General features: G+C 42.3%; 50 protein-coding genes (2 of these 50 cut by a window edge). 14 read left to right on the forward strand and 36 right to left on the reverse strand.

What is annotated here, in order from left to right; genetic code table 11:
• From hisS to trmJ, 17 genes are all read right to left on the reverse strand, one after another.
• Positions 1-630, reverse strand: partial view of a histidine--tRNA ligase gene (gene hisS / locus C9J48_RS04575; RefSeq protein ID WP_006230817.1) — the 5' end (the start) only. The gene continues 639 nt to the left of window position 1, outside the view; 630 of the gene's 1,269 nt are visible here — the first part of the coding sequence; it begins with the start codon at positions 628-630; its stop codon lies beyond the left edge, outside the window.
• 95 nt (positions 631-725) lie between these two features.
• A complete protein-coding gene (gene ispG / locus C9J48_RS04580) occupies positions 726-1,847 on the reverse strand; it encodes a flavodoxin-dependent (E)-4-hydroxy-3-methylbut-2-enyl-diphosphate synthase (protein WP_006230816.1) in 1,122 nt (373 codons plus the stop codon).
• Positions 1,848-1,859: 12 nt separating this feature from the next.
• Positions 1,860-2,852, reverse strand: coding sequence for a cytoskeleton protein RodZ (gene rodZ, locus C9J48_RS04585; protein ID WP_006230815.1), 993 nt, complete (start codon positions 2,850-2,852; stop codon positions 1,860-1,862).
• Positions 2,842-3,597 carry a type IV pilus biogenesis/stability protein PilW gene (gene pilW / locus C9J48_RS04590; protein ID WP_006230814.1) on the reverse strand — a complete coding sequence of 252 codons (756 nt, stop codon included), beginning with the start codon at positions 3,595-3,597 and terminating at the stop codon, positions 2,842-2,844. The genes rodZ and pilW overlap by 11 nt, the downstream gene beginning before the upstream one ends.
• Positions 3,598-3,637: 40 nt before the next feature.
• A complete protein-coding gene (gene rlmN / locus C9J48_RS04595; RefSeq protein WP_006230813.1) occupies positions 3,638-4,759 on the reverse strand; it encodes a dual-specificity RNA methyltransferase RlmN in 1,122 nt (373 codons plus the stop codon).
• Positions 4,760-5,011: 252 nt separating this feature from the next.
• Positions 5,012-5,440, reverse strand: coding sequence for a nucleoside-diphosphate kinase (ndk, locus tag C9J48_RS04600; RefSeq protein ID WP_006230812.1), 429 nt, complete (start codon positions 5,438-5,440; stop codon positions 5,012-5,014).
• A 142-nt stretch (positions 5,441-5,582) separates the two neighbouring features.
• Positions 5,583-6,860, reverse strand: coding sequence for an aminopeptidase PepB (gene pepB / locus C9J48_RS04605; protein WP_006230811.1), 1,278 nt, complete (start codon positions 6,858-6,860; stop codon positions 5,583-5,585).
• A gap of 103 nt (positions 6,861-6,963) precedes the next feature.
• On the reverse strand, positions 6,964-8,250 hold the full coding sequence (gene pepB, locus C9J48_RS04610; RefSeq protein ID WP_006230810.1) for an aminopeptidase PepB: 1,287 nt from the start codon (positions 8,248-8,250) through the stop codon (positions 6,964-6,966).
• 374 nt (positions 8,251-8,624) lie between these two features.
• Positions 8,625-8,825, reverse strand: coding sequence for a Fe-S cluster assembly protein IscX (gene iscX / locus C9J48_RS04615; protein ID WP_006230809.1), 201 nt, complete (start codon positions 8,823-8,825; stop codon positions 8,625-8,627).
• Positions 8,826-8,921: 96 nt separating this feature from the next.
• Positions 8,922-9,260, reverse strand: coding sequence for an ISC system 2Fe-2S type ferredoxin (gene fdx / locus C9J48_RS04620; RefSeq protein ID WP_006230808.1), 339 nt, complete (start codon positions 9,258-9,260; stop codon positions 8,922-8,924).
• A gap of 2 nt (positions 9,261-9,262) precedes the next feature.
• Positions 9,263-11,116: a Fe-S protein assembly chaperone HscA gene (gene hscA / locus C9J48_RS04625; protein WP_006230807.1), complete on the reverse strand. Its 1,854-nt coding sequence runs from the start codon at positions 11,114-11,116 to the stop codon at positions 9,263-9,265.
• A gap of 38 nt (positions 11,117-11,154) precedes the next feature.
• Complete coding sequence (hscB, locus tag C9J48_RS04630) at positions 11,155-11,670, reverse strand: co-chaperone HscB (protein ID WP_006230806.1); 516 nt, start codon at positions 11,668-11,670, stop codon at positions 11,155-11,157.
• A gap of 87 nt (positions 11,671-11,757) precedes the next feature.
• Positions 11,758-12,081, reverse strand: a complete 324-nt coding sequence (iscA, locus tag C9J48_RS04635; protein WP_006230805.1) for an iron-sulfur cluster assembly protein IscA — start codon at positions 12,079-12,081, stop codon at positions 11,758-11,760.
• A gap of 18 nt (positions 12,082-12,099) precedes the next feature.
• On the reverse strand, positions 12,100-12,486 hold the full coding sequence (iscU, locus tag C9J48_RS04640; protein ID WP_006230804.1) for a Fe-S cluster assembly scaffold IscU: 387 nt from the start codon (positions 12,484-12,486) through the stop codon (positions 12,100-12,102).
• Positions 12,487-12,532: 46 nt separating this feature from the next.
• Positions 12,533-13,747 (reverse strand): IscS subfamily cysteine desulfurase, encoded by a 1,215-nt coding sequence (locus C9J48_RS04645; protein WP_006230802.1) that lies wholly within the window; start codon positions 13,745-13,747, stop codon positions 12,533-12,535.
• Between the two features lie 31 nt (positions 13,748-13,778).
• Complete coding sequence (gene iscR, locus C9J48_RS04650; protein ID WP_006230801.1) at positions 13,779-14,297, reverse strand: Fe-S cluster assembly transcriptional regulator IscR; 519 nt, start codon at positions 14,295-14,297, stop codon at positions 13,779-13,781.
• 112 nt (positions 14,298-14,409) lie between these two features.
• The gene (gene trmJ / locus C9J48_RS04655) at positions 14,410-15,141 is read right to left on the reverse strand and encodes a tRNA (cytosine(32)/uridine(32)-2'-O)-methyltransferase TrmJ (protein WP_107281041.1); all 732 of its coding nucleotides are present in this window, start codon (positions 15,139-15,141) and stop codon (positions 14,410-14,412) included.
• 209 nt (positions 15,142-15,350) lie between these two features.
• Here trmJ and suhB point away from each other — a divergent pair, with 209 nt between their 5' ends.
• Positions 15,351-16,151 (forward strand): inositol-1-monophosphatase, encoded by an 801-nt coding sequence (gene suhB / locus C9J48_RS04660; RefSeq protein ID WP_006230799.1) that lies wholly within the window; start codon positions 15,351-15,353, stop codon positions 16,149-16,151.
• A 213-nt stretch (positions 16,152-16,364) separates the two neighbouring features.
• Here the strand turns inward: suhB and secF are convergent, their stop codons facing one another.
• From secF to C9J48_RS04690, 6 genes are all read right to left on the reverse strand, one after another.
• Positions 16,365-17,312 (reverse strand): protein translocase subunit SecF, encoded by a 948-nt coding sequence (gene secF / locus C9J48_RS04665; protein WP_006230798.1) that lies wholly within the window; start codon positions 17,310-17,312, stop codon positions 16,365-16,367.
• A gap of 13 nt (positions 17,313-17,325) precedes the next feature.
• The gene (gene secD / locus C9J48_RS04670; RefSeq protein WP_081450101.1) at positions 17,326-19,179 is read right to left on the reverse strand and encodes a protein translocase subunit SecD; all 1,854 of its coding nucleotides are present in this window, start codon (positions 19,177-19,179) and stop codon (positions 17,326-17,328) included.
• Between the two features lie 25 nt (positions 19,180-19,204).
• Positions 19,205-19,540 carry a preprotein translocase subunit YajC gene (gene yajC / locus C9J48_RS04675; protein ID WP_006230796.1) on the reverse strand — a complete coding sequence of 112 codons (336 nt, stop codon included), beginning with the start codon at positions 19,538-19,540 and terminating at the stop codon, positions 19,205-19,207.
• 24 nt (positions 19,541-19,564) lie between these two features.
• Positions 19,565-20,692 (reverse strand): tRNA guanosine(34) transglycosylase Tgt, encoded by a 1,128-nt coding sequence (gene tgt / locus C9J48_RS04680; RefSeq protein WP_006230795.1) that lies wholly within the window; start codon positions 20,690-20,692, stop codon positions 19,565-19,567.
• Between the two features lie 293 nt (positions 20,693-20,985).
• Complete coding sequence (queA, locus tag C9J48_RS04685) at positions 20,986-22,041, reverse strand: tRNA preQ1(34) S-adenosylmethionine ribosyltransferase-isomerase QueA (RefSeq protein ID WP_006230794.1); 1,056 nt, start codon at positions 22,039-22,041, stop codon at positions 20,986-20,988.
• Between the two features lie 141 nt (positions 22,042-22,182).
• Positions 22,183-23,271, reverse strand: a complete 1,089-nt coding sequence (locus tag C9J48_RS04690) for a S1 family serine peptidase (RefSeq protein WP_006230793.1) — start codon at positions 23,269-23,271, stop codon at positions 22,183-22,185.
• A gap of 361 nt (positions 23,272-23,632) precedes the next feature.
• On the opposite strand from C9J48_RS04690, the gene C9J48_RS04695 reads away from it, so the two are divergent.
• The gene (locus tag C9J48_RS04695) at positions 23,633-24,088 is read left to right on the forward strand and encodes a CBS domain-containing protein (RefSeq protein ID WP_006230792.1); all 456 of its coding nucleotides are present in this window, start codon (positions 23,633-23,635) and stop codon (positions 24,086-24,088) included.
• Between the two features lie 15 nt (positions 24,089-24,103).
• Positions 24,104-24,691, forward strand: coding sequence for an acyl carrier protein phosphodiesterase (locus C9J48_RS04700; RefSeq protein ID WP_006230791.1), 588 nt, complete (start codon positions 24,104-24,106; stop codon positions 24,689-24,691).
• Between the two features lie 79 nt (positions 24,692-24,770).
• Here the strand turns inward: C9J48_RS04700 and aceA are convergent, their stop codons facing one another.
• The 3 genes from aceA to C9J48_RS04715 all read right to left on the reverse strand — a co-directional run bounded on the left by aceA (position 24,771) and on the right by C9J48_RS04715 (position 29,286).
• Positions 24,771-26,075 (reverse strand): isocitrate lyase, encoded by a 1,305-nt coding sequence (gene aceA, locus C9J48_RS04705; protein ID WP_006230790.1) that lies wholly within the window; start codon positions 26,073-26,075, stop codon positions 24,771-24,773.
• Between the two features lie 99 nt (positions 26,076-26,174).
• Positions 26,175-27,788 carry a malate synthase A gene (gene aceB, locus C9J48_RS04710; protein ID WP_036803449.1) on the reverse strand — a complete coding sequence of 538 codons (1,614 nt, stop codon included), beginning with the start codon at positions 27,786-27,788 and terminating at the stop codon, positions 26,175-26,177.
• A 601-nt stretch (positions 27,789-28,389) separates the two neighbouring features.
• The gene (locus C9J48_RS04715; protein WP_006230788.1) at positions 28,390-29,286 is read right to left on the reverse strand and encodes a hydrogen peroxide-inducible genes activator; all 897 of its coding nucleotides are present in this window, start codon (positions 29,284-29,286) and stop codon (positions 28,390-28,392) included.
• A 132-nt stretch (positions 29,287-29,418) separates the two neighbouring features.
• On the opposite strand from C9J48_RS04715, the gene C9J48_RS04720 reads away from it, so the two are divergent.
• Together C9J48_RS04720 and C9J48_RS04725 are read left to right on the forward strand one after the other, a co-directional pair.
• The gene (locus C9J48_RS04720; RefSeq protein WP_006230787.1) at positions 29,419-30,021 is read left to right on the forward strand and encodes a peroxiredoxin C; all 603 of its coding nucleotides are present in this window, start codon (positions 29,419-29,421) and stop codon (positions 30,019-30,021) included.
• 249 nt (positions 30,022-30,270) lie between these two features.
• Positions 30,271-31,008 carry a copper homeostasis protein CutC gene (locus C9J48_RS04725; RefSeq protein ID WP_006230786.1) on the forward strand — a complete coding sequence of 246 codons (738 nt, stop codon included), beginning with the start codon at positions 30,271-30,273 and terminating at the stop codon, positions 31,006-31,008.
• A 64-nt stretch (positions 31,009-31,072) separates the two neighbouring features.
• Here C9J48_RS04725 and C9J48_RS04730 read toward each other — a convergent pair whose 3' ends face one another.
• Entirely contained in the window at positions 31,073-32,554 is a 1,482-nt protein-coding gene (locus tag C9J48_RS04730; RefSeq protein ID WP_006230785.1) for an alpha/beta hydrolase, read from the reverse strand.
• A 237-nt stretch (positions 32,555-32,791) separates the two neighbouring features.
• Between C9J48_RS04730 and ppk2 the strand changes: the two genes are divergently transcribed.
• The 4 genes from ppk2 (at position 32,792) to C9J48_RS04750 (ending at position 36,550) form a co-directional block, all read left to right on the forward strand.
• The gene (gene ppk2 / locus C9J48_RS04735) at positions 32,792-33,592 is read left to right on the forward strand and encodes a polyphosphate kinase 2 (protein ID WP_006230784.1); all 801 of its coding nucleotides are present in this window, start codon (positions 32,792-32,794) and stop codon (positions 33,590-33,592) included.
• Between the two features lie 103 nt (positions 33,593-33,695).
• Positions 33,696-34,625, forward strand: a complete 930-nt coding sequence (locus C9J48_RS04740; RefSeq protein ID WP_006230783.1) for a LysR family transcriptional regulator — start codon at positions 33,696-33,698, stop codon at positions 34,623-34,625.
• A 287-nt stretch (positions 34,626-34,912) separates the two neighbouring features.
• Positions 34,913-35,605 (forward strand): outer membrane beta-barrel protein, encoded by a 693-nt coding sequence (locus tag C9J48_RS04745; RefSeq protein ID WP_006230782.1) that lies wholly within the window; start codon positions 34,913-34,915, stop codon positions 35,603-35,605.
• 396 nt (positions 35,606-36,001) lie between these two features.
• Entirely contained in the window at positions 36,002-36,550 is a 549-nt protein-coding gene (locus C9J48_RS04750; protein ID WP_006230781.1) for a porin family protein, read from the forward strand.
• Between the two features lie 91 nt (positions 36,551-36,641).
• Here the strand turns inward: C9J48_RS04750 and phoU are convergent, their stop codons facing one another.
• The 4 genes from phoU to C9J48_RS04770 all read right to left on the reverse strand — a co-directional run bounded on the left by phoU (position 36,642) and on the right by C9J48_RS04770 (position 42,213).
• Positions 36,642-37,352 carry a phosphate signaling complex protein PhoU gene (gene phoU / locus C9J48_RS04755; protein ID WP_006230780.1) on the reverse strand — a complete coding sequence of 237 codons (711 nt, stop codon included), beginning with the start codon at positions 37,350-37,352 and terminating at the stop codon, positions 36,642-36,644.
• Between the two features lie 11 nt (positions 37,353-37,363).
• Positions 37,364-38,182, reverse strand: a complete 819-nt coding sequence (gene pstB, locus C9J48_RS04760; protein ID WP_006230779.1) for a phosphate ABC transporter ATP-binding protein PstB — start codon at positions 38,180-38,182, stop codon at positions 37,364-37,366.
• Between the two features lie 26 nt (positions 38,183-38,208).
• Entirely contained in the window at positions 38,209-39,870 is a 1,662-nt protein-coding gene (gene pstA / locus C9J48_RS04765; RefSeq protein WP_006230778.1) for a phosphate ABC transporter permease PstA, read from the reverse strand.
• A 99-nt stretch (positions 39,871-39,969) separates the two neighbouring features.
• The gene (locus tag C9J48_RS04770) at positions 39,970-42,213 is read right to left on the reverse strand and encodes an ABC transporter permease subunit (RefSeq protein WP_006230777.1); all 2,244 of its coding nucleotides are present in this window, start codon (positions 42,211-42,213) and stop codon (positions 39,970-39,972) included.
• 371 nt (positions 42,214-42,584) lie between these two features.
• Here C9J48_RS04770 and C9J48_RS04775 point away from each other — a divergent pair, with 371 nt between their 5' ends.
• From C9J48_RS04775 to ppx, 3 genes are all read left to right on the forward strand, one after another.
• Positions 42,585-43,097 (forward strand): glycine cleavage system transcriptional repressor, encoded by a 513-nt coding sequence (locus C9J48_RS04775; RefSeq protein WP_006230775.1) that lies wholly within the window; start codon positions 42,585-42,587, stop codon positions 43,095-43,097.
• A gap of 129 nt (positions 43,098-43,226) precedes the next feature.
• On the forward strand, positions 43,227-45,329 hold the full coding sequence (gene ppk1 / locus C9J48_RS04780) for a polyphosphate kinase 1 (RefSeq protein WP_006230774.1): 2,103 nt from the start codon (positions 43,227-43,229) through the stop codon (positions 45,327-45,329).
• Positions 45,316-46,827: an exopolyphosphatase gene (gene ppx / locus C9J48_RS04785; protein WP_006230773.1), complete on the forward strand. Its 1,512-nt coding sequence runs from the start codon at positions 45,316-45,318 to the stop codon at positions 46,825-46,827. Before ppk1 ends, ppx begins: the two co-directional genes overlap by 14 nt.
• An 84-nt stretch (positions 46,828-46,911) precedes the next feature.
• On the opposite strand, the gene C9J48_RS04790 is transcribed toward ppx, so the two are convergent.
• The 5 genes from C9J48_RS04790 to C9J48_RS04810 all read right to left on the reverse strand — a co-directional run bounded on the left by C9J48_RS04790 (position 46,912) and on the right by C9J48_RS04810 (position 55,319).
• Positions 46,912-47,874, reverse strand: a complete 963-nt coding sequence (locus C9J48_RS04790) for a PstS family phosphate ABC transporter substrate-binding protein (protein WP_006230772.1) — start codon at positions 47,872-47,874, stop codon at positions 46,912-46,914.
• A gap of 93 nt (positions 47,875-47,967) precedes the next feature.
• Positions 47,968-49,272 carry a phosphate regulon sensor histidine kinase PhoR gene (gene phoR / locus C9J48_RS04795; protein ID WP_006230771.1) on the reverse strand — a complete coding sequence of 435 codons (1,305 nt, stop codon included), beginning with the start codon at positions 49,270-49,272 and terminating at the stop codon, positions 47,968-47,970.
• 154 nt (positions 49,273-49,426) lie between these two features.
• Positions 49,427-50,116 carry a phosphate regulon transcriptional regulator PhoB gene (gene phoB / locus C9J48_RS04800; protein WP_006230770.1) on the reverse strand — a complete coding sequence of 230 codons (690 nt, stop codon included), beginning with the start codon at positions 50,114-50,116 and terminating at the stop codon, positions 49,427-49,429.
• A gap of 167 nt (positions 50,117-50,283) precedes the next feature.
• Positions 50,284-54,054, reverse strand: coding sequence for an AAA family ATPase (locus C9J48_RS04805; protein ID WP_006230769.1), 3,771 nt, complete (start codon positions 54,052-54,054; stop codon positions 50,284-50,286).
• A complete protein-coding gene (locus C9J48_RS04810) occupies positions 54,054-55,319 on the reverse strand; it encodes an exonuclease SbcCD subunit D C-terminal domain-containing protein (protein WP_006230768.1) in 1,266 nt (421 codons plus the stop codon). Before C9J48_RS04810 ends, C9J48_RS04805 begins: the two co-directional genes overlap by 1 nt.
• Positions 55,320-55,476: 157 nt before the next feature.
• Between C9J48_RS04810 and rdgC the strand changes: the two genes are divergently transcribed.
• Together rdgC and trhP are read left to right on the forward strand one after the other, a co-directional pair.
• On the forward strand, positions 55,477-56,388 hold the full coding sequence (gene rdgC / locus C9J48_RS04815) for a recombination-associated protein RdgC (RefSeq protein WP_181320798.1): 912 nt from the start codon (positions 55,477-55,479) through the stop codon (positions 56,386-56,388).
• Between the two features lie 222 nt (positions 56,389-56,610).
• Positions 56,611-57,671 carry the 5' portion of a prephenate-dependent tRNA uridine(34) hydroxylase TrhP gene (gene trhP, locus C9J48_RS04820; RefSeq protein WP_006230766.1) on the forward strand. The gene runs 346 nt beyond the window's last position, so the window shows 1,061 of its 1,407 coding nt (coding positions 1-1,061); its start codon is at positions 56,611-56,613; the stop codon falls past the right edge of the window.

The following is a 57,671-nucleotide window of genomic DNA, read 5'->3' on the forward strand; positions in this document are numbered from 1 at the left end:
AGTATCAAGCACGCGTAACGGATTCGTGTGCATACGACGCTTACAATCTTCGTCAAGCACATCTAAATGCTGTTCTAAGAATGCAATCAATGCTTCACGGTAGGTCGCACGAGCTTCTAAAGAACCTATTGAGTTTAGCTCAAGACGAACGTGTTGATTGATGCCTAACTCACGCCATAGGCGCGCTGTCATCATGATTAATTCAGCATCAACATCAGGGCCATTCAGGCCAAAGACTTCAACACCAACCTGATGAAATTGACGGTAACGACCTTTCTGAGGACGTTCATAGCGGAACATCGGACCGATGTACCATAAACGTTGCTCTTGGTTATACAGCAAACCGTTTTGAATACCCGCACGTACACAACCAGCAGTACCTTCTGGGCGAAGGGTTAAGCTGTCACAGTTACGGTCTTCAAAAGTATACATTTCTTTTTCAACAACATCGGTGACTTCACCAATAGCACGCTTAAACAAATGCGTTGATTCAACGATAGGCATACGAATTTCGTTATAGCCATATGCGCTTACTACTTGCTTAATTGTACCTTCCACTTTTTGCCAAAGAGGAGATTGTGTAGGTAGGCAGTCGTTCATGCCTCGAATTGCTTGAATTTGTTTCGCCACGTTTTTTCTCGTTTACCGACGGGGAATTGAGTCGAATATAAAGGTTATAAAGGAAATAGTGAACCGCTCCCTGTCAATCAGAGGGCGGTTTCGGTTTATTTCTCTACTTCTTGTACATTAATGCGGTTATTAACGTCCAACATCGCTGCTTTTGCGCGGATTTTTGTTTCTAGCTGATCAATGACATTATCATTATCAAATCGTTCTTTTTGACGAATGCCATCTTCATAAAATGCGCTTTTACGGCTACTGCCTGCAACACCCAAATGAGAAACTTCCGCTTCACCAGGGCCATTGACAACACAACCGATAATGGAGACATCCATTGGAGTCGTAATGTCTTCTAAGCGTTGTTCTAACTCGTTAACTGTACCAATAACATCAAACTCTTGACGAGAACATGTTGGGCAAGCAATAAAGTTAATACCACGAGAACGAATACGCAATGATTTAAGAATATCAAAACCAACTTTGATTTCTTCAACCGGATCGGCAGCTAATGAAATACGTAACGTATCACCAATACCTTCAGCTAAAAGCATGCCTAAACCAACGGCTGATTTAACGGATCCTGCACGCGCACCACCGGCTTCGGTAATGCCTAAGTGCAAGGGTTGTTTAATCTGCTTCGCTAATCGACGGTATGATTCAACGGCTAAGAAAACATCAGACGCTTTCACGCTCACTTTGAATTGGTCAAAGTTCAAGCGATCTAGAATGTCGACATGACGCATTGCTGATTCAACAAGTGCATCAGGCGTAGGTTCACCGTATTTCAGTTGGATTTCTTTTTCTAACGAACCACCATTAATGCCGATTCGAATAGGAATATCATAATCGCGGGCACATTCAACAACAGAACGTATACGCTCTTCATTACCAATATTACCTGGGTTAATACGTAAACAATCAACACCGTATTCAGCCACTTTTAGTGCAATACGGTAATCAAAATGAATATCAGCAACCAGCGGTATATTGACCTGCTGCTTAATAAGCTTAAACGCTTCTGCTGCATCCATTGTGGGAACAGACACACGCACAATATCTGCACCGACTTTTTCTAATGCTCTTATCTGCGCAACAGTTGCTGCAACATCTGTGGTGAGCGTATTTGTCATCGATTGAACGGCAATCGGTGCACCATCACCAATCGGCACATCGCCGACATAAATGCGAGTGGATTGTCGACGTATAATTGGAGATTCACTATGCATTACATATTCTCTTTACAGCGGAAGCTTAAATCTTGCGACTTTACCAGCAGGATACACGCTAAGATCAACAGGTTCGCCTTTGTAAGTCATTTCGACAACACCCGGCGCACCAAGTACAACTTTAAACGGTGCTGCGCCATTTAAGTTCAGCACATCACCCGTTTTTTTAATACCAGTATCAAGACGCTTACCATTCGCGTCACGAACATCAATCCAGCAGTCTCCGGCAAAGCTCAGTTTTAAATCTGAAACAATGGCACCGTCATCTGTGCTCTCCGCACTTTCAGATATAACATCCGACGCTTGCTCTGCGACAAAACTGTCGTTATCGCTCCCCGCATTAATGACTGTGGATGGGTTTGAAATTGAAACTTCATCATCAACAGCAGAAATCAAATCACTATCATTAGTGGCAGATAACACCGTTTCAGGTTCGCTTGCGGTAACAACGGTACCTTCAGCTGCCGCATTAATATCAGAAGCTGATACACCCGTTATCGTCGGATCAGATAAGTCAGAATTGGCTATGGATTCATCTAACGGTTGAGACAACTCACTAAAAACCGTTGATAAGTCAGTACCCGACTCTAGTTGCTCACTTTGCCACCACCATGCAGCGGTTAGGCCGATGATGATCGCCGCGACCCCCCAAGTAATACCCATAATTCGACTATCATGTGCTTCACGCTTCGTTCGACGAGAGAAGCTTTGCATTTCTTGTTCTTTAGGCTGTGCATGGCCAAGTAGATCCAGCTTTGCCAGTATTTCTTTTTCATTTAAGCCAACATATTTAGCATATGAACTCACATAACCACGCGTAAACGTGGCGACTTGAGATTCTTCAAAAATGTTGTCTTCAATATTATTGATAACAGAAAGTTTAAGGCGTAAACGGCTGGCAATATCTTTTTGAGAGTAGCCTAGCTTTTCACGCGCTTGTCGCAGCATATCCCCTGGACGAATCACTTCTTCTGTTGAATTATCTTCGTTCTCTTTAATATTCATTGGCTAGATATTTCTGATATTGCTGAGAATCTGGGAACTGCTCTTTAAGCAAAACGGCATACTTATCCACTTCTGTTAATCGTCCAGCCTGATTTTCTAACTGAATGAGTAGCCACAAGCTATCCGCTTTATACCCATATCTCTTGTTAAATTTAAAAAGCATGACGCGTGCATCTTTAAAATTATCAGATTCAATTTCAAGTTGCGCCAGCTGCAAAATAGATTTTGGTCTGTACGGGTCATGAGAGAGCGATTTTTTAAAATAAAATTGTGCTTGTGAATTATCACCTTTTTTAAGGCTACACAAACCTGCATTCTCATAACTGGCAGATATCAAATAATAATACGGTTGTTTAATTGCCTTTTCAAAGGCTTTGATGGCATCGTCGTAACGTTGCTCACTACACAAGAATACACCATAGTTATTTAAAACATCGCCATTTTTTGGTGAATCTCGTAATGCTTTTCTATACATACTTTCAGCAGCGTCATTCTCATCCACAGTCTGAAAGTAATATGCCATTGCGTTTTGAGCACGATAATACCTAGGAGCATACTTTAATGCTGTTTCAAGGTTTTCTCTTGCTCGTTGCCATTGACCATCATTTAAATAGCTAAGTCCAAGAGCGATCCTGGCCTCAGATGCATCGATACGATTAAATTCTTTCTTATTGCCTATTTCTTGGACTGTTATACAGCCTACCAACAAGCTACACAATAATGGGTACAACGTCCATTTAACCATGTTTTATCTCACATCGACATCCTTGTCTATACGTCTGTTTTTAGACCGTTTTGACAGGGATTTGTTCACCGTCTTGCTGCTTAACTTGTGTGCGTTTCGTGCGGTCAATCACATCACCGACTAATTGCCCACAAGCTGCATCAATATCATCACCGCGAGTTTTACGTACTGTGACTGTAAAGTCATATTCCATAAGCGTTTTCATGAAACGATCAATACGTGAATTACTCGGTTTACGGTATGGTGACCCAGGATACGGGTTGAATGGAATAAGATTAATCTTTGCAGGCGTATCTTTTAGCAATACTGCTAACTGACGCGCATGTTCCATGTCATCATTAACATGATCTAACAAAACATATTCAACAGTTACACGACCGCGGTTCGCATTTGATTGCTCAACGTACCGACGAACCGACTCTAGGAAGGTCGCGATATTGAAGCGATCATTAATTGGCATGATTTGAGAACGCAGCTCATCTGTTGGTGCGTGCAAAGAAATAGCCAAAGCAACATCAATATTACCCGTCATCTGATCAAGACCAGAAACAACTCCTGATGTAGAAACAGTTACACGACGTTTAGACAAACCAAAGCCGATATCATCCAGCATAATTTCTAATGCTGGGATCAGGTTTTTCATATTAAGAAGTGGCTCACCCATTCCCATCATTACAACATTGGTGATAGGACGACGACCCGTTTCTTTTTCAATACCAATTTCTTTTGCTGCACGCCATACCTGACCAATAATTTCAGATACACGTAAATTACGGTTGAAACCCTGTTGAGCTGTTGAGCAGAAAGTACATGCAAGAGCACAACCCACCTGTGAAGAAACACACAAGGTTGCACGATCACCGTCAGGAATATAGACAGTTTCAACATCTTGATCGCCAACACGCATGGCCCACTTAATGGTGCCATCAACTGAGTGTTGTGCTTCCGAAACATAAGGTGCACGGATTTCAGCAACACGCTTAAGTTTTTCACGAAGCTTCTTATTGATATTCGTCATTTGATCGAAATCATCACAACCGAATTGGTAGATCCACTTCATGATTTGATCAGCACGGAAGGCTTTTTCATTCAGCTCTTCTGCAAAGTATGTACGCAACCCTTTGCGATCTAAATCCAGTAGATTAGTTTTGACTGTTGTCATCGGTTGTTGCCTCATTAAAAAATGACGGATTCTATGCCTTGGCAATCTTAAAAGTATGATTGCGTGTAATAGGACAATTCAAGGCGCGAAATTGTACAGCCTTTGCCTGCCTGTTTCCACTTGTAAGCACTAAGGTTATTTTAGCAATGGCACGTAACTTCAGCGAAAAAACACCTTATGCAAAGCAAAAATGACAACGGGAAGCCGAAGCTTCCCGTTAATAATCTGTTTTGTATGAAATTTAATCAATAATTAGTCACGTGGACAAATTTCATCTTCTGTAAAGAAATAGGCAATTTCACGTGCCGCTGATTCAGGGCTATCAGAACCATGTACTGAGTTATAACGCATACTTAATGCAAAATCTGAACGAATCGTGCCACATGCAGCATTTTCTGGGTTAGTTGTACCCATTAATTCACGGTAACGATGAATCGCATCTTCACCTTCGAGTACCTGCACCATCACAGGGCCCGATGTCATGAATTCCACTAGCTCATTAAAAAATGGCTTACCTTCATGCTCAGCGTAAAACCCCTGAGCTTTAGTTGCATCAAGATGAACCATTTTTGATGCCACAATTTTTAAGCCAGCATTTTCAAAACGCTGGTAAATAGCACCAATCAAATTACGCTTAACAGCATCGGGCTTTACAATTGAAAACGTTTTTTCAATAGTCATTATAATTCTTCCTTTTGAGTCAATTCGTTCTTGGCTAAGCTATATACCAAGTAATACGCAGCTTTGAGTTATAACAAATTCTACTATGCTGCTTTCTGGTTTAGGCAAGTTATAACGTTGATAACTTGCCTTTTTCTAACGATTACAGCAATAACGCTGCAATATTGGCAACCCCTAATCCCGTTGCGCCAGCAGCCCAACGACCATCAGCATTGTCGCGGAAGCAAGCCGCTAAATCAAAGTGAATCCAGCTGCTTGTTTCACTATCAACAAAACGTGATAAGAAAGCAGCAGCATTAGATGCACCGCCCATCCCCCCCCCTTTTTGCGTTCGGCTATTCGCTGTATCCGCATAGTGAGAAGGGCAATTGCCTTGATGCCATTTTTCTAGCGGTAACGGCCATGCTGGCTCATTCACCAACTCTGACAACTCTTGTGCCTTCATCAGTAGCGTTTTATCTAAACCAAATATGGCATTGTAATCGGTTCCTAATGCCATCAAAGCAGCACCAGTTAAGGTTGCAGCATCAATAATCAATGGTGTTTTTGTTTCGCTAGCAGCAATTAAGCCATCAGCAAGCACCAAGCGCCCTTCAGCATCGGTATTAACCACTTCTACGGTTAATCCGTTTTTATACGTTAACACATCACCCAGCTTATAGGCGTTACCAGCAACCATGTTTTCTGCGCAACATAAGATCAGCTTCACACGTTGATTCAAACCTTGCTCAATGGCATAGCCTAATGCGGCTGTTACTGTCGCTGCGCCGCCCATGTCACATTTCATTGTTACCATGCCAGCACTTGACTTCAAGCTGTAGCCACCGGAATCAAAGGTAATCCCTTTGCCGACTAAACATGCAGACACAGGAGCATTGTCATCACCCGTAGGGTTGTAATCGAGGGTTAGCATTACTGGTGGTCGACTACTCGCACGGCCAACACTATGCGTGCCTATCCAGCCGTTTTCTAGAAGTTGATCACCCACTAACATTTCATAACGTATTTTATCGCCCGCAACGGATGATAAAAACGCTATCGCATCATTTGCTAGCTTTTCAGGGTACATATCTTCAGGTGTCGCATTGACGACTTGGCGTACCCAATCAGCACTTCGACGACGCGCATTAAGCAGTTCTAGTTCATCTTCATCAATAGATGCCCACTTAATTGCAACAGGAGTCATGGTTGCAGCAAAACCACAATAGAATGCCCACTGACGCTCGTAGCTCCAGCCTTCGCCATCAAGGCTGACGCTTGCTGCACCTTGCGATTGCAGCTGACGCGCAGCCTGCTGAATACGACGTAATGGGAAATCACCACTAAAGTGAATATCTGCGCCGTCTTCTTTATAACTGAGTAATGCCTTTTCTCCCCAAGCCCCTGAACTGGCTTGCGCTGATAATGTAATCCTTAACATGAAAAGCCTTTAAATTTTAATTATTCGTTTTCGATAATATGAGTGTTTTAATACTCAGCATTGCTGACCACCATGGAGCATCATGATGGTCGGCTGCTTATATTTAGCTAGCTGAATTTAAGATGTTGGCCAATGTACGCACCCCCATACCAGTTGCGCCAGCACACCACTTGTCGTTGCCACTCTTACGATAAGTGCCACTTGCATCAATGTGCATCCAGCCTTTCTTATAGTCTGTTACAAAGTACGATAAGAACGCAGCAGCGGTACTTGCACCTGGTAAGAAATCACCACTTGAAATGTTCGATAAGTCGGCAAAGTTTGATGACAGCATACCACGGTGGTTATCCGCTAATGGTAACGGCCATAAACCTTCATGCTCTTCAGCCGCTGACGCTAAGGCTTTTTGAGAGAGTGTCTGATCGAAACTTAGCAATGCGTGGTAATCATTACCTAGTGCATTCTTCGCCGCACCCGTTAATGTTGCACAATCAATGATGACTTCAGGATTTTGGCTACTCGCGTAGATAAGACCATCAGCAAGTACTAAACGACCTTCTGCGTCAGTGTTTAGCACCTCAACAGTTTTACCATTTTTATAAGTAATGATGTCGCCGAGCTTAACCGCGCGACCTGATACCATGTTCTCAGCACAACATAGGATCAATTTAATACGCTTGTTATTACCACGAGCAATCGCAAGTGCTAAACCGCCCGTCGCCATTGCTGCGCCACCCATATCGGCTTTCATTGCCGTCATGCCGGCTGAAGGCTTCATGCTGTAGCCGCCCGAATCGAAAGTAATACCTTTACCCACGATGCAGGTGTGCACAGGCGCATCAGCATCGCCTGTTGGGTTGTAATCTAGACGTAGCATTGCAGCTGAACGTTCTGAACCGCGACCAACAGTGTGCGTGCCCATCCAGCCTTCATCAATCAAGTCATTGCCTTTAATGATTTTGTACGTTACGTGCTCTGGTGCAAGTGACTTAACAAATTCACCCGCACGTGCCGCAAGCTGTGAAGGGCGTACAACGTCTGCCGATTGGTTAATAACTTCACGTACCCAGTTTGTGGTTTTAATGCGCGCCTGCAGTTCAGTTTCATCTTCAGCATTTAAGCCATCCCAAGTAACCTGGTTACCTGGCTTTGAATTACGGTGTCCTTGAATGAAAGACCAAATTGCTTCTAAGTTCCACTCACTACCCACAAGTGAAACTTGCTTTATTCCTTGTGTATCCAACTTACGACCAGCACGCTGTAAGGCACTTTCTTGATCGCCACTTAGGTGAACCGTTGTGCCATCAGCAGAAAAAGAAAGTAGCGCGTTTGTTCCCCATTGCTCTGCAGCAGCGTCATGGGATAAGAAAACAGACATAATAGAAGACATTAGAAATTCCTTGGATTCTTGATGAGGATATCAGCGCAATATAGACAAGATTAAAAAGACATTATCCTTGTCTCTTATCATCCCCACGCGATAAACAATATGCTTTTTGATAACAAGGATATGACATTTGCCAAATCACTTTAAGCAGGCTTACAGCAAGTTATGGGGGTAATAGTGCGGTTTTACAAGATATTTACAGGTTTAAATACAACAAAGCGGACCATATGGTCCGCTTTTATATTTCTTTCACTAACTCTGCTCTGTTATCCGCGCATAAACAAGTTGTTTACATCAGGATGTAGAGCGAGATCATATTGTTTTTATTGTTCAATCAAAGGTAGGGCAATTGTTCAATAATCACAATAAGTAAACGATTAATCTTCTTCTTCCATCCAACACATTTGCACAGCTTCTAACACTCTTTCACTGCAGTGGTTGGGATCATCATCAAACTCTTCTAAGTCTAGAATCCATTGGCGAAGATCGGTAAAAAGAATCAGCTTAGGATCCGTTTCTGGATACAGCTCAGATAGTTCAATCGCTATTTCTCTAGAATCCGTCCATTTTAAGCTCATGATGCTACCTCTTAATCGTTATAACGTGATTGTCACTAATATCGTTGCTTTTACTTACCTTAATACTCAATATTTTGATAAATAAAAGAACAAAACTTAGTGCTGCTCAGAAGCTAGATTGATCGTATATTTAGGGATCTCTACAACAAGATCACTATCCGAAACCGTTGCCTGACAACCTAAACGGGATTCAGGTTCAAGACCCCATGCTTTATCAAGCATGTCATCTTCTAGCTCATCACTTTCATCCAGTGAATCAAAACCTTCACGAATAACAATATGACAAGTCGTACATGCACATGACTTTTCACAAGCATGTTCAATACCAATACCATTACGCAGTGCTACATCAAGTACAGTTTCACCCGTTTTAGCTTCTAAAATTGCGCCTTCAGGGCAAAGTTCTTCATGTGGTAATACAACGATTTTAGGCATGCCTAAACCTCATCTATCGATTGACCAGCCAATGCCTGTCGAATAGATTGATCCATTCGACGTGAAGCAAATTCTTGGCTCGCTTTATCTGTTTTCTTAATACCCTGTTCAATTGCTCGGTAATCATTACCTTGACGCAGCTGAACAAGTTCCATCATTACGCCTTCCAGCGTTTCACGCTCTTCTTTTGACAGTAATGTATCACCATCGATTGCGAGAGCTGTAATTAGGCCTTCCAATACACGATCAGCTTCAACTTGTTGCTCGGCTAATGTACGTGCATCTTTATCATCTTGCGCGTGCGTCATTGACTCACGAATCATGGTTGCGACTTCATCATCACTTAAACCATAAGAAGGTTTAACTTGGATAGATGATTGAACGTTACTGCTCTTTTCCATTGCAGTAACAGACAATAGACCATCGGCATCAACTTGATACGTAACACGAATATGTGCAGCACCGGCCGCCATAGCTGGGATTCCACGTAGTGTAAATCGCGCTAAAGAACGACAATCGCTTACCATTTCACGCTCACCTTGCACCACATGTACCGACATGGCTGTTTGGCCATCTTTAAACGTGGTGAATTCTTGCGCACGAGCGACAGGAATTGTCGTGTTACGAGGAATGATTTTTTCAATCATGCCCCCCATTGTCTCTATACCTAAAGACAATGGAATAACATCAAGTAATAGCATATCTGAATCAGGCTTATTACCGACTAGGATATCAGCTTGAATTGATGCACCAATCGCAACAACTTTATCTGGGTCAATCGATGTTAGTGGCTCTTTACCGAAGTAATTACCCACCATTTCACGTACCAATGGCACACGTGTTGAACCACCAACCATCACAGTTTCGATAACATCTGTAATTTCAATGCCAGAATCTTTGATCGCTCGGCGACAAGACATCAGTGTTTTCTTTACTAAAGGCTGAATCAACGCATTAAACTGTTCACGAGTAACAGAACCTTGCCAATTCAACACATCAATCTGGGCTGTATCTGCATCTGTTAACGCAATTTTAGCGTCAGTGGCAGCATCTTGTACCATACGCATTTGTTGCGCAGTTAAATCACCAGTATAGCCCGCTTGCTCTTTAATCCAATCTGCAAGTAAGTGATCAAAATCATCACCACCCAATGCTGAATCACCGCCAGTTGCTAATACTTCAAATACACCTTTCGATAAACGTAAAACAGAAATATCAAATGTACCGCCACCTAAGTCATAAACAGCAATAACGCCCTCTTGACCTGAATCTAAACCATAAGCAATCGCAGCGGCTGTTGGCTCATTAAGTAAACGTAATACATTTAGGTTTGCTAGCTTTGCCGCATCTTTAGTGCCAGCTCGTTGCGCATCATCAAAATATGCCGGAACCGTTATAACGACACCCTCAAGATCACCACCTAATGTCGCCACAGCGCGTGCATTAAGGGCTTTAAGGATCTCGGCAGAGACTTGTACCGGATTAACTTTCCCCATACGTGTCATTAATTGGGGTAAGCCGTTATCTGACGCTTCAAATTGATATGGTAAATGCGGGTAACGTTGTTGGATATCCGCTAAAGAGCGCCCCATCAAACGTTTTACTGAAAAGATAGTATTACTAGGATCTTGCTGAGCAAGCTCTCTGGCTTCATGGCCAACAAGCAGGGATTCCTCACCATAATGAACAATTGAAGGCAAAATAGAACGCCCTTTATCATCCTTTAAGGTTTCTGGTACACCACTGCGCACAGCAGCAACGAGAGAATTTGTGGTACCCAAATCAATGCCCACCGCTAAACGATGTTGATGCGGTGCCGCACTCTGACCTGGTTCAGCAATCTGTAACAGTGCCATTATCTTTCCTGTGGAGTTAGTGCTCGGGTGAGAAGCAATTAGTCAAAGAAAGTCTCTTCAAGACGTTCAATTTCATAGCGCAGCTTATCAATAAATTTTAGCTTACGCACGGCATCTGCCGCTTCTTCCCAATCTTCCTGATTTAATAGTTGCTCAAGAGTGCTCAATTGCGATTTATATAACACTGTTATTTGCTGTTCAAAATCAAATAGCGCACTTTCAGGGTCACTTGCATCTGAGATATCTTCAAGTTCTTCACGCAACTCCATTTGCTGCATTAAGAACTCAGGATCTTGTAGCGTTTTTTGTTCGCCACGAATATCCATATCTTGCTCAGAAAGCATATATTCAGCTCGTGAGATTGGATTTTTTAGCGTTTGGAATGCGTCGTTAATTTGCGCTGCTTTTTGGACAGACATTAAGCGATCACGTTCTGAAGCTGTAGCGAAGTTATCAGGATGGAAACGACGTTGTAGTTCCCGGAACTGAGTTGACAGAAGACCACCATCCAGTTCAAATTGGAAAGGAAGTCTAAATAATTCGAAATGATTCATATCGCGTCTGGTATCTCTAAATACTAAACCTAACTGGTATATATGAAGATATAACAGTTAGGCTCAGTGGAAACTGACTTATAGCGATTAAACGTTGAAGCTTTCACCACAACCACATTCGCTTGATACGTTCGGGTTGTTGAATTGGAAGCCTTCATTTAGCCCTTCTTTGGCAAAATCAAGCTCGGTACCGTCAAGATAAACTAGGCTTTTTGCATCAATTACGATTCTTACACCTTTCTCTTCGAATACCTCGTCCTCTTCATTGATATCATCAACAAATTCGAGAACGTAAGCCATTCCTGAACATCCCGAAGTACGGACACCTAGGCGAAGGCCAAAGCCCTTACCGCGATTCTCAAGGAAAGTAGCTACGCGACCTGCTGCCGCTTCAGTAATAGTAATGGCCATACAACAACCCTCAACGTCTTAGTTTGCTTCGTGTTTCTTCTTATAATCACTAACTGCGGCTTTAATTGCATCTTCTGCAAGAATAGAGCAGTGGATCTTCACTGGTGGTAGTTCAAGTTCTTCAGCAATTGCTGAGTTCTTGATAGCTGCCGCTTCATCTAAACTCTTACCTTTCACCCATTCAGTGATTAGCGAGCTTGAGGCAATTGCAGAACCACAACCGTACGTTTTAAACTTCGCATCTTCAATGATACCTTCATCACTTACTTTGATTTGAAGCTTCATTACGTCGCCACATGCTGGTGCACCCACCATGCCGCTACCAATGTTTTTATCATTTTTATCGAAAGAGCCCACGTTACGCGGATTCTCATAATGCTCGATGACTTTTTCACTATATGCCATGATGATTTCCTCGACATTTGATGATCACAAGTTTATGACCGCTAGCTTAGTGGTGTGCCCACTCAACAGAGTTAAGATCAATACCTTCTTTGTGCATATCCCAAAGCGGCGACATATCACGCAGTTTTTCTACTGCAGTACGAATCTGTGTAATTGCGTAATCAATTTCTTCTTCTGTCGTGAAACGACCAAAAGAGAAACGAATTGAGCTATGTGCTAATTCATCATCTAAACCAAGCGCTCGCAGTACGTATGAAGGCTCAAGGCTTGCTGAAGTACATGCTGAACCAGAAGAAACAGCGAGATCTTTCAGTGCCATTAATAAAGACTCACCTTCAACGAAAGCAAAGCTAATATTCAGGTTACTTGATACACGTTGCTCTAGGTCACCATTAATATGAACTGATTCCATATCTTTCAGGCCATCAAGAAGGCGAGTACGTAGTGCTAATGTATGCACACGATCTTGTTCCATCTCTTCTTTAGCAATGCGGAATGCTTCACCCATACCAACAATCTGGTGGGTAGCAAGAGTACCAGAACGCATACCACGCTCATGACCGCCGCCGTGCATTTGTGCTTCTAAACGAATACGAGGCTTACGACGAACGTAAAGCGCACCAATTCCTTTAGGACCGTAAATTTTATGTGATGTTACTGAAATAAGGTCAACTTTCATTGCCTGTACATCGATCGGTAGCTTACCGATAGACTGTGCAGCATCAACGTGGAAAACAATTTTGTTTTCACGGCAAAGTTCGCCAATAGCGGTAATATCTTGAATTACGCCAATTTCGTTATTTACGTGCATGATAGACATTAGAACGGTGTCTTCACGAATCGCATCACGCAATTTTGCCAAATCAATTAAGCCATTTGCTTCTGGCGCAAGATATGTCACTTCGAAGCCTTCACGCTCGAGCTGGCGACAAGGGTCTAATACCGCTTTGTGCTCAGTCTTACAGGTAATGATGTGCTTACCTTTTTTGCTATAAAAACGCGCAGCGCCTTTAATTGCAAGATTGTCAGATTCTGTTGCACCAGACGTAAACACAATTTCACGTGGGTCAGCATTCATTAGATCAGCAACTTGCTCACGCGCTGTATCAACAGCTTCTTCAGCCTGCCAGCCGAAACGGTGTGAACGAGAAGCAGGGTTACCGAAATTCCCGTCCATTGTCAGGCATTGCATCATTTTTTCAGCAACACGTGGATCTACTGGGCAAGTAGCGGAATAATCAAAATATATTGGCAATTTCATTTTCATCTCCGAAAACACGGATGTCTAGCTACTAAGAGCGGACATCGACACCTATAGTGGTGCTATCGTGTGTTTTTTTATGTCCAAAAGACGTTCTTAGCGAACTATTGCTTAAGACTTGATCTTGACGACCTGAAATCTCTTGAACGTTATTATCTTTCATCAACTCACCAAGAGTGATGTTATTCAAAAAGCCGCTGATACGGGAGCTTAAGTCATGCCATAAAGTATGTGTTAAGCAGCGTACACCACCTTGACAGTCAGCTTTACCATGACACTTTGTAGCATCAACCGATTCATCAACAGCTGCGATGACCATGCCTACCGCGATGTCATTCGCGTCTTCACCTAAGCGATAACCACCACCTGGTCCACGAACACTCGCCACAAGACCAGCTTTACGTAGGCGTGAGAAAAGTTGTTCTAAATAAGACAGTGAAATACCTTGTCGTTCGGAAATATCCGCTAAAGGTACAGGACCATCTTGAGAATGCAGAGCGACATCAAGCATCGCAGTTACCGCATATCTTCCTTTTGAAGTCAATCTCATAACACACCGCTATCCACTTATGTATATAGCACGAGTGTTACATACCCGACTAAAATGGTCAAGTATTTACCCGACTATTTCAGTCAAGCTTTAGACCTGACGCACAATAGGGTTATTTGTCGCGATGTTCTAATGATTTTTCAATAGAAGAAAGAATACCACGCAGAATATTAAGCTCCTGCTGCTCTGGACGAGCACGGGTAAACATGCGGCGAAGTTTTGTCATCACCATACCGGGATGCTTCTTATTAATGAACTGGGTCTGAGTTGTTACTTTTTCAAGGTGCTCGTAGAACAACTCTAATTCTTTAGCACGCGGGTATTCATCAACTTTCTTCTCACCCGTGTACTTTTGCGACTCTAAAAATGCCATACGCACTTCATAACTAACAGTTTGTACTGCCATTGCTAAATTTAATGAGCTGTATTCAGGGTTCGCCGGAATGTAAACGTGGCAATGACACTTTTGTAATTCTTCATTCGTTAAACCAGTACGCTCACGACCGAATAAAATAGCGACGGGATGCGCAGCTGCTTCTTCAATCGTTTTGATACCTGATTCACGCGGATCAAGTTGTGGCCATTCTAATGTACGAGAACGTGCACTTGAGCCAATCACTAAACCACAATCTGCAATTGCTTCATCTAATGTTTTGACGATTTTTGCATTGGTTACGACATCTGCCGCGCCAGCAGCTAAAGCAAGAGACTTAGCGTCTATCTCACAAGCTGGGTCAACAAGGACTAGATTCGTAAGCCCCATCACCTTCATGGCACGTGCTGCTGAACCAATATTTCCTGGGTGAGATGTACCAATTAAAACAACGCTTATTTTATCTAACATGGTTTAGCAATTTCCGACTATTTTTAAGAGCGGATGGATTTTAGCACAGCCTATAAAGAAGTGGGGAAAACATGTAAAACTAAAGCGTGTTTTTCTACTTTTTTTAGTTTTCGCTAATGATGTTTAAAAAATAACCACTTCCCTTTTGCCCTAGCTCTGTTATACTCGCCGCCGATTTTTAGTTCTTTAACATCCGTTGGGAAGATCCTATGCATCCGATGCTTAATATCGCCATTCGCGCTGCGCGAAAGGCTGGTGACCATGTCATTAAATCGTTAGAAAAACCTCAAGGCATTGAAGTTGCCAATAAAGGTAGTGACGTCGTTACTAATATTGATCATGAAGCTGAAGCTATCATCATCAATTCTATTCTTAAGTCTTACCCTGATCACTGCATTCTTGCAGCAGAGTCTGGTACTAAAGAAGGCCGTGACAAAGAGTGTCAGTGGATCATCGACCCAGTGGATGGCACCAAAAACTTCGTTCGTGGTTTGCCTCATTACGCTATTTCAATTGCACTACGCATGCGTGGTCGTACTGAAGTTTCTGTAGTATACGATCCATCTCGTAACGAACTCTTCACTGCAACACGTGGTTCTGGCGCACAGCTTAACAGCCAACGTCTACGTACATCACAGCCTCGTGACCTTAGCGGTACTATTATTGCTACTGGTTTACCATTCGCAGCTAAGCAACACGCAGAAGCGCTTAACAAAGTACAATCAGCAATTTTTGCTGAATGTGACGATATGCGTCAATCTGGTTGTACAGCACTAGACCTTTGTTACTTAGCAGCAGGTCGTGTTGATGGCGTAGTTAAACTAGGCCAAAAGCCTTGGGAACTAGCCGCTGGTGAACTAATTGCACGTGAAGCCGGTGCTATCTGTACTGACTTTACTGGTAACACTAACTACCTAGTATCTGGCAACATCGTTGCTGGTAACGCACGCGTAGTTAAGCCAATCATCGCTAAAATCCGTGAACACGGTGGCGAAGCATTAGCTAAGTAATCGTTTATAACGATTCAAAAATTCTGAAGCCTCGACTATGTCGGGGCTTTTTTTATGCTTAAAATACATATCTAGGCATAGGTATATATCCAGCATCTAACCCAACGATTATCGATATGGACCAGCAAACTAAATCAATCTGGATATAACATAGATACAAAAACGGAGCCTATTGGCTCCGTTTTTTATTCATGAAGTCGAGCACCTACCTATTTAAGGCATTGCGTCGAATTCTTCACCTTCTTTTTCTACCTGTGGCGGCATTAGGTGTTCACGAGTGATACCTAATTTCAATGCCAGCGCCGAAGCAACGTAGATTGATGAATAAGTACCCACCGTTATACCAATCAATAATGCCAAAGCAAAACCGTGGATCATTGTTCCGCCTTTCATAAAGAGGGCGATAACAACAAACAAGGTTGTACCCGATGTAATCAGGGTACGGCTTAGCGTTTGAGTGATCGAGTTGTTTATCACATCAGGCGCTTCACCCTTTCGCATCTTACGGAAGTTTTCACGAATACGGTCAAATACAACAATCGTATCGTTTAGTGAGTAACCAACAACGGTTAGCAAGGCTGCAACAATGGTTAGATCAACTTCCACTTGTAGAAGAGAAAATATACCAATCGTAATAATAACATCGTGCGCAAGTGCTAATACCGCACCAGCAGCTAAACGCCATTCGAAACGCATCGAAACATAAAGCAAAATACAAATTAGCGAGATAATAATCGCCAATCCACCAGCTTCAGCCAGTTCGTCACCCACATTAGGACCAACAAACTCGATACGACGCATTTCAACGCTCTGCCCTGTCCCCACTTTTAATGCATCGATGATCTGGTTACCCAGCACTTCACCTTTTGCATTTTCACGAGGTTGCAGACGTACAAGTACATCACGAGCAGTACCGAAGTTCTGTACGATAGCATCACCAAAACCCGCCGCTTCTAACGAATCACGAATTTTAAGCAAATCGGCAGGTTGTTCAAAACCCACTTCAATTAACGTACCGCCAGTAAAGTCGAGCCCCCAGTTAAGCTTCTTCGTTGCCACTGTGCCAATTGCTACTGCAATCATCATTAGTGAAAAAACAAAAGCAAACTTTGACCAGCGCATAAAGTCGATCGCATTATCCACTTTCAATAGTTGAAACATGTCTCTGCGCCTCCTATATCGACAGTTTATCTACGCGCTTACCGCCGTAGATAAAGTTAACAACCGCACGTGTACCTATAATCGCCGTGAACATTGAAGTCAGGATACCGATTGATAGTGTTACAGCGAAGCCTTTGATTGCACCAGTACCAACAGCAAACAAAATAATTGCTGTGATAAGTGTTGTAATGTTTGCATCGGCAATCGTACTGAATGCATTACCGTAACCTTGCTGAATTGCTTGCTGAGGACTTCGGCCTTCACGCAGTTCTTCACGGATACGTTCAAATATCAGTACGTTCGCATCGACAGCCATACCGACTGTTAATACGATACCGGCGATACCAGGTAAGGTCATCGTCGCACCTGGGATCATCGACATAACACCAATAATCAATACCAAGTTCATAACGAGTGCCAGATTGGCAATTAAACCAAAACCACGGTAATAAATTAAGGTAAATAGCATTACTGCCACCATGCCCCAAATCATCGCCTGAATACCCATATCGATATTCTGCTGACCCATTGATGGACCAATCGTACGTTCTTCAACAATAGAAATAGGTGCAATCAACGCACCAGCACGAAGTAGAAGCGCTAAGTTGTGCGCCTCTGCCTGCGAATCGATTCCAGTAATACGGAAATTACGACCTAACGCAGTTTGAATCGTTGCTTGGTTGATTACTTCTTCATGTTTTTGAAGAATCACTTTACCGTCTGCTTGACGTTTACCGCTATCTTTATACTCGGTAAACACCGTTGCCATCAGCTTACCCACATTATTACGTGAGAAAGCTGTCATCTTGCTACCACCTTCGCTGTCTAACGAGATGTTAACTTGAGGACGACCATATTCATCAGCACTTGAGCTCGCATCAGTGATATGAGACCCCGCAAGGATGATACGCTTCTTTAATACAGCCGGACGCTTATCACGGGTGTATTTCACTTCACTTCCTGCAGGTACTCGACCAGCGGCAGCCGCAGCAAGATCTGCCGTACTATCGACTTCACGGAATTCAAGTGTTGCCGTTGCGCCAAGAATTTCTTTTGCGCGAGCGGTATCTTGAACGCCTGGAAGTTCAACCACAATACGGTTAGCGCCTTGACGCTGTACTAGAGGTTCAGCAACACCCAGCTCATTCACACGATTTCGAAGAATCGTGATATTTTGGTCAACTGCGTAGTTACGAATTTCTTGCAGACGGGCTTCAGTAAACTGTGCAGTAAGAACGAAACGCCCATTGCTATTGCTGTCAATAAATAGCATATCAGGATGTAACTTTGCGAGAGCCGTTTCAGCAGCTTTTAGATCTTCATCATTACGAAGGCGTACTTCGACAGAAGAATCTGTTTTGCTTATCGCACGGTAACGTACTTTAGCTTCACGTAATTCGGTACGGAAAGTCTCTTCTTGTTGACCGAGTAACTTTTCCATTGCCGCATCCATATCCACTTCCATTAAGAAGTGAACACCACCACGTAAATCAAGACCCAGCTTCATTGGTGAAGCACCAATAGATTCAAGCCAGTCAGGCGTCAGTGCAGCAAGGTTAAGCGCAACGACAAAATCATCGCCTAGCTGTTCATTGATGATATCGCGAGCACTGATCTGAGTATCAGTATCGTTAAAGCGGACAAGTACAGTACCGTTTTCGAAAGCGACAGATTTATAGGAGATGTTGTTCTTTTTTAAATCTTCGGTGACAGTATCCAGAGTAGACATATCAACCGAGGCGCCACGCGCCCCGGTGATTTGAATCGCTGGATCTTCACCGTAAACATTGGGAAGTGCATAAAGCAGACCGACGAGCAGTGCTAACACCACCATCAGATTCTTCCACAAGGGATAACGGTTTAACACTGCGATGATCCTTCAAAGCGAAAAATTATAGAGATTTCATTGTGCCTTTCGGCAGTACAGCTGTAACGAAATCTTTCTTGATAGTAACTTCATTGTTGTCGTTAAGTGCAATCACGATGTAATCAGTTTCTTCAGAAACTTTTGTGATCTTACCTAACAAACCGCCATTAGTTAGTACTTCGTCGCCTTTACCCATCGAACTCATAAGTGTTTTATGCTCTTTAGCACGTTTCGCTTGTGGACGATAAATCATAAAGTAAAAAATAACTGCAAAAAGGCCAAGCATGATAAAAAGTTGCATGCTGCCGCCTTGCGGAGCACCTTCAGCTGCAGCATTTGCCTGAGAAATGAAAAGACTCATTTAGTAACGTCCTCGTTTAAAATATTAAGCGTTTTTTAATGGTGGAACTTCTCTGTCACGACGCGCGTAAAATTCTTCTACAAATGCATCGAAACGATCTTCTTCAATCGCACTACGGATACTAGCCATCAAACGCTGGTAGTAACGTAAATTGTGGATTGTGTTTAGGCGTGAACCTAGGATTTCATTACACTTATCCAAGTGGTACAAATACGCCTTTGAATAATTACGACAAGTGTAACAGTCACAATGCGGATCTAAAGGTGTTGTATCCGTTTTATGTTTCGCATTACGGATCTTGATCACACCACCAGTAACAAATAGGTGTCCATTTCGGGCATTTCGGGTCGGCATTACGCAATCGAACATGTCGATACCGCGTCGAACACCTTCAACTAAGTCTTCAGGTTTACCTACACCCATCAGGTAGCGAGGCTTATCTTCTGGTAATTGAGGGCATGTATGCTCAAGAATACGATGCATGTCTTCTTTCGGTTCACCAACAGCCAAGCCACCCACAGCATAGCCATCAAAGCCGATATTTGTTAGGCCGTCAACAGATACATCACGTAAGTCTTCATACACACCACCCTGAATAATACCGAATAATGCATTTGGGTTTTCTTGCTTATCAAAATGATTACGGCTGCGTTGTGCCCAACGAAGTGACATTTCCATCGATTTTTTCGCTTCATCATGCGTTGCCGGGTATGGCGTACACTCATCGAAAATCATTACGATGTCAGAACCTAAATCGTACTGAATTTCCATCGACTTTTCTGCGTCCATGAAAACTTTATCACCGTTAACAGGGTTACGGAAATGCACACCCTCTTCAGTAATTTTACGTGTAGCACCCAGGCTAAATACTTGGAAACCGCCTGAATCTGTCAAAATCGGGCCATGCCACTGCATGAAGTCATGCAAATCACCGTGAAGCTTCATCACTTCTTGACCAGGACGTAGCCACAGGTGAAATGTATTGCCAAGCAGAATCTGTGCGCCCGTATCTTTTACTTCTTCAGGCGTCATACCCTTAACTGTACCGTAGGTACCAACAGGCATAAAAGCAGGGGTTTCAACCGTACCGCGTTCAAACTGTAAGCGACCGCGACGCGCGCGCCCCTGCGTTTTATCTAATTCAAATTTCACAAAGCCTCCAAAAGCCAGAGAAACAATCTGACATAATTCCCAAGTGGGATTCAATGCAATAGGCCAATTGCCCAATGCACACTTTCATTATCACATAATGCCAATCATTCGATTGATATCAAATCGCCACGCCATAAAGCGTAGCGGAATAAATAAATATCACATCACCATTACTAGGGCGTGCTGTTCTTTAAACATAATTGTTGCTGATATTTGCTATTCGCCTAACACAACAAAGGCTGCTATTTTAACAAAAGCAGCCTTAAGGCACACTGACTTAATAATAAGAAGTGTTACACGTTGTTCCGGCGAGTAATAAACATCGAATCACCATAACTAAAGAATCGATATTGATTATCGACCGCTTGTAGGTATGCATTCATGGTATGTTCATAACCAGCAAAAGCACTTACCAGCATAATCAACGTCGATTCAGGTAAGTGGAAGTTAGTCACCAATACATCCACTAGCTGGAATTCATAACCAGGGAAAATAAAGATTTCTGTATCACCAAAAAAGGGCACTAATTCAGTTCCCTTTTTAACGGCATCTTGCGCGGCACTTTCAAGAGAACGTACCGATGTGGTACCAACAGCAATAATACGACCACCATTCGCTTTGGTCGCATTAACCGCATCAACAACATCTTGAGGCACTTCAACATACTCTGAATGCATGTGGTGATCATCAATGTTATCAACACGAACAGGCTGGAAAGTACCCGCACCAACATGCAAGGTGACAAAAGCAAAATTAACCCCTTTTGCTTTTAATGCTGCCATCAGTTCATCATCGAAATGTAAACCTGCTGTAGGTGCAGCGACTGCACCAGGTTTTGCATTATAAACCGTCTGATAACGCTCTTTATCAGCATCTTCATCAGGACGATCGATATAAGGAGGAAGCGGCATGTGCCCCACTTCTTCTAAAATTTCTAAAACAGTTTTATCGCTGTTAAAACGGATTTCAAACAACGTATCATGACGTGCAATCATTTCAGCTTGATAATCGTCATTTTCGCCCAGTAATAATTCATTACCCGGCTTTGGCGATTTTGATGCACGTACATGCGCAAGAATGCTTTTATCGTCAAGCATGCGCTCAACTAACACTTCTATCTTACCGCCTGACGCTTTACGACCAAAAATACGAGCTGGAATAACACGCGTATTATTGAATACGAATAGATCGCCAGGTTCAGCTAACTCTAAGACATCCTTAAAGCCCTTATGCTGGATATTTCCAGTTTCACCAGTTAGTTGCAGTAGACGACTAGCAGTGCGTTCAGGTTGTGGATAACGAGCAATTAGCTCATCAGGTAGATCAAAGTGAAAATCAGAAACTTGCATCTTTTTATGCCCCAAATAACAGCAGGCAGCTAGTATAGGCTGCCCCACTACAATTTCAAGGAAAGATGGGAATCACAAATTAATTTTCTGTCTGATCTCGAAAGTAATGGATTACATCCTACATATAATTGCCAGCCAAATTTAAGAACGACGCCAACGGGTAAAAGCAGCCATAAATAACACACTGAAGAAGCCGACACTGCCCCCACCATCATCCGACGTTACACCCGTTGTTGAAGGTGTAGCAATATCAGCACCTGCGCCGGTATAATCAGAATTGAATGGGTTCACCGTAAATTGTGGCGTTGTCATGGTCTCTATGTTCAATTCACTGCTAAGCAGCCCAGTAATCCAATCATGGTATTGAGCCACTTCGGTATAAACACCAGGCAGCTGCCCCGCACAACCTTCACCAAAACTCACTAATCCAACTAAACGCACTCCAAAATCACTGTCGCTAGCCCTCTGCATATTTCTCCATACTAATGGCCCACCAGAATCACCAAAACAACTGTCACGGGCAAGTAAAGGAGAAGTAGAACCCGCACAAAGGAAAATGCTTAATTCATTTGCGTTAATATTCGATCCCCACACATTATCGCAGGTTGTATCAGGTACACCTGATAGTAATGTCTGTCTTAACGTTGTTGAACCAGAACTATTATCGGGATCTATTTGGGTTGATCCCCAGCCAGATACTAATAAATTCGCAGTTCGCTGACCGTTGGCAACCCAGCCATTAACAAATTCATTATCCGCTAATTGTTGTTCTGCCCGAGTCGCAGGTAAAATAGGGATAGATGCAACAGGCAAAGGGGCACCAAGTACTAAAAGCGCAATATCATTGGCAAAGCGGTTTTCATTATAAGAAGGGTGAAGAATAACTTTCGTTACAAGGACTGCATTGGATGTACGCGCGCTAAACACACTGGTAATTCCAGCCCACACTTTTACATTTTCAGCCCGAACGGTTGTTGCTCCATTTTGCATGCAATGCGCAGCGGTTAGAACAACTTGAGAAGCAATAACCACTCCACCACATACAAATGTCTCGCTGCCATTATCAGTGGAATACGTCATATTAAGATAAGCCTGCCATGGTATTTCATTCTGGGAAGATTCAATTCCTCCAATAATCTTGGCTGTTGCTGCCACTTTATCGTCTGCCTTAACCTGAAAAACAAATAATGCAGAACAAAACAAAAGGCAACTAATAAAGGCTTTAGTCATTAAGTGTTCCTACTGAGTGAACGTTTATTAACTCTAGCTTTCTATTATTATTTTTGTGGCTCGAAAATAATAATACGACCTCAAACGAGCAACAATAACTCGCTCATTACCGGACTAATCATTGATTTTGGTCATTAGTTATTACGCTAGGATTAGCTACATTCAATGATGAGAGGTTAAAAAAGATCGTCACCCATATTTTAAATATTGCTTTTATTGTCATGTTATTACGCATATTTATAACAATTACGTTCAGTGTGAATTGATGTCTCAATAAAAGAAAGAAACGATGGATACAATATTAGGATAGGTGCTGACGAGTTGTTGAAACCTAATTGCAGTAGGACTGCCGGAGGTTTATATGTTTACAGTTTCCGATATGATGACCCCAAACCCACATACCTTACAGCCACATAATACATTGGCAGATGCAAAAGCCATTATGGAAGATATTGGTATTCGACACATTCCAGTAACCGATATAGATGAGCAGCTTATCGGTATTGTGACTCAGCGTGATGTACTGTCTGCTCAAGAATCCAGTCTCGAGAGCATAACAAAAACCGACTTCCACTCTAATTTAGATACCCCTCTAGAAAAATGTATGCATCGAACTCTAATGAGTGTTGATCCCCATGCTGGCCTTAAAGAGGCTGCTGTCTATATGCAAAAACATAAAATTGGCTGTTTACCTGTAGTGGAAAAAAAACGATTAGTTGGCATAATTACAGATACAGACTTTGTTTCTATCGCGATTAACTTACTAGAGATACAAGAGGAAATAGAACCGATTGCTGATGATAACGACACCACCTAAAACAAGACTGTACCCATGAATTTTCTTGCTCATCTGCATTTGGCTGACTGCTGCCAAAGCGATATGGCAGGTAACCTTCTGGCTGATTTCGTTCGGGGCGACCCTTACAAGCAACACATTAAGCCCGTCGCCGACGGTATAAAACTTCACCGCTTTGTTGATGGTTATATTGATGCAATGCCTGAGGTAAAGGCATGTCGACACTTATTTAGTGACAACACGCGCCGTGTTAGTGGCATTGCATTAGATATTGTTTGGGATCACTTCCTTGCTGTCCACTGGCAAGATTTTCATCCTTATTCCTTAGAGCACTTTGTACAACACGCAGAGAACATTGTTCGACAATACCAATCAAATTTGCCTGAACGCTATGTTTTAATGAGTGCTCATATGTGGCAGCAACAATGGTTGATCCAATATAGAGAAAAGCCAAGCATTGAACGAGTGTTAATACGGATGGCAGCAAGACGCCCGAAGTTACATCAACTTGCGCTGTGTTCTGAACAAATAGATGATAATTATGATGAATTAGAGCGTGTCTTTCGTATCGTTTATCCCCAAATAATAACCGCAACCAAACAGCATCGCCTTACTCAACGTTAGTATCTGCTCAAGAGAAAAAACGCATAAAAAAAGGAGCAACAAGTGCTCCTCGACGATAACCTAATGATGCTTAGATTAATTAAAACTGATCTTCTTCTGTCGAGCCTGTTAATGCCGTTACTGAAGATTGACCACCTTGAATCGTATTTGTCATCTTATCGAAGTAACCCGTACCTACCTCTTGTTGGTGAGCAACAAACGTATACCCACGTTCTGCCGCTTCAAACTCAGGACGCTGTACCTTCTCAACATAGTGACGCATACCTTCACCTTGAGCATAAGCATGGGCTAATTCAAACATGTTGTACCACATGTTATGAATGCCAGCTAACGTGATGAATTGGTATTTATAGCCCATATCTGCCAACTCTTGCTGGAACTTAGCAATTGTCTCGCCATCTAGGTTTTTCTCCCAATTAAACGATGGTGAACAGTTGTATGCCAATAATTGATCAGGGTACTGTGCATGAATCGCTTCAGCAAACTTACGTGCTTCTTCTAAACATGGCTTCGCAGTTTCACACCAAATAAGATCGGCATACGGTGCATACGCTAAGCCACGAGAGATGGCTTGATCGATACCAGCACGTACACGGTAGAAACCTTCAGCTGTGCGGTCACCGATAATAAAGTCGTTATCGTATGAATCACAATCTGACGTTAACAAATCTGCTGCGTTAGCATCGGTACGCGCTATAACCAAAGTGGTTGTACCCGCGACGTCTGCCGCTAAACGTGCCGCCACTAATTTTTGTACCGCTTCTTGGGTTGGCACCAAGACTTTACCGCCCATGTGACCACATTTTTTCACTGATGCTAACTGATCTTCAAAGTGAACACCTGCGGCACCGGCATCAATCATATTGCGCATAAGTTCATACGCATTAAGCACACCACCAAAACCCGCTTCGGCATCGGCTACAATCGGTAAGAAGTAATCAATGCCTTCTTCTGGGTTCCCCCCACTAGACCACTGAATTTGGTCTGCACGACGGAATGAGTTATTAATACGAGTAACTACTGATGGTACTGAATCTACAGGGTATAACGACTGATCAGGGTACATCGTCGATGCCGTGTTGTTATCGGCAGCAACCTGCCAACCCGATAAGTAGATAGCTTCAATACCGGCTTTAGCTTGTTGAACCGCTTGGCCACCCGTCAGTGCACCTAGGCAGTTAACATATCCTTTTTTCGAAGAACCATTGACCAAATCCCACAGCTTATCAGCGCCGCGCTGGGCAATCGTATTTGCAGGGGCAAATGAACCACGTAGATTTACTACTTCTTCTGCGGTGTAAGTACGTTTAACGTGCTTCCAACGTGGATTTTCAGCCCAGTCTTTTTCAATAGCTTCTATTTGCTGCTGGCGAGTCAATGTCATAATGATGTCCCTCGTTTCATTTGGCGATAATTCGCTTAACGTAATCGTTAATGCATTCTTTTTTCGACTTTTACTGTCTAATTTTTCATCTGTTTACTGTCAGTTTAGATATTCGTAACCTGAAACTGTTAAGAAGTTTACAAGCTCGTCACTGGTTGTTAATCGCGACATAAGCGCTGCAGCTTCTTCATATTGGCCTTGTTGGAATCGTTCGCTTCCTAGCTCTTGCTCCAACACCACCATTTCTTGGTCTAGCATGTCTTCAAATAACGCATTGGTGACCACATCACCATTGCTCAATGATTTACCGTGTTTAATCCACTGCCAAATTGAAGCACGTGATATCTCAGCGGTTGCGGCATCTTCCATTAGCCCGTAAATCGGCACACAGCCATTACCCGTAATCCATGCCTCTATGTACTGAACAGCAACACGAATGTTGTGACGCATTCCCTCTTCTGTACGTTCACCGTCACATGGTGCGAGTAACTCTGCCGCAGTAATTGGGGCATCATCTTCACGGCTAATATCTAATTGGTTGTTGCGCGTACCCAATGCTTCATCAAATACGGCACGAGCAGTATCGGCTAAACCTGGATGCGCAACCCATGTGCCATCGTGGCCATTGTTCGCTTCTAATGATTTATCGGTTTGGATTTTATTGAGTACCCATGCATTGCGCTCAGGCTCTTTTGATGGAATAAATGCAGCCATCCCTCCCATTGCAAATGCACCACGACGGTGACAAGTACGCACCAATAAACGGGAATAAGCATTTAGAAATGGCTTCTCCATCGTAACAACTTGTCTATCTGGCAAAATGCGATCCGGATGGTTTCGTAGCGTTTTGATATAGCTAAAAATATAATCCCAACGGCCACAATTAAGACCAACAATATGCTCTTTCAAGCTATAAAGAATCTCATCCATTTCAAAAACGGCTGGTAAAGTTTCAATCAATACCGTTGCTTTGATTGTGCCGCGTTGCAAACCAAACTCATCTTCAGTAAAACTAAAGACATCACTCCACCATGCCGCTTCTTGATACGCTTGTAGTTTGGGTAGGTAGAAATAAGGGCCGCTCCCTTTTTCTAGTAACTGTTTGTAGTTAAGGAAGAAGTACAATGCAAAATCAAACAGTGATCCAGGAATAGGCTCCCCTTGCCACAACAAATGCTTTTCTGGTAAATGAAGACCACGAACACGGCAAATCAATACCGCCGGATCATCATTTAACGCATATTCTTTTCCGTTTTCTGGGTTGGTGTAGCTAATATTGTTATTCACCGCATCACGCAGATTACGCTGCCCATCAAGCACTTCATTCCAAGCTGGCGCAAATGAATCTTCAAAATCAGCCATGAATACTTTTACATTTGCATTCAGGGCATTAATCACCATTTTACGGTCAACGGGACCGGTAATTTCAACACGTCGGTCTTGTAGGTCGGTTGGTATATTTTGAATACGCCAATTACCGTTGCGTATGTCCGTCGTATTGGACAGAAAATCAGGTAGCTCTCCAGCATCTATTTTTTGCTGGCGTTCTTCTCGTGCAGAAAGTAATTGAGGAACTCGGGAAGCAAAGCGCTGAACTAAACGCTCAACGAACTGCAAGGCTTCACTACTTAATATTTCTTGTTGTTCTGCTGTCAGTATTGTCTGTAATGACAGTTTAACTTCATAATCCGCGTTGCCTTGATTGTCCGTCATTTTCACCCCTCCACTCACTTGTAACTTAATCACTACTTTTATCAATAATTGAAAAACCTTAAAGTCTGCAATCATCTGCGTTAACGCCCTATTTACGTTGCCGTAACAAATCAATAATTGCAAATTATTTTTTTACTACACGCTTGCAGTAGAAGAGAAGTAATCAATTTAAAACAACAAGTTAAATACTAGTAGAGTTAAAGCTCAAAACGCAAAATTAAAACAAAAAACAGTAAAAAACTCGGTTGATATAAATAGTAAGAATTACAGTGAAAAATGTAACAAGTTACGTAATTAAATTACCAGAAGTGAGCGTTAAGGATTTTTAATAAAAAACGTTTAAAACAGAAGGTGTCCATTACATTCACTATAAAGATTTTAATAACAGTATATTACGAAAACATTTTGGCTATATTTCATACAGGAGCTCAAAGTGATAATACTCACTCAATTTCATTTATTTGCAGTACGAAACATAATAAACCTACAAAAAAGAGGTATTCGATCAGAAGATAATAAGATGATATATCTTGATTTTTGGTGGGATATCAGAAGATCGTGCTGGAATATTGTCTTTTCTACCAGCACGACTTCAAAAGGACTATAAAAGTCCTTCTACTATGTCGGCAAGACCGTTAAAAGTCTTGATTCGGCTAGACGTAGGGCGCCACACTAAACCAATTTCACGGTAAGCAGCCTGCCCCGGTGGTTCAATAACAACTAAGTTTTGATTATCTAATAAGCCATGATCGATAGCCATTTGAGGAATAAAGGTTGTGCCTAACCCATTCGCGACCATCTGCACTAACGTGTGTAAGCTTGTGGCAGTAAAGGGGTTTATTTTTTCTTTGGTGGTCAGCTTACACGCAGAAACAGCATGATCCGTTAAGCAATGTTCTTTCTCTAACAAGAAAACCGATTCATCTGGTAAATCAGCGTATCGAAGGGGAACATTCACTTTTTCTGCCTGATTTTTGCTAATCACCATTTTAAAGGCATCTCGCCCTACTATCTTGCTGTGCATATTATTGATATCAACAGGCAAGGCTAAGATCAGTACATCCATTTCTCCATTACGTAACGCCGCTAACAGGTTCGTGGTGGTGTCTTCACGCAATAGAAGATTCAAGTTAGGGTGCAGTCGATTCACCTCTTGCACCAAATCGCACAACAAAAATGGTGCGATAGTCGGTATACAGCCCACCCGAAGTTGACCTTCCATGCCATCGCCAGCGCCACTTGATAATTCCATTAGATCTTGGCTACGTGCCAGTAATTCACGGGAACGTATCACGACCTCTTCCCCTGTAGAGGTAAAGACTAACGATTTGTTATCACGCTCGATTAATTGGCAGTTCAATAATTCTTCAAGATTTTGAATGCCCGAACTCAGGGTCGACTGGCTAACAAAACACTTTATTGCTGCTTTGCCAAAATGACGAGTTTCAAACAAAGTAACAAGGTAATGAAGCTGTTTTAGTGAAGGAAATTTACTCATCGTTTTTTCCGATTACTTCAATCTATTTATTCCGCTTTTTTCAATCTAACAGTTTAGGTATAGTTTGTCTCGTCCAAACAAGGAGCCTACCGAAAAGGTCGGCGACAAACAGAATATTTTAGGAGCACCAAAATGGTACTAGTAGGTCGTCAAGCACCAGATTTTACTGCTGCAGCTGTTCTAGGTAACGGCGAAATTGTTGATAACTTCAACTTCGCAGAGTTTACTAAAGGTAAAAAAGCAGTAGTTTTCTTTTACCCACTAGATTTCACTTTTGTTTGCCCATCAGAGCTAATCGCTTTTGATAAGCGTTTTGAAGATTTCCAAGCGAAAGGCGTTGAAGTAATCGGTGTTTCAATCGATTCTCAATTCTCTCACAACGCATGGCGTAACACTGCTATCGAAGATGGCGGTATCGGTCAAGTTAAGTACCCATTAATCGCTGACATTAAACATGAAATCTGTAAAGCGTACGATGTAGAGCACCCAGAAGCTGGCGTTGCTTTCCGTGGTTCTTTCCTTATCGACGAAGACGGTCTTGTACGTCATCAAGTAGTTAACGACCTTCCACTTGGCCGTAACATCGACGAAATGCTACGCATGGTTGATGCACTAAACTTCCACCAGAAAAACGGTGAAGTTTGTCCAGCACAGTGGGAAGAAGGCAAAGCAGGTATGGACGCATCTCCAAAAGGTGTTGCTGACTACCTATCTGAGCACACTGCAGACCTATAATTCTTCTTATTGAAGAGTTAACAACACCATGCTCACGGTGTTGAGGCAACGAACGCAAAAGCGTAAAGCCTAAGTCAGCCAAAGGCAAAAGAATGATGAGGCCCGGATTGCACCGGGCCCTTTTTTTATCTGAACAAAACTGCCCTTTCAATATTAATCGAACTGCCCTTGTTCCCTCCCAAAATTTAGTCACATTTATGGCCAGATGGATTAAACTGCCAACACCTATACCCTCGCATTTGAATAATAATGACAATCCAACTTGAAGTTTGTATCGACAACCTAGAATCACTTCACTATGCACAGCAAGGTGGCGCTTCCCGCATTGAATTATGTTCTTCATTAGCCCTTGGTGGTTTAACACCCAGCGCGGGTTTTATGCAATTAGCAGCCAAACATGCCTCAATTCCTGTTTATGCCATGATTCGCCCACGCCAAGGTGACTTTTTATTCTCAAGTGATGATGTTGAAATCATGCTGGCAGATATTCACGCAGCGAAACTAGCGCAGCTTCAAGGTGTCGTTATTGGGGTATTAACGAAAGAGGGTCATATCGATAGTGATATTCTTAATAGCCTAGTGAAAGAAGCAAATGGCTTAGGGGTAACATTTCATCGTGCTATCGACCAATGTATTGACCCAATGGCAGCATTAGACAACATAATGGCTGCCGGTTGTGAGCGGATACTAACATCAGGCTTACAAGCTAATGCGCTTGATGGCGTAGATATGATTGCTGAGATGGTTAAATATTGTGGTGAACGTCTGAGTATAATGGCGGGTGCCGGAGTAACGGCTACTAACGCAAAACACATTATCACTCGTACTGGTATTAGTGAAATTCACTTATCAGGGAAAAGCACACGCCCGAGTCATATGGTGCAATTTGCTAACCAAGCACATATGGGTAGCGCCGATATTGATGACTTTAGTATTCCTGTTACATCGGTTGAAAAAATCTCTGCCGTAATTAACGCAATTCGTTAGATCTATTCGTACATATAAGTTGTAAACAAAGCCTGCGAAATACAGGCTTTGTCTTTCCTATCGATTATATACCTGAAAAACCACGAACTCTTTTCGCCGGATGAATATCTTCTTCAGGCGTTATCCCGCTCGAATATGTCGCCGATTTCGTTTGAATCGAGCCATCACAGCTAATATTACCAACCGGTATTTCTGGATTTAATAAGTATTGCGTCGTTGGGTTATCGATACACGTGTTACCGTCAAAGCTAAAACCGTGGTCAACATAGTTATTAACCGTAATCAAAGAAGCCAAGTTACCAAATTGCTGATGCATCAATTCTGTCCAAGCGTAAGGTGTCGCGGGATCATACTGTCCGCCAATCATCAAAATACGCTGACCCGCTAACTTTTGTTCCATATTCTCGATATTCGCAACTGAATCTCGAGAGTTTGGCCAGTCTGCACATAACGATGCATTTTGTTCATATTGATAATGACCAAATAACTTCGATTCAGCCATAAAACGAGGTTCAGATATTGATGCCTCATTAGTACTTATCGGGCTGAGTTCATCGGTACAAATTACAGCACGAAATAGAGCATCACTTCGCAATTGATCAGACGACAGCTTTTTACTCATTCTTGGAATAGGTTGATACAAAGCTGTTCGCAAATCAGCTACATCATCATCATCCAAAAATTTGAATAACCCGGCTGAAATTGGAGCCCATTCTTTATCAGATTGGCGGCTAACAAGGCGATTCAATGTGCTGTCAGATTCCAATTTAGAAAACCAATTATATTCTTTATCGACGTAACCCTTAATGGTGTTAACGCTGTCGATCACTGTTTCGTATTTGCTCATTCTTGATGCTTCAACTAAACGGTAATTCGCCACCGTGTCAAAACCTTTCGTATTTCCTAAACGCAATTGTAGGTAGTTTTCTGTATTCGGTGACATCGAAGAATCAAGCACAATAGCCCGAACATGCTCGGGAAACTGTTGCGCATATAACGAACCTAAACGCGTACCATAGGAATACCCGATAAAATTCAGCTTATCATCCCCAAATTTCTGACGTAATTGGTCAAGATCCTTTACCACACTATTACTGCCTACGTACTGCGCAAGTGTTGCATATTCATTATCGCAATTACCGTTTTCAGCACACAGGGTAAGTTCTTCTGCATATTCACTGCGACCAGACCCCCTAGGATCCATACCAACAATATCAAATCGATTCAAAATATCATTGGGTAAACGGTTTGCTGCCATAAAGCCTGCACCATTTACGGCACTCGCACCAGGCCCTCCAAAGTTGAAAACCAAAATACCAAGGCGCTGAGACGGAATATTTGCTCGGCGAACACCGTAATAGACATCAATATCGCCATCATTCAAATTACTGTAATCTTTCGGAACCGACAAAAAACCACATTCCATGTTTTGTGGGCAAGTTCGTTGTGCGTCAGTAGTTGTTTTAGAAAAATCACTTCCACCATCGCCACCACCACAACCTGCTAGTAATAAACTAACAGCAAATCCAGATATTAATCGGTACATCAAAAGACCTTATTCAGTTAAGTTGAAATAACAAACCTATAATTGATAAAAATTATCATTACAATGACAACACATATAAAAATAAAATGATACAGCATTCAATTGCATCCTAAACAAATACTTAGCTGTAAATATCCATTTTTTGTTACATCAACACCTAAAACTCACTGAACAACTATTCTTAAGGTTACAATTAAATAATATCCCCTCTTAAGTACGTTTTATCTGGAGTGAACAATGTCCAATAATTCAGACAATCGATTAAAGAAAAAAGACTATGAATCTGAGCTAGTCAACTTGCAAGTGGAGCTAGTCAAACTTCAAGAGTGGATCAAACACTCTGGTATGAAGGTGGTCGTTATTTTTGAAGGGCGAGATGCCGCGGGTAAAGGAGGAGTAATAAAGCGTATTACTGAAAAGCTCAATCCTCGTGTTTGCCGTGTTGTTGCACTGCCTCAGCCGACAGAAAAAGAGAAAACACAGTGGTACTTTCAACGTTATGTTTCTCACCTTCCTGCCGCTGGTGAAATGATATTGCTTGATCGTAGCTGGTACAACCGCGCCGGTGTCGAGAAAGTCATGGGCTTTTGTTCAGATGAAGAATACAACGAGTTTCTTCGTTCATGCCCTGAATTTGAACGCATGCTTAAACGCTCAGGCATTATCTTGGTTAAGTACTGGTTTTCAGTCTCTGATGACGAACAAGAAAAACGCTTTTTAGAACGTATTAATACCCCAATGAAGCGTTGGAAGTTTAGCCCTATGGATTTAGAATCCCGCAATCGTTGGGCTGAATACTCCGCAGCAAAAGACGCAATGTTTGCCTATACAGACACAAAACAATGCCCTTGGTGGGTTGTCGATGCAGACAATAAAAAGAAAGCACGCATCAACTGTATTTCACACCTATTAACTCAGATCCCCTATAAAGAAATTGATTACCCAACTATCTCGTTACCTAAGGTGAATAAAGAAGGCTACGTACGTTCACCAATAGACAATCAAACTTTTATACCTGACCTGTTCAGCCAAAAATAAGTTTTGATCGCGCATAATGCTTTGTTCAAACAAAAAAGCACTTTGTTATTATCAGTTTTCTGGTAGCTTGATATCAACACGGATGGTTTAAGAGGTAGCCAGTATGGCGAAAGATTTATATTTAAAGCTCGATCTCAATCTACTACGAACATTTGTGATTCTATCGCAAGAGCTCAATATGCGAAAAGCCTCTGAGCGACTATTCGTCAGCCAACCCGCAATCAGCCAAGCCTTACTCAAACTCCGCAACCATTTTGATGACGAGCTTTTTGTAAAAACGCGACACGGTCTAAAACCAACAGCTTTCGGCGAAGAGCTGATGGATAGCATTAACCCAGTTATGGATGAACTCTCTTCTACCCTAAACTGCAGCCAAGACTTTGATCCCGCCGATCTTAATGGATCAATCCGTATTGCACTAGCGCCACATATTCTTACTTACCTTTCTAGTAAGTTATTCCATGCCATTCGTAAGGATGCACCTAATGTCGATGTACATCTTCTTAACTGGTCACCGACAACGCTTGAAGATCTGAATAAAGGTGAAATAGCCATCGGAGTTAATTTTGATATTCATCATGCGCCTAAAGAGCTTATTCGCAAAAAAGTCGGGGATGACACCTTCATTATATATGTACGAAAAGATCACCCAATAAATAAAGAAATGATTTCCCCCAAAGATGTCAAAGGCTATGAAATGGCTAACTTGATCATTCCAGATTGGAACTCGAATACCTCTCAAGCAGAGCGAGTAATGAAAAGTCATGGATTGAGTGTCAGAATTGGATTTCGTTCTGAATTACCAATGGCAGTGCTTGATGTAGTAAGACACACTGATATGGTCTACCCATCAACCACTTTTGTCCCTGAGCGAGAATTGAGAGAATTACGCGGAATGAAGGTCAGTATTGATGGTAAAGATATCACTTTCCCTATTATCGCTTATTACCATCAAAAAAATAAACGAAACCCAACAACACTTTGGTTGCACAAACTCATCAATAATTTACTGCAAAAAGAAACTGTAAAATAACGCGATATTGCCTGATAAACCTTCTTTCTTATTATTAGGCAATTCTACTTTCTACTAACCTTCCTCCTTATAAGTACTCCTTATCGACTACTTAAGCTAGTCAGATTAATTAGCTGATCTTATCAGTTAGATAATAATTGGTGATTAGATAAAAAACACCGCTCAATTTAATATTCTCTCGTCAACAAGGAAGGCCACATCGTCACCAACGAAGTGACGGGGCCAAATATGGAAAGCTTGAAATATACCTAACTATTTTCCATGAATTCAATGATTGAGAGTGCCAAATGAAGAAGACATTACTTGCTGTATCACTACTATCTCTTTGCGTTGCACCAGCTTTCGCAGCTTCTGAAACTGACAACGGAACCAGTATCTACTTAGGCTACCAACAAGCCAAAGTGAAAGGTGAAACAGGTGGCAACAAAGCAGACATCACTATTTTAGGTTTTGACCAACGCTTAGATAACAACATTGTAGTTGGTGCTTACATTGGTGGTTCAAAACTCAACAAGAATATTAACGGCAATGAATGGGCTGATCCAACACCTGCTACAAATGACATGAATATTTACTCAAGCTATTCAAAAGATGAAGTGCGAGTGGTCGGCTTCAACGTAGGTTATGCCTACGATATCAACAACGACTGGACTGTAACCCCAAAAATGGGTATCAGCCGTACCGAATGGACTCACACATCAGGGTCATTGACAGATTATGCTAATGGCAATACATCAGACCGTTATGCCGAAGGCACTACCCACAAAAATGCGCTAGATTTGGGTGTCGATGCCCAATACCAGAAAGTGAAATTTGGTTTACTGTACTCAATCTCTGATGCAGAGATTGGCGGTTCAGGTGCTGATGTTGTGTCCATATCTGATGGCGTGGGTAATAACGAGGGAAAAGTAACCACTGATCGTGAGTACAAAAATAAACTAGAACGCTCAGTTATGCTTACAGTGGGTTATGCTTTCTAAACGACTTCCATTAGATTAAAGACGCCTCAATAAAAACGGAAGCATGTATTATGCTTCCGTTTTTTGTTGAGGCTGCAATACTGTTTTTGCCTTTTGGCCACTCTCCCTAATAGCCTTTATCTTTCTATTAGGGGCTTTTTTGATCGTATTATCAAACCTACTTTTCCTCCCCTCACATATTCATCAACAACGATAATTAAGTTACTGAGTTCCAAATAAGCCTCCAATATACCCCTTCGGCATGAACACTTACCACAGGTAATAAGCATTCCTAATAATCGATATAGACCAAACTAATTATATTGTGAACAGTGTTTGATTTAATATTTATCACATCGAAACGCCGTTACTTCTGCGGATATAAAAATAATCACAACTTATTTATTTGGGTATATCATGAAAAAGACAATTTTTGCTCTAACTATCGCATCTTTACTTTCAGCTCCAGCCTTAGCATCTAAAGACGGTTTTTATATTGGTACTGACTTAGGCTCAAACCGCCTAGATAGCGAATCATTTGATACAGGCATTGGCTTGGTGGCAGGCTACAACTTCCAAATCACGCAACAGATTGTCATTGGTGTCGAAGGTGAATATCGTAGCTATGGTAAAGATAAAGTAACAATAATTGATGGTTGGTCTGCCGAATTGAAAGCTCACTCATTCGGTATCAATGTAAAACCTAAATATTATTTCAATGATAACTTTTACGCAGGTGCTCAATTGGGCTTACACAGTGTAAAAGAAGAATTCAAAGAAGACATTTTGGGGGATGTTGAGAAATTCTCTGACAGTGATACTGGCTTGTCATACGGCTTAGAAGCAGGCTATGATTTCAATCAAAACGTGACAATCAAGGCTGGTTACAAGGCTATTTCTGTTGAGCCATTAGGCGTCGACTCTGATTACAGTACATTCTACATCGGTGCTAACTATAAGTTTTAAACAGCTATAAGTTTTAAATAACTACAAGTTTAATAACTACGCCGTAAAGCACCCTGTATAACGTATTCAGGGTGTATACGGCTGTTATTAATCACTTCAAGACATTGCCTATTTCATCTGGGTTGGTATGACGAACATCTTTGCCTTTAACGAAATAGATAATATATTCACAAATATTTTGGCAGCGGTCACCAACTCGCTCAATAGAACGCGCCGACCACATTACTTGTAATACATTCGGTATTGAGCGCGGATCTTCCATCATATATGTCATCAATTGACGAATTATCGCTTCATATTCGCGATCAATACGATCATCTTCTTGGTACACTTCAACAGCTGCTTTTACATCCATTCGCGCAAATGCATCAAGTACATCATGCAACATTTTCACGGCATGTTGACCAAGAGCTTCTAACGATACTAATAAGTTATATTGTTTATTCGTGAAGTTTTCTAACGCCACTTTCGCAATACTTTCTGCTACATCACCGATACGCTCTAGATCAGTAATCGTTTTAATAATAGCGATAACTAACCGTAAATCACTCGCGGTTGGCTGACGTTTCGCGATAATACGCGTGCACGCTTCATCAATTGCAACTTCCATCGCATTCACTTTGTGATCATCTTTAATCACACGTTTGGCTAATTCAGCATCTTGCTGGTGCATTGCTTTTAATGAATCAGCGAGCTGTTGTTCAACTAGCCCGCCCATCGCTAATACATGCGTACGGATACTTTCTAATTCGGCATTAAACTGACCAGAAATATGACGGCCAAGGCTTAAATTATCTAACATATTGCGACTCCTTAACCATATCGGCCAGTAATGTAATCTTCAGTGCGTTTCTCTTTTGGGGTAGTAAAAATATCATTGGTGCTAGAGTATTCCACTAACTCACCCATGTGCATAAATGCGGTTTGATCCGACACTCGGGCAGCCTGTTGCATGTTATGGGTTACGATAATGACCGTGTACTTCATTTTTAGATCATTGATCAATTCTTCAATTGTCAGCGTCGAAATAGGATCCAATGCTGATGTCGGCTCATCCAATAACAAGACCTCAGGCTCAATCGCAATCGCTCGGGCAATCACCAAACGTTGCTGCTGACCACCTGATAAACCAAAGGCATTTTCATGCAAACGATCTTTTACCTCATCCCATAACGCCGCACCACGTAATGATTTTTCAACCGCGTCATCAAGCACTCGACGCTCTTTCAATCCTTGCAAACGCAGCCCATAAACCACATTTTCATAAATCGATTTAGGAAATGGATTCGGGCGCTGAAATACCATACCCACTCGGCGACGTAATGATGCTACATCCACTTTGCTGTCATAAATATTTTGACCATGAAGCATGATCTTGCCATCAACACGACAACCTTCCACTAATTCATTCATTCGGTTAATACAGCGTAATAACGTCGATTTACCGCAACCTGACGGACCAATGAATGACGTTACCTGCCCTTTAGCAACGCGCATATTAATATCGAATAGCGCTTGTGTATTACCGTAATGAAGATCGAGCCCTTCGATTGACATCGCCGTTTTGTCATCGGGTAACGAGGCTAAATCTAATGGTTCAAATAAGCCCATTGATGGATTAACTGAAAGCATGTATTTCTCGCTATTATATCAACGCGTTACTGCTCTAAAGAGCGGAATTTCTCACGTAGATGATTTCGAATACCAATGGCTGTTAAATTCAATCCGACGATAACTGTCACTAGTAAAAATGAGGTGGCATACACCAATGGCCGAGCAGCTTCTACATTGGGGCTCTGAAAGCCGACATCATAAATATGATAGCCAAGGTGCATAAACTTACGGTCTAAATGTACATAAGGAAAATGACCATCAACAGGTAACGTGGGTGCCATTTTCACGACCCCCACCAGCATAAGAGGGGCAACTTCACCTGCTGCACGTGCAACCGCTAAAATTAAACCAGTCATTATCGCTGGGCTTGCCATTGGTAATACTATGCGCCATAACGTTTCAGACTGCGTGGCACCTAATGCTAATGAGCCATGACGCACTGAGCTAGGAATACGCGCCAAACCTTCTTCTGTTGATACAATCACAACAGGCAAGGTTAAAATGGCTAATGTCAGTGCCGACCATAAAATACCTGGTGTACCAAAAGTAGGCGTTGGCAGTTGTGACGAAAAGAACACATCATCGATGGTTCCCCCAACCATGTATACGAAAAAGCCTAAACCAAACACACCGTATACAATGGAAGGCACACCCGCTAAGTTAATCACAGCTACACGAATAAGCTTAGTAAAGCCATTTTTACCTGCATATTCATGTAGGTAAATAGCAGCCATTACGCCTAATGGTGTCACTATAATACTCATTAGTAACACCATGAAAACAGTGCCAAAAATAGCAGGGAAAACGCCACCTTCAGTATTAGCTTCGCGGGGATCTTCGGTTAAAAATTTAACCACTTGATGCCCCCAATGCGTAAGCTTACCCAAGAATGATAAATTGTTCGGATACCACATATCCAGCACTTGTATCATCGGCAACATCACTTCATTGCCATGCATATCAACGACAACTAATGCATCATTTTGCAATTTTTCTTGCAACACAAATAGGCGTTGTTCTACCTCTGAATAAGCATCTTGTAACCGTTTTATTTCTGTATCAATCGATTGTTGTGCCGATTCATCTAATGAGATCTGTGCAGGATCGTTTGATGATTCATTCAAGGCTAACTTGCGTTGCTTTAACCGCTGCTGATTTAATTGCCAATTAATATCTGCAATTTCACTGTTTTTTAGGTTGTCTAATTGGGTACGTACAAGGCTGGCTTGTAATAAGCCGCTCTCAATATCTTCGATGCCACGACGCTGACCGCCATCAATAAAACCGATAGGATAACCGTAGAACTTACCGTTCTTATCACGATCGATAACCGCAATATTATCTGCCAATACTTGCCGTGTGATTTGCGTTTTCAGTAACGTTATAAAATCAAGCGCAACGCGCTCTCGGTTACCCGTTTTAATTAAATAGCGAGGCACAGTATTACCTTCAATGTTAGAAACATCGATTCCTGCGTCAGCTAGCTGCTCAACCGAAACACTTTTTTGTTCATATATTTCACCAATAATAATTTGGTTGCTACCATTAAACGACACATCAAATTGATATACAGGAGCCGGCCAAAAAAAACTGAGCCCTTTCCAACCAATCAATAGCAATAAACCCAATACAGCAACCAGACTTAAACTTACCGCACCCGCAGTAAGCCATATCCAAGGCGAGCCTGATTTAAACCACTTAATCATTAATCAACATATTCCATATCTCTATAACGGCAGAATAAACTCTATTTGAATCAACGCACGAATACACACTGGCCATCCGTACTATCACGCACGTGGTTATTACAATGAACTGTACTTTTCGCGTAAACGCTGGCGAACCAATTCACCGATAGTATTAAAAATAAAGGTGAATATAAACAACACAAATGCGGCAAGAAATAAGACACGATAATGTGAACTACCGACTTCAGATTCTGGCATTTCAATTGCGATCGTTGCCGCTAATGTACGCATCCCTTGCAGAATATTCCAATCCATAATCGGGGTGTTCCCCGTAGCCATCAGCACAATCATTGTTTCACCTACAGCTCGCCCTAGCCCCATCATTACCGCAGAAAAAATACCCGGACTTGCCGTTAACAGAACCACTTTCGTCAGAGTTTGCCAATGCGTTGCACCCAATGCTAATGAACCACTGGTTAAATGACCCGGCACTGAAAAAATGGCATCTTCTGCAATAGAGAAGATGGTAGGTATAACCGCGAACCCCATCGCAATACCAACGACGAGGGCGTTGCGCTGATCGTAGCCAATACCTAATTCATTGGTAAGAAAGCCGCGCACATCACCGTCAAATAACCATTGATCGATATACGGACTCGCCGCTATACACCCGTAACCTAATAGCACAATCACAGGCATCAGAATCGCAATGTGAAAACCATTAGGAATACGGTGTCGCCATTTACCTGGTAATACTGCCCATCCCCAGCCAACCAATAAAATAGTTACAGGGAATAGAATCAAGCTCATCACAATACCTGACAGGTACATTTCTACAATCGGGGCTAGCCACAATCCTGCTAAGAAGCCGAGAATAACCGTTGGTAGCGCTTCCATTATTTCTACGGTTGGCTTTACCACATTACGCATTCTAGATGACATAAAGTATGCAGTATAAATCGCGCCAGCCAATGCTAGCGGTATGGCAAAAAACATGGCATACAATGCAGCTTTTAGCGTACCAAACACGATAGGCACCAAGCTCAACTTAGGTTCAAATTCATCACTTGCCGATGTTGATTGCCATACGTAATCAGGTTCTTGATAGCCTTCGTACCATACTTGTTGCCACAAAGAAGCAAAGCCAATCTCAGGATGAGCGTTTTTAACGGTATAGGTTTGCCATTGATCCCCTGAAATGGCTAACAAGCGATCAGCACGAGGAGAAATAACCAGTTTATCTGGTGCTTGCTCAAATAAGTGTTCTTTGTATAACACGTTACGATCTGATGTGTAGTATGCCGACAACACGCCATCTTGCTGTACAGCAAAAAAACCTTTGCGATAATATTCAGAAACCAACTCTTTTATAGGGCTAATTGAAAATTCAAAATTACGGGCCTTCACTAACGATCGCTTACCCTCACGCACAACTTCAAACCATTGCGAGACAGAATGATCAGAGGTGGTAAGCAGCAATGAATTTGCACCTGACAGCAACTCTATCTTTTCAATGTTGCCATTTTTATCACTCACATTCACGACATCACGTACTTTGGCACCAGATTGGTTTACCTGTACGACGTAAATATAATTACCACTGCGTAAATAGACGGTGCGCCCATCTGGGGTAACAATAATCTCATTAATGTTTTGTGGCACGTCTGTAATTTCGAATGAATGCGATTGCCAGATAGAGGTCGCATTTAATGAGCCGCTATTTAATGCATCGTCTTGACCTTTAAATGTCATGGCAACAATGCGGTTATCGGCCGTTTTACCCACAATAATTGCGTCACTATCTCGAGATGATATAGCAAGTTCCACAATGGCTTGTCCTTGCGGATCAAGTAAGAAACGTGATTGCCCCAAAGGGTAAGAAACACTGGCTGTGCTTATACGTTTATTATCAGGAAAGCTAACCTGAAAAAGAGGTTTTACAACGTTAACGTAACCATCGCTTTGCCCATAAGCAAAAATCGCATCGCGGGGTAAACTTTGTGCAAAGCTAACAGGATTATTGGCAATAGAATGCTGGCTAATTATAGGGGCGAGTGAGTCTTCAGGTTTCAAGCTGACAAAAGCCAGTTCGCCTTGTTTGGAAAAGCGAAAAGCGAGATCGTTATTTTCTTCAATACCAACGGCTACAACTGTATCAGGAAAAGAGGCAATAGTGACATTACGCGGCTTTACGGTGACTGACGAGAAGATCGGCAGCGTGACATAAAGCAAATAAAAGAAGATCAAAACCAAAGTAATAAGTACAGAAATGCCACCAGCTGTTACACCAAACCGCACCAATCGGTCTCTTAAACGTCGACCACGGTTTTCCCCCAACAAAAATGCGCTGGCACTCGCCATTATTACCTCTAGCTTTTTATACGTTTACTAATAATATGTCTTTTAGATGACAATTTTGTGACAAACGGATCCATAAAGATCATTGTAACCTCTTTCTTGAAGTCCCTACTGATTAAAATGACATAAAGTTGCAATAAAATGTCAGTAGTCTTAATCATTTATGATCCTATTCTTATTTCAACTCATGGAGCTTGTTTGAATGTGGACAGAATCACTCTGTGCTTCAATAATTAATATACCCAAGCTACCTCAATATGCAGGATTCAGAGTGATCTCAGTGAACACCTTGAGGTAACTTGGGTATAGTACTAATGTAAAAGTCTCACTCTACTTTTACTTGTTACTCACTATCGCGAAAAAGGAAATTCGTTATGAAACATCTCATCATTACCATTATCGGTAAAGATCGCTCTGGACTTGTAGAGCTACTATCTGACACGGTTTTCCAAAATAACGGAAATTGGTTAAGTAGTAGCCTGAGTAAACTGGCTGGTCAGTTTGCAGGTATTCTGCAAGTTGAAGTTGCTCCTGAAGACATGCCGCAACTGAATGCAGCTTTAGATAAAATAGATGAATTACAAATCCACATCGTGGAAGAAGCAAAAAAATCAGCGCCGGTGCCAGAGTTGCATCAACTAACCGTAACCGGTAATGATCGTCCAGGCATCGTAAAAGAAGTCACGACGCTTTTGAGTCAACTGAACATCAATATCAACAAATTGAAAACAGAAACTCAAAGCGCACCTAACTGGGGATACCCCATTTTCATCGCTACTTTTCAATTAGAAACCCCAGCCAATATTGATCTGGATATTATTCAAGATGAACTCGAAAAGTTAGCCGATGATTTGACTGTAGATATCGAAGATTGCGTACCTGCATAAATTGTACGTACTTCAATATAGGGAGTGAAGAGTCATTCCCTACTTTTATCAGACCACATCGCTAAGTCTACATACCTCCAGTAAACATCGGTTCACGACAGATCTATAAAATCATACAACAGGAAAACAATGAGCACGGAATCTCTCTATATTGAAAAAGAGCTTAGCTGGTTATCATTCAATGAACGAGTACTGCAAGAAGCGGCCGATAAATCGGTTCCTCTAATTGAACGGGTTCGATTTTTGGGTATTTTTTCTAGCAATACCGATGAGTTTTATAAAGTCAGATTTGCCGATATTAAACGTCGAATTCTGATCAATCAGGTACAAGGTGGCGATGATGGTGCTAAGCACCTTTTGAGTAAAATTCAAAGTCGGGTGTTAAAAATGAATCAAGACTTTGATACTTTATACAATGAGATATTACTTGAAATGGCACGTCGCCATATTTTTCTCGTAAACGATCTTCAATTAGACGAGCATCAACAAAATTGGCTGCGTCGATATTTCCGTGATTCCATTTTGCCTCACATTACGCCGATTCTGCTTACTGACGATATTGATCTACTGCAATTTCTAAAAGACGAATACTCATACCTTGCCATTGAAATGCAGCAAGGTGAAAAAAAGTGTCATGCGCTTATTGAGATCCCAACCGATCAACTCCCTCGTTTCATCGAATTGCCGGAACCTAAAGGTAAACGAAAAAAAACTCTCATTTTGCTCGATAACATTATCCGCTTTTGCTTAGATGATATTTTCAATGGTTTCTTTGAGTACGATAGCCTAACTGCATACTCAATGAAAATGACCCGAGACGCAGAATACGATCTTAGCCAAGAGGTAGAACATGGCTTACTGGAGCAAATGTCTGAAGGGCTAAATCAACGCATAACAGCAATGCCAGTACGCTTTGTTTACCAGCGTGATATGCCAGGTAATATGATCGATGTACTGTGTGGGTTACTCAAAGTTTCCCGTTACGACAGTATTATCCCCGGAGGTCGTTACCATAACTTCAAAGATTTTATCGGCTTTCCTAATGTCGGGCGTAAATACCTCGAAAATACCTCATTACCGCCGATTCAAAGCTATCATTTCACTCGTGCTCGTAATGCATTTGATGCAATTAAAACACAAGATATTTTGCTGTATTACCCCTATCACACCTTTAGCCATGTAACGGAATTTATTCGCCAAGCGTCATACGACCCCAAAGTACGTTCAATAAAAATTAATATCTACCGAGTAGCCAAACACTCTCGGGTAATTGATTCAATGATCGACGCAGCCAATAATGGCAAACGCGTCACCGTGGTTGTTGAACTACAAGCGCGTTTTGATGAAGAAGCTAACATTGAATGGGCAAAACAATTAACAGAAGCCGGAGTACATGTTGTTTTCGGTGTACCAGGTTTAAAAATTCACTCTAAATTATGCCTTATCACCCGACAAGAAGACGATAAACTGATTCGCTATGCGCACATTGGCACAGGGAATTTTAACGAGAAAACAGCACGTATTTATACAGATTTCTCCTTACTGACCTGTAACACTGAAATTGCAGACGAAGTAAGGCAAGTCTTTAGTTACATCCAAAATCCCTATCGCCCAGTTGAATTTACCCACCTAATTGTTTCCCCCCGTAACTCACGAAATCGACTCTACGATTTAATTGATCGTGAAATTGCACATGCTAAGCAAAACTTACCATCAGGTATTACACTTAAAGTTAACAATCTTGTCGATAAGGGCTTGATTAACATGCTGTATCAGGCAAGTAATAACGGCGTCAATATCAAGCTTATTGTTCGAGGGATGTGTGCGCTTATTCCAGGGTTAAAAGGGATCAGTGAAAACATTACCGCAATCAGTATTATTGACCGTTTTCTTGAGCACCCAAGGGTAGCAGTATTCAATAATAATAATGACCCAGATGTCATGATCTCTTCTGCCGACTGGATGACACGTAACATCGACCACCGCATTGAAGTGGGTTGCCTGATTAATGATCCAGCATTAAAGAAAAAAATCATCGACATCTTAAACATTCAGCTTACAGATACAGTAAAGGCACGCATTCTCGATAAAGATATGAGCAATCAATATGTGCCACGTGGCAATCGTCGTAAAATTCGTTCACAAATCGCCATTTACGATTACCTAAAACACAGTGAAAAGCAGCTGAAGAAACGAGCAGAGAAGGCGATAATAAAAAATGACACTTATTAATAACGAACGTCCTCGTGAAATTGCAGCAATTGATATGGGCTCAAACAGCTTCCATATGGTTGTAGCCCGTGTTGTAGGGCAAAGCTTGCAAATTATCAGCCGCCACAAACAGCGGGTACATCTAGCTTCAGGGCTGGATTCACAACAGAATTTAGATCAAGCTGCGATTCAACGTGGTTTAAATTGCTTAACGATGTTTGCAGAACGATTACAAGGTTTCGCACCCGAAAATGTACGTATCGCAGCCACCTATACCCTACGACAAGCTCGCAATGCCCACGTTTTTTTAAAGCGTGCAGAAAACATAATGCCCTATCCCATAGAGATCATTCCTGGCACAGAAGAAGCGCGTTTAATCTATTTAGGCGTCGCTCACACCCAACCCAATGCAGGTCGTAAATTGATTGTCGATATAGGCGGCGGCAGTACTGAGCTAGTGATAGGTGAAGAATTCGATACACATGTGCTTTATAGCAAACATATGGGGTGTGTAAGCTATAACAAAAACCACTTTCAAAATGCTAAGTTAAATAGTAAAAACTTCGCTGAAGCGCAACTTGCCGCACAACAAAAAATGGAAAGCATTACCAGTAAGTACCGTAAATTCGGTTGGGATAAAGCAGTCGGATCCTCTGGTACGATAAAAGCCATTCGAGAGGTATTAATCGCTAACGGTTACTCAGATGGGGTAATTACCAGCAAACGCTTGAACCAACTTATCGAACAAGTATTGTCATTCAAAACAACTGAAGATCTTGTTCTACTCGGTTTAACCGATGACCGTAAACCCGTTTTTGCTGCTGGTCTTGCGATTTTAAGTGCGGTGTTTAGCGCTTTAAATATAGATGAAATGATTTACTCAGATGGCGCACTACGTGAAGGTTTATTGTATGAAATGGAAGATCGTTTCCGTCATAGCGATATTCGTACACGCACGGCAAACGCCATGGCAAAGCAATATAATATCGATATTGACCAAGCAAACCGTGTGCAACATACCGCTGAATATTTTTATGACCAAATAGACACGCACCCTGGGTTAGCAAAATCAGAGCTCTCTATATTATTGAGTTGGGGCGCATTACTTCACGAAGTGGGATTAAGTATTAGCTATCCAGGGTTTCACCGTCATTCTGCTTATTTACTTCGCCACAGTACGATGCCTGGCTTTAATCTAGAACAGCAAACAGTATTAGCCACCTTGGTACGCTTTCAACGCAAAGCATTAAAACTTGAAGAAATGCCAGAGCTTAGCATCTACAAACGTAAGCATTTATACCCTTTAATTCGCACGCTACGGATTGCTACCGCTCTAAACGGGCAACGTATTGATGACCCCTTACCAAACATCAAAATTAAAGCAGAGAAAGAACACTGGCAACTGATGTTACCCGTCGGTTGGCTAAGCAGTAATAAATTATTAGCGGCGGATTTAATCAAAGAACAAGAATATTGGCAAAAGGCTGGCTGGCAGTTATCTATTGCTGAAGAGCAATGAGCATCAACAATCGAGATAACTAAAACCTAGTTATCTCGATTTATTGCGTTTAATTTAGTTTAATAAACCCCAGCTCAATAGCTGTTAATTCAATAGTTTAAGCAAGGCTAAATCGGCTTCGACCACACTTTTGGGTAATGGAATATACCCATCTTTTTCAACGACACTTTGCCCATTGTGCGATAAAACAAATTTAAAAAATTCCGTTAAAATTGGGTCTAATGGTTTATTCGGGTGCTTATTAACATATACGTAGAGGTAACGTGCTAGTGGGTAACTGCCATTTATTGAATTCTCAATCGTTGCATCCACATAGTTATCTCCCTCTTTCGCCACTGGAATCGCACGAATACCCGTCGTTTTATAACCAATACCCGAATAACCAATCGCGTTCAATGATGTTGATACCGACTGTACAACGGATGCAGAGCCTGGCTGCTCATTAACATTATTAAGAAAGTCACCTTTGCACAGCGCCCGTTGCTTAAAATAGCCATACGTACCTGATACCGAATTTCGCCCAAAGCGTTGAATATCTCGGTCAGCCCAACGCCCTGTTAACCCTAACTGCCCCCAACGTGTAATCGGCTGCGTTGCACCACAACGATACGTTCGAGAATATACAGCATCAAGCTGCTCAAAATTAATGCCCTTTAACGGGTTATCTTCATGAACGAACACTGCTAAAGCATCAATGGCAACACGAATAGCTGTCGGTTTATAACCGTATTCATGCTCAAAAGCTTCAATTTCTTTGGTCTTCATTTTACGGCTCATAGGACCTAGTTGAGCCGTCGCTTCTGTTAATGCAGTTGGGGCTGTAGACGAACCCGCGGTTTGAATTTGAATATTTACATTCGGGTATTTACGTTTAAATTCTTCGCCCCAATAGGTCATCAGGTTGGCGAGCGTATCTGAACCCACAGACGATAAATTACCAGAGACACCACTGATCTTCTGGTATTTAGCTAAATCGGCATCTAATGCCCAAGCGTTGTGCATACTGAATGCAAGTATCATGGGAAGAATACGGCGTATTACACTCATATTAGGTGATTGTCCTTATACATTCAGCCAAAAATAAAACGGCAAAAGCGACCGTCTATGGTCGCTATTGATTAAGCTTTGTTAGCGTCGCGATTATGCTGCTTGTGCCACTAACCGTTGAGGCAAGGTGAAAGAAAAGGTACTGCCTTTATCTAACTCACTTTCAATCTCAAGTTGTGAATCGTGGTGGCTCAGCGCATGCTTCACAATAGCTAGACCTAACCCACTACCACCAGTTTCACGTGAACGCGCTTTATCAACTCGATAAAAACGCTCAGTTAAGCGGTGAATATGTTGCGGTCCAATACCTTCACCACTATCAGTTACTTCTAACCTTGGGCCACCAGCTGAAAGGTACCATCGCACTGTAATATTGGCATCGCTAGGAGTGTGTTTAACGGCATTATATACCAAGTTAGACACGGCACTGCGTAACTGATCTTCATCACCAAAGACATTTAATGATGCGTCAACATCAAACGTTAAGTGTTGATTTTTATCACCACTTAACGAGATGGCCTCTTTCTCAAGAATGTCGAGCATGGCAGGTATATTAACGATTTCTTCCAACTCAATAGTCGGCGCCGCTTCAATCTTAGAGAGAGTTAACAACTGCTCGACTAAAGAGTTCATACGAACAAGTTGCTCGGTCATTACACCGTGTGCTTTACCCCACATTGGCCCCGCTAGCATCTCTGGGTCTTTCGACATTTCCAGGTAACCTTGCAGCACCGTCATAGGGGTGCGTAATTCATGGGATACATTAGCAAAGAAGTTACGACGCATACCTTCTAACTGCTTCAATTGAGAAACATCACGCACAACCATCAGGTATTCACCTTCGGTATAACGCATGATACGCAGCTCTAATGTACGGTCATAATTTAGCGGTGAAGTGATTTCTAACGGATACTCAAATTCTTGCTTGGCTATATAGCGAACAAAATCAGGGCTACGTAATAGATTACTGATCGGCTGGCCAGCATCATCCGGCCAGCGTAAACCCAATAAATGCTGTGCCAGTTTATTACACCAAACAATATTGCCTTCGCTTCTAAAAACAACAACGGCATCTGGCAGGGATTCCGCACCATTTCGGAAGCGGCGAATTAATGTGGCAAGTTCTCGACGACGACGGCGATTACGCTGCTGCAAACGATACATGCCATTAAAAAGCGGTTCCCAGCTACCAGAACCAGAAGGGGGAGTCAGGCTACGCTCTTTCCATAGCCAGTCAGACATCTTCAATTGATTATGAAAGTGCCAGATTAACTGAATCCAGGTTGCAACCAATAAGAACCACGGCAAATAGCCAAACACTAAACCGAGAATTACCCAAGGAAAGTAAAAAAATGCCAGTTCCCAAACCAGCTTTTTCCACGACAACCGCTCAACCATTCAAACTCCATATCAATGAAGACTCGCTTTCGTCCCTTCATCGCTTTTCAATATACTTCTGTTCTCTCATTCACCGTGTGGCAACAGAGATCATACTTTACTGTTGATAGGCACTGTTTAAGCTAAACAGATCTTGCTCTAAACAATCATACCATTACATACGTGTCGAGAATCGGTAACCCGCACCACGCACTGTTTGTACCATTTTATCGTGTCCGCCCGCTTCAAGCGCTTTACGTAAACGACGAATGTGTACATCAACCGTGCGGTCTTCAACATACACGTTAGTGCCCCACACATTGTTCAACAACTGCTCACGACTATATACACGCTCTTGGTGTGTCATAAAGAAATGCAGCATCTTAAACTCTGTTGGTCCCATATCTAATGGTTCATCATTAGTTGTTACACGGTGCGACACAGGATCTAACTTTAAACCTTGTACATCAATAACATCATCCAATGACGTAGGTGATACACGACGCATTACTGCTTTAAGACGTGCCATTAGCTCTTTCGGTGAAAATGGTTTGGTGATGTAATCATCAGCACCCACTTCAAGGCCACGCACTTTATCTTCTTCTTCACCACGTGCAGTTAACATTACTACAGGGATCTGACGCGTTAGTTCATCACGCTTTAGGTGCTTAATCAGGTTAATGCCTGAGCCACCCGGTAACATCCAATCCATTAGAATCAATTCGGGATAAGGTTCACAAATTTTTTCTAATGCATCATCATAATCTTCGGCTTCAATTGGTTGATAGCCTTTTTGTTCTAGAACAAAACACAACATCTCGCGGATTGGTGCTTCGTCTTCTACAACAAGAATCCTTCTTACCATAGTGATACTTACCTAGTAGTTGCTGTATTTGAGCGTCATTATGTGTGTTAAGTATGACACTTTTGTGACTCTTGGCGATAAAAACGTAACCAAGTGTTTTTCCAAGTGCAATGCATCTAGTATCTTATTGTGTTAATGACACTTCATCTGTATTCAATTACTTATGTTTATCCTTTAATCGATACTTGGCTACGACCGCCACCCACCGCTTCTACCGCAACTTGTACACCGATACGTTCAACCAATGTGCCTACGTGTGAAATCACCCCAATCTGACGCCCATCCGCCTGCAATGCATCAAGACAAGCTAATGCCATCTCTAAACTATCAGGATCTAATGTGCCGAAGCCTTCATCTATAAACAAAGAACCTAGCTGACGCGTATCCGCAGCCAACGAGGCAAGTGCCAACGCCAAAGAAAGAGACACTAAGAAGCTTTCACCACCCGATAACGATTCAACACTGCGTACTTCATCCCCCATATCATGGTCGATCACTTGCAGTGCTAACGGGCTGCCCGGTACGGGTTGTAAAGCATAACGAGGGGCTAAATCTTGCAAATGCTCATTGGCTAAAATCACCAATTGTTGCAATGTTAAACCTTGTGCCAAGGTACGGAACTTATTACCGGTAGCCGAACCAATCAACTCATTCATTTGTAGCCATAATTCAGTTTGCGTTTGCTGTTTTATTAACTGTTGAGTCAATTCACCCGATTGTAACTCAGCTTGTTTCGCCAACTCTAATTGCTGACGATGTTGGAAGACTTGCTCATCCAATGCACTTTTTTGCTGGTTCCAATCAGCAACTAATTCAGCTTGTTGCTCACTGTCTTCTGCCAGCTCATGCTGTACTAGCCACTGATGTGATAAAGCCGCTAATGCTTGATGCTCAATAACCGCTTGTTCGCGTTCCACTAACACCGTTAACGCGGAAGATAGCGCTTGTTCAATCAACTTTAGATCGTCACGTTCTTGGGCTAACCATGCATCCTCTTTACTCAGTAATGCCGTAAGCTGTTGTTCGGTTAACGCCAGTTTTTGCTGCCACTCATTCCAACGAGTTACTGCTTTTTGCTGTTCTTTCTGCGTCTCTATTTGTTGCTGTTGGGCACTTTTCAATGCGGCATCTGCGGCTGCTTGTGCTTCGCCAGACTGGCGCTGGACGGCTTGTATTTGGGTTATCGCCTCTTGTTGTTGCTTTAACGCTTGTTTATGTTGCTGCTCTACTTGCTGTAGATTATTTTCGCCAATAACCTCTACGCGTTGTAGCCAAGTTTGTTGAATGTCTTTTTTCAGTAACGCGACTTTTTCACCCGTGGTTGAACATTGCTTTTGCGTATTTTGCAGTAACGTTTCTGCCTCTGCGATCTTAGGTGCAAGCTCTGCCTGTAACTTTTCACTTGCCAGTAAGTCACGTTGGTTAGCCATAAACTGTTGAACATCCAGATTAAGCTGCTGGAAGAATCCTTCTTCACCTTGTACTTTTAATTGCTCAAGCCACACGTTGCTGGTGTATTGCTCATTCAGTGTATTCGAGCGTGATGTGCGTATTGCCTCTTGAGTTGCGCTTTGCTTTTCAAGTGATTTAAGACGCTCTTGCCATTGCATAGTGGCTTGCGCTAATTCATGAAGCTGCTTGGTTAACTTCGACTCATCCTGTTGAAGCTGTTGTAGCTGAGTGTGCAACTGACGCCCCAGCAAGATTTGCTGCTGACGTTGTTCACCACTTTGCTGTAGTTTTTTTAGATCATTGTCAGCCTGTTCAACGTCTTGCTGCCATTGGAGCAATTGCTGGTTGAGTGTTTGAAGAGCAGCTTGTGGCTGTATTACTTCAGCACTATTTACTGCGAAAAATATGCTTTCATACTGCGTGTATAGCTGCTCAATACGAATATTAAGCTGCTGAAATTCAGTATTGAGCAAGACCAAACGTTGCTGATCTCTAGGTAATGATTGCTGAAGCTGGCGTCGCTCAACATCACCATCTTGCAGTTGCTTAGTCAGCATTTGTAAGCGTTGTTGTTGGCTTTGTAATAACCCATCAACAACGGGGTTGCTGCTCGCATAAGGATGCTCAAGCGAACCACACAACGGACAAGCTTCTTCATCTTTTAATTCATTGCGGTAATCACCCAGATTCATGACAGCGCGACTTTGCTGCAGCATGTATTCAACTTCTTTCTGCTGAACCGAAAGAATATCAAGTTCTGGCTGCAATACCGTTAGACGTTGCTCTGATTGCGCTAACACACCCTGTAATTCATGCTGATCTGTTTGTAACTTGCCTGCTTGAACTAGCAGCAATACCCATTCCTTGGTTCCCGAAATAGCCTGACGCAATACATCGCGATGTTGCTGCTTTTCTGCGTACTGTGCGCGCTCTTGCGTTTGCTGTTGCTCTAACTGTTCAAGATCAAGCGTTTTGCTTTGCGCTTCACAATTCGATTTATTAATTTGCAGTGTTTGTACTTGCTGCTCTAGTACTACCCGCTGCTGCTGATTATTGTCTTGTTCAAATTCTATTTGCAGCTTTTCTTTACGCAGTACCGAGTAAGCGCGGTGTGCCGCTAAATATTGCTGTAGGTTATCTTCAACAGATGCATAATGCTCAGCCACACCTTTGAATGACTGGCTTTGCTCAAGATCAGCCGACAATTGCTGCTGACGTTGCTGCTGCACCTGCTGTTGCTGTTGGATTACCTGAAGGTGCTGCTGCTGTTCTGTAACGGTAACGCTGTTTTGCTGTAAAACATTTTCCTGTTCGGCTAATTGAATACGCAAACCATCGGCTTGCAGGTCCCACTTTGCAGCTTCTTTTATTTTGGGCTCTAATTGTTGCCACTCTTGGTCAAGCTGAGCCAACGCCTCTGTCGCTTGCTTTGCCTGTAAATCAGCATCTGCACACTTTTGTTGCTCTGTTACTAACCGAGTTTCTGTCAGTACCAGTGCTTGTTCAATCTTAGCCAGCTGTGAGCTGACTTGTTGAAGCAAAGAAAAATCGCGATGTGCCGGCTGTACTTTGTCAATTAACGTTAATTGCTCGTAACGCGGCAGAGCCAGCTCTTTTTGCTGTTGAGCTTCTATGCACTTTTGCTGCGTTTCAGCCACACGTGCTGCTAACACTGACTCAGTTTTTAGTGTTTGTTGGTGTTGTTTAAATTCGTTTAGCTGAGCATCTAATTGCTTCACTTGTTCCTTTAGTTGCTCACATTGGGTGCTTAGTAATTGCTTTTCATCGTCCGATAACAAAGCAATATCACCCAATTTATCTTGCAGCTGAGTTAATGTCTGCTTTTCAACGCGGGCACGCTCATAAGCTGCCACAGACAACTGGCCGTATATTTCACCGCCCGTCATACGTTCTAGCAGTGCAGCTCGATCATCAGCCCCCGCTTTTAAGAACGCGGCAAACTCCCCTTGCGGTAACATCACCGCACGACGAAACTGTTCGAAGGTTAAGCCGATCAAGCGTTCAATTTCAGCTTGTAGTTCTTGCTTCTTACCCGCAAAACGCTGCCCAGTATCGAGGTTTTCAAGCCATTGTTCTGCAGCTTGAACTCGCCCTTCAGCACGCCCACGAGCACGACGAACATGCCAATGCGATCGCCAATGGCTACCGTCGTTGGCAACAAAATCAACTTCGGTAAATGCCTCTGCTTTGCCGCGAGATAAAATGCTTCTTACATCGTTCGCTTTAATTCGATTTTCATCGCTATCACGTCCAATTTCAGCATCATTTTTTTTATTCGATTGCAGACGAGGAATACGATCGTATAACGCTAGGCAAATCGCATCTAATAAGGTCGATTTACCTGCACCGGTTTTTCCCGTTATTGCAAATAAACCCGCCTCACCTAGACGACCACCCGCAAAATCGATCTCAAATTTACTTTGCAAGCTGGCAAGGTTCTCACCTCGTAATGCTAAAATTTTCATTATTTACCACCTTCACTACGCACTGCATCACCATCTTGGGCATCTTCAACTTGAATCAATAACTGTTCGAAAGCAGATGCCATCGCTTCATCTGGATCACCTTGATATTTCTTCGCCCAACTTAAGGCGAACACTTGCTCGGGTGAAACATCTGATAAACGTCGATGATTTAACGAATCTTGTTGCTCTTGTTGCTGATAATGCGGGGTAATTTTAGCTAATCGCACAGCTTTACTATCGATGGCTTGCAATACTTTTTCTCGCAATAATGCTTGGGGTTTATCAAGCAGTACGTGCACTTCTAAAAATGGTTGTTGCTCACGGGGTATCTCATCAACCGATAGCGCTTCAAGCGCTTCCAACACTTGATCGAGTGGAGCCGGCGATGATGGAACTTTCAACATATCAACGGTACGAGGAATCGTTATCGACTCAATTTGGCTGACGGCTTTACCATCGAGTTCAACAATAACCGCTTGGTGGGCATAATTACGTTCAGACATTGATAGCGGAATTGGCGAACCGCAATAACGAACATGTTCTTTCTTGGCCACTCGCTGGGCTAAATGCAAATGTCCGAGAGCAACATAGGTTATATCGTCAGCAAATATGGATGCAGGTAAGGCATGTTGATTACCACCCAAAACACGACGTTCCGACATTTCAGATAATTTGCCAGACGCCATATACGCATGCCCCATACCGATCAATGCTTGCTGTTCTGTCTGTAACGCACGAGCAGCCTCTGTCATTTCGCCATATAAGGTTTCTACGCCTTTAATCAGACGATCATCATCTTCATCAAGATCTTCAGTACGCAAATCGGCGCTGCGTAAAAAAGGCACGGCTAATACCCAAGCAGCTTGCTCACCTTGTTTGTTCGTAATCGGAATCAACATGCGATCGTGATCAAGCTGTCCACTTTCATCACGGTGAATACCGCCCACCATATGCAAATCAAAAGCTTTCAATAATTCATGCGGGGCATCTAACTTACTTGGGGAGTCATGATTTCCCCCTATCATCACTACATCAAGGTTTGGCAAACTTTTCGCGACACGCGCAAGAAATCGATACAGCATGCGCCACGCACTAGCAGGAGGATTCGCGGTATCAAAAATATCGCCTGCAACCAGCAAGGCATCAATCTGTTGCTGTTCTAAGGTATCGGCTAACCAATCTAAAAAAGTTTGATGTTCATAATCACGACTATAACCATGTAGCTGGTGTCCGAGATGCCAATCTGATGTGTGAAGAATTTTCATTATGATATGTATGCGCAAGCCAAGAAAAACTTCCTCGATTGTACCCTACAAATCGTAATATCCACGCAAATCCTCATCAGAAAAATTGCGACAAAACCGCAGCAATACAATAGTATTAAGCCTCAAATGCACAACCCTAGGATTTGTAACTACCATGATGTGGTTTAAAAACATACTGACCTATCGCTTTACCCGTGAAATCGACTTAAACCCTGAGCAGATCGAAAAACAGTTGGAAGAATTCCGCTTCACACCTTGTGGTAGCCAAGACATCCAAAAGTTTGGCTGGGTACATGCGCTAGGTAAGCACGGTGATATGTTCACTCACGTCGTCGGTGACAACATTCTTGTTTGCGTACGTAAAGAAGAAAAAATGCTGCCTTCTTCTGTCATTAAGGAATCGCTTAATGCAAAAGTAGAAATGCAGGAACAAGAGCTGGGTCGTAAGCTGAAGAAAAGCGAAAAAGACTCAATTAAAGACGACATCGTGATGGATCTTTTACCACGCGCATTCAGCCGTCATCAGCAAACTTACGCACTTATCATGCCGAAACAAGGCTACATTGTGGTTGATGCGGGTAGCTACAAGAAAGCTGAAGATTTACTGGCACTATTGCGTAAATCTATCGGTTCATTGCCAGTTGTACCTGTAACTCCAGAAAAGCCTGCAGAACTGACAATGACAGAATGGGTACGTTCAAATACCTCACCAACAGGCTTCACTATTGGTGAAGAAGCTGAATTTAAAGCTATTCTTGAAGAAGGTGGCGTTATCCGCTGCAAGCAACAAGATCTAAGTTGTGACGAAATTCTGGCACACATTGAAGCAGATAAGCTGGTAACGAAGCTTTCGCTTAACTGGCAAGATCGTATTGATTTCATTCTTGCAGATGATTTAAGCGTTAAACGTCTGAAGTTCTCTGATGAGATCAAAGATCAAAACGAGGATATCGACCGTGAAGATATGGCTGCTCGTATTGATGCAGACTTATCACTCATGTGTGGTGAATTCTCGGTATTCTTACCAAACGTATTTGAAGTGTTGGGTGGTTTAGAAGAAAAAGGTTAATCCTTCTTTATAGCCAGTCAAACATTAAAAAGAGCGCTTCGGCGCTCTTTTTTGCATCTGTTATCCCCACTTTCCAGATTCATCCTGTTTTTGCATACCTGAATAACCACTTTTTTTGCCTGATAATTGCTATGAGGCACCGATCACAGTAAAATCCGCGCTCCTTCCGCATCACTAGGTGATTGCGGCCTGATTTGCAATCAGACAACGAGAATTTGAGATATGTTTAAACCTGAATTGTTATCCCCTGCGGGCAGCCTTAAAAACATGCGCTACGCTTTTGCGTACGGTGCAGATGCCGTCTATGCTGGCCAACCACGTTATAGCCTTCGTGTTCGTAACAACGAGTTCAATCACGAGAACCTTAAGATTGGTATCGACGAAGCACATGCACAAGGCAAAAAGCTATACGTGGTATGTAACATTCAGCCACATAACTCAAAATTAAAGACCTTCATTCGCGATCTTAAACCTATCGTTGAAATGGGCCCAGACGCCTTAATCATGTCTGATCCAGGTCTTATCATGATGGTACGTGAAAACTTCCCTGAAGTGGTTATTCACCTATCAGTGCAAGCGAACGCCGTTAACTGGGCAACCGTTAAATTTTGGTCTACCCAAGGTGTTGAGCGTGTCATTCTTTCTCGTGAACTATCGCTAGAAGAAATCGAAGAAATTCGCGAAAACTGCCCAGAAACAGAATTAGAAATTTTTGTTCATGGTGCACTTTGCATGGCTTACTCTGGCCGCTGTCTTCTATCTGGTTACATGAACAAACGTGACCCGAACCAGGGTACTTGTACTAACGCTTGTCGTTGGGAATACAAAGCAGAAGCAGCAAAAGAAGACGAAAACGGTCAAATTGTTGAAGCTAACCCTGCAGATACTGGTGTTAATGTTCAGGAAGTGGAAGTTCAAGAAGCTCGCCCTGACAACACTCTTGGCCTTGGTAAGCCAACAGACGAAGTGATTCTACTTTCTGAATCTCACCGTCCTGAAGAAAAAATGGCTGCTTTTGAAGATGAGCACGGCACTTACATTATGAACTCGAAAGACCTACGTGCTATCCAGCATGTAGAGCGTCTAACGAAGATGGGTGTACACTCATTAAAAATTGAAGGTCGTACTAAATCTTTCTACTACTGTGCGCGTACCGCTCAGGTATACCGTAAAGCAATTGATGATGCTGTAGCTGGCAAACCATTTGATGAAAGCCTAATGGGTACACTAGAAAGCCTTGCTCACCGTGGTTACACCGAAGGTTTCTTACGCCGTCACACACA

The sequence above is a fragment of the Photobacterium profundum genome (assembly GCF_003026285.1).
Classification (GTDB): Bacteria; Pseudomonadota; Gammaproteobacteria; order Enterobacterales; family Vibrionaceae; genus Photobacterium; species Photobacterium profundum.

Bases quoted from the DNA above. Each gene is read 5' to 3' on its own strand.
- aceA (WP_006230790.1), bottom strand. From the start codon at position 26,075: ATGACATTGACTCGCCAGCAGCAAATAGAAGCTATTGAAAAAGACTGG.
- secF (WP_006230798.1), bottom strand. From the start codon at position 17,312: ATGTTTCAACTATTGAAAGTGGATAATGCGATCGACTTTATGCGCTGG.
- C9J48_RS04645 (WP_006230802.1), bottom strand. From the start codon at position 13,747: ATGAAATTGCCAATATATTTTGATTATTCCGCTACTTGCCCAGTAGAT.
- C9J48_RS04695 (WP_006230792.1), top strand. From the start codon at position 23,633: ATGTTTACAGTTTCCGATATGATGACCCCAAACCCACATACCTTACAG.
- C9J48_RS04720 (WP_006230787.1), top strand. From the start codon at position 29,419: ATGGTACTAGTAGGTCGTCAAGCACCAGATTTTACTGCTGCAGCTGTT.
- iscR (WP_006230801.1), bottom strand. From the start codon at position 14,297: ATGAGATTGACTTCAAAAGGAAGATATGCGGTAACTGCGATGCTTGAT.
- rodZ (WP_006230815.1), bottom strand. From the start codon at position 2,852: ATGAATATTAAAGAGAACGAAGATAATTCAACAGAAGAAGTGATTCGT.
- C9J48_RS04750 (WP_006230781.1), top strand. From the start codon at position 36,002: ATGAAAAAGACAATTTTTGCTCTAACTATCGCATCTTTACTTTCAGCT.
- pstA (WP_006230778.1), bottom strand. From the start codon at position 39,870: ATGATTAAGTGGTTTAAATCAGGCTCGCCTTGGATATGGCTTACTGCG.
- phoB (WP_006230770.1), bottom strand. From the start codon at position 50,116: ATGGTAAGAAGGATTCTTGTTGTAGAAGACGAAGCACCAATCCGCGAG.
- yajC (WP_006230796.1), bottom strand. From the start codon at position 19,540: ATGAGTCTTTTCATTTCTCAGGCAAATGCTGCAGCTGAAGGTGCTCCG.
- ppk2 (WP_006230784.1), top strand. From the start codon at position 32,792: ATGTCCAATAATTCAGACAATCGATTAAAGAAAAAAGACTATGAATCT.
- suhB (WP_006230799.1), top strand. From the start codon at position 15,351: ATGCATCCGATGCTTAATATCGCCATTCGCGCTGCGCGAAAGGCTGGT.
- pepB (WP_006230811.1), bottom strand. From the start codon at position 6,860: ATGTTAAGGATTACATTATCAGCGCAAGCCAGTTCAGGGGCTTGGGGA.
- C9J48_RS04805 (WP_006230769.1), bottom strand. From the start codon at position 54,054: ATGAAAATTTTAGCATTACGAGGTGAGAACCTTGCCAGCTTGCAAAGT.
- C9J48_RS04690 (WP_006230793.1), bottom strand. From the start codon at position 23,271: ATGACTAAAGCCTTTATTAGTTGCCTTTTGTTTTGTTCTGCATTATTT.
- C9J48_RS04770 (WP_006230777.1), bottom strand. From the start codon at position 42,213: ATGGCGAGTGCCAGCGCATTTTTGTTGGGGGAAAACCGTGGTCGACGT.
- C9J48_RS04810 (WP_006230768.1), bottom strand. From the start codon at position 55,319: ATGAAAATTCTTCACACATCAGATTGGCATCTCGGACACCAGCTACAT.
- C9J48_RS04725 (WP_006230786.1), top strand. From the start codon at position 30,271: ATGACAATCCAACTTGAAGTTTGTATCGACAACCTAGAATCACTTCAC.
- rdgC (WP_181320798.1), top strand. From the start codon at position 55,477: ATGTGGTTTAAAAACATACTGACCTATCGCTTTACCCGTGAAATCGAC.
- phoU (WP_006230780.1), bottom strand. From the start codon at position 37,352: ATGTTAGATAATTTAAGCCTTGGCCGTCATATTTCTGGTCAGTTTAAT.
- iscX (WP_006230809.1), bottom strand. From the start codon at position 8,825: ATGAGCTTAAAATGGACGGATTCTAGAGAAATAGCGATTGAACTATCT.
- hscB (WP_006230806.1), bottom strand. From the start codon at position 11,670: ATGAATCATTTCGAATTATTTAGACTTCCTTTCCAATTTGAACTGGAT.
- hscA (WP_006230807.1), bottom strand. From the start codon at position 11,116: ATGGCACTGTTACAGATTGCTGAACCAGGTCAGAGTGCGGCACCGCAT.
- iscU (WP_006230804.1), bottom strand. From the start codon at position 12,486: ATGGCATATAGTGAAAAAGTCATCGAGCATTATGAGAATCCGCGTAAC.
- ppk1 (WP_006230774.1), top strand. From the start codon at position 43,227: ATGAGCACGGAATCTCTCTATATTGAAAAAGAGCTTAGCTGGTTATCA.
- ppx (WP_006230773.1), top strand. From the start codon at position 45,316: ATGACACTTATTAATAACGAACGTCCTCGTGAAATTGCAGCAATTGAT.
- C9J48_RS04790 (WP_006230772.1), bottom strand. From the start codon at position 47,874: ATGAGTGTAATACGCCGTATTCTTCCCATGATACTTGCATTCAGTATG.
- fdx (WP_006230808.1), bottom strand. From the start codon at position 9,260: ATGCCTAAAATCGTTGTATTACCACATGAAGAACTTTGCCCTGAAGGC.
- queA (WP_006230794.1), bottom strand. From the start codon at position 22,041: ATGCAAGTTTCTGATTTTCACTTTGATCTACCTGATGAGCTAATTGCT.
- C9J48_RS04700 (WP_006230791.1), top strand. From the start codon at position 24,104: ATGAATTTTCTTGCTCATCTGCATTTGGCTGACTGCTGCCAAAGCGAT.
- C9J48_RS04745 (WP_006230782.1), top strand. From the start codon at position 34,913: ATGAAGAAGACATTACTTGCTGTATCACTACTATCTCTTTGCGTTGCA.
- pilW (WP_006230814.1), bottom strand. From the start codon at position 3,597: ATGGTTAAATGGACGTTGTACCCATTATTGTGTAGCTTGTTGGTAGGC.
- C9J48_RS04730 (WP_006230785.1), bottom strand. From the start codon at position 32,554: ATGTACCGATTAATATCTGGATTTGCTGTTAGTTTATTACTAGCAGGT.
- rlmN (WP_006230813.1), bottom strand. From the start codon at position 4,759: ATGACAACAGTCAAAACTAATCTACTGGATTTAGATCGCAAAGGGTTG.
- ndk (WP_006230812.1), bottom strand. From the start codon at position 5,440: ATGACTATTGAAAAAACGTTTTCAATTGTAAAGCCCGATGCTGTTAAG.
- trmJ (WP_107281041.1), bottom strand. From the start codon at position 15,141: ATGTTAGATAAAATAAGCGTTGTTTTAATTGGTACATCTCACCCAGGA.
- phoR (WP_006230771.1), bottom strand. From the start codon at position 49,272: ATGGTTGAGCGGTTGTCGTGGAAAAAGCTGGTTTGGGAACTGGCATTT.
- aceB (WP_036803449.1), bottom strand. From the start codon at position 27,788: ATGACGGACAATCAAGGCAACGCGGATTATGAAGTTAAACTGTCATTA.
- C9J48_RS04740 (WP_006230783.1), top strand. From the start codon at position 33,696: ATGGCGAAAGATTTATATTTAAAGCTCGATCTCAATCTACTACGAACA.
- ispG (WP_006230816.1), bottom strand. From the start codon at position 1,847: ATGCATAGTGAATCTCCAATTATACGTCGACAATCCACTCGCATTTAT.
- pstB (WP_006230779.1), bottom strand. From the start codon at position 38,182: ATGCTTTCAGTTAATCCATCAATGGGCTTATTTGAACCATTAGATTTA.
- iscA (WP_006230805.1), bottom strand. From the start codon at position 12,081: ATGGCCATTACTATTACTGAAGCGGCAGCAGGTCGCGTAGCTACTTTC.
- C9J48_RS04715 (WP_006230788.1), bottom strand. From the start codon at position 29,286: ATGAGTAAATTTCCTTCACTAAAACAGCTTCATTACCTTGTTACTTTG.
- C9J48_RS04775 (WP_006230775.1), top strand. From the start codon at position 42,585: ATGAAACATCTCATCATTACCATTATCGGTAAAGATCGCTCTGGACTT.
- pepB (WP_006230810.1), bottom strand. From the start codon at position 8,250: ATGTCTTCTATTATGTCTGTTTTCTTATCCCATGACGCTGCTGCAGAG.